The following is a 56457-nucleotide window of genomic DNA, read 5'->3' on the forward strand; positions in this document are numbered from 1 at the left end:
CTCTTCACCCATGCGGTGGCGCGGGCCGTGATCACCCCGATCTTCGAGAACCCGGCCTGAGCACCTACGACTGACAGCGCGGAAGCCCAGAAGTGGCCGCGCAGGCCAGGAGCAGCCCGAGAGCCCAGGAGGTCGTCCTCCCGGGCTCTCGGGTTCGGGTCGTCGGGGGAGGGGCGGCGCTCAGTCCTTGATCTCGCAGATGGTGGCGCCGGAGGTGATGGAGGCGCCGATCTCGGCGTTGAGGCCCTTGATGGTGCCGGTGCGGTGGGCGTTGAGGGGTTGTTCCATCTTCATGGCTTCGAGGACGACGACGAGGTCGCCTTCCTTGACTTCCTGGCCCTCTTCGACGGCGATCTTGACGATGGTGCCCTGCATGGGGGAGGCGAGGGTGTCGCCGGAGGCGGCGGGGCCGGACTTCTTCGCGGCGCGCCGCTTGGGCCGGGCGCCGGCGGCGAGGCCGGTGCGGGCCAGCGACATGCCGAGCGAGGAGGGCAGGGAGACCTCGAGGCGCTTGCCGCCGACCTCGACGACGACGGTCTCGCGGCCGGTCTCTTCGTCGCTGTCCGTGTCGGGGGTGGCGGCGAAGGGCTTGATGTCGTTGACGAACTCGGTCTCGATCCAGCGGGTGTGGATGGTGAAGGGGTCGCTGGTGAAGGCCGGGTCGGTGACGACGGCGCGGTGGAAGGGGATGGCGGTGGCCATGCCCTCGACCTCGAACTCGGCCAGGGCGCGGGCGGCGCGTTGCAGGGCCTGTTCGCGGGTGGCGCCGGTGACGATCAGTTTGGCGAGGAGGGAGTCCCAGGCGGGGCCGATGACGCTGCCGGTCTCGACGCCGGCGTCGAGGCGGACGCCGGGGCCGGTGGGGGGTGCGAAGCGGGTGACGGTGCCGGGGGCGGGGAGGAAGCCGCGGCCGGGGTCTTCGCCGTTGATGCGGAACTCGAAGGAGTGGCCGCGCAGGGCGGGGTCGGTGTAGCCGAGTTCCTCGCCGTCGGCGATGCGGAACATCTCGCGTACGAGGTCGATGCCGGCGACCTCTTCGGTGACGGGGTGTTCGACCTGGAGGCGGGTGTTGACCTCGAGGAAGGAGATGGTGCCGTCCATGCCGACGAGGAATTCGACGGTGCCGGCGCCGACGTAGCCGGCTTCCTTGAGGATGGCTTTGGAGGCGGTGTAGAGCTGTTCGTTCTGTGCCTGGGTGAGGAAGGGCGCGGGGGCCTCCTCGACGAGCTTTTGGTGGCGGCGCTGCAGGGAGCAGTCGCGGGTGGAGACGACGACCACGTTGCCGTGCTGGTCGGCCAGGCACTGGGTCTCGACGTGGCGGGGCTTGTCGAGGTAGCGCTCGACGAAGCATTCGCCGCGGCCGAAGGCTGCGACGGCTTCGCGTACGGCGGAGTCGTAGAGCTCGGGGACCTCTTCGAGGGTGCGGGCGACCTTGAGGCCGCGGCCGCCGCCGCCGAAGGCGGCCTTGATGGCGATGGGCAGGCCGTGTTCGCGGGCGAACGCGACGACCTCGTCGGAGCCGGATACGGGGTCCGGGGTGCCGGCGACCAGGGGGGCGCCGGCGCGCTGGGCGATGTGCCGGGCGGCGACCTTGTCGCCGAGGTCGCGGATGGCCTGCGGGGGCGGGCCGATCCAGATCAGTCCGGCGTCCAGGACGGCCTGGGCGAACTCCGCGTTCTCCGACAGGAATCCGTAGCCGGGGTGGATGGCGTCCGCGCCGGAGTCCTTGGCGGCCTGCAGCACCTTCGCCATGTCGAGATAGCTGGTGGCCGGGGTGTCACCGCCCAACGCGAACGCCTCGTCCGCCGCCCGGACATGCGAAGCGTCCCGGTCCGGTTCCGCGTAAACGGCAACGCTCGCGATACCGGCATCCCGGCACGCCCGGGCCACGCGGACAGCGATTTCGCCACGGTTGGCGATGAGGACTCTCTTCAGCATGCCTGCTCCAGCGCGGGTTCCGGGGTGTCGGTGGTGGCGGTCGTGTCGGTGGTGGCGAGCAGGCAGTCGACGGTCTCGACGATGCCGCCGATGCCCGCGCCGGGGGTGAACACGGCGTGGACGCCCAGTGCTTCGAGGGCCGTGACATCGGCGTCGGGAATGATGCCGCCGACCAGGAGGCGGACGTCGCCGGCATCCTCTTCGGCCAGCAACTGGATCACCTTCTCGACGATCGTCAGATGGGCACCCGAGAGAACGGAGAGCCCGAGGAGCGGCGCGTCCTCGGCGATGACGGTCGCGACGATCTGCTCCGGAGTCTGGTGCAGGCCGGTGTAGATCACCTCGTAGCCCGCGTCGCGCAGCGCCCGGGCGATCACCTTGGCGCCACGGTCGTGGCCGTCGAGGCCGGGCTTGGCGATCACCACGCGAGCGCGCGGGGCCGGTGCGTGACCGGCGCGACGCGCGCCCTGTTGCACGGTGTTCATGAACTCTCCGATCGGGTGGTTGGTTCAGCGCGGCCAGTAGGTGCGCGCCCAGGCCGCGGGCCCGTGCTGAGGCAGGGAGTTGACGCGTGAGGGGTCGGCCCATGCGTCGCGGGTGGCTGCCGCGCCGGGCGGGGTGGTGGTGGCCGCCGCGGCGCGGGCCTGGACCACCGCCAGTGCGGCGGCCAGCTCCTCGGGGGTGGGGTTGCCCCTCACGACCTTGATCATCATTGGTCGGGTCCTTTCGGGCGGCTCTTGTCGGCGGCTCGGTTTTGGGGCTAGAGCGGGATGTTGCCGTGCTTCTTGGGCGGGAGGTTTTCGCGCTTGGTGCGGAGCTGGCGCAGGCCGCGGACGATGTGGGCGCGGGTGTCCGAGGGCATGATGACGGCGTCGATGTAGCCGCGTTCGGCCGCGGTGTAGGGGTTGAGGAGGGTGTCCTCGTACTCCTGGATGAGGCGGCTGCGGGTGGCTTCCTGCTCGGTCTCGGGGGCGGCGGCGATGGTGCGGCGGTGCAGGATGTTGACCGCTCCCTGGGCGCCCATGACGGCGATCTGGGAGGTGGGCCAGGCCAGGTTGAGGTCGGCGCCCAGGTGCTTGGAGCCCATGACGTCGTAGGCGCCGCCGAACGCCTTGCGGGTGATGACCGTGATCAGCGGGACGGTCGCTTCGGCGTAGGCGTAGATGAGTTTGGCGCCGCGGCGGATGATGCCGGTGTGTTCCTGGTCCACGCCCGGCAGGAAGCCGGGGACGTCGACGAAGGTGAGGACGGGGACGTTGAACGCGTCGCAGGTCCGTACGAAGCGGGCTGCTTTTTCGGAGGCGTCGATGTCGAGGCAGCCGGCGAACTGCATGGGCTGGTTGGCGACGATGCCGACGGGGCGGCCCTCGACGCGGCCGAAGCCGGTGAGGATGTTCGGTGCGAACAGCGCCTGCGTCTCGAAGAACTCCGCGTCGTCCAGGACGTGCTCGATCACGGTGTGCATGTCGTAGGGCTGGTTCGCGCTGTTGGGGACGAGGGTGTCGAGCTCGTCGTCCTCGGGGGTGCGGGCCAGGTCCGCTTCCTCGGGGAACGCCGGCGGCTCGGACAGGTTGTTCGAGGGGAGGTAGGACAGGAGGGTTTTGACGTATTCGATGGCGTCTTTTTCGTCGCCGGCCATGTGGTGCGCGACGCCGGAGTTGGTGTTGTGGGTGCGGGCTCCGCCGAGTTCTTCGAAGCCGACGTCCTCGCCGGTGACGGTCTTGATGACGTCGGGGCCGGTGATGAACATGTGGGAGGTCTGGTCGACCATGACCGTGAAGTCGGTGATGGCGGGGGAGTAGACGGCGCCGCCCGCGCAGGGGCCGACGACGAGGCTGATCTGGGGGATGACGCCGGAGGCGTGGGTGTTGCGGCGGAAGATCTCGCCGTACATGCCGAGCGCCATGACGCCTTCTTGGATGCGGGCGCCGCCGGAGTCGTTGATGCCGATGACGGGGCAGCCCGTTTTGAGGGCGAAGTCCATCACCTTGATGATTTTCTGGCCGTAGACCTCGCCGAGGGCTCCGCCGAAGACGGTGAAGTCCTGGGAGAAGACGGCTACCGGTCGGTTTTCGACGGTGCCGTAGCCGGTGACGACGCCGTCGCCGTAGGGCTTGTTGTCGTCCAGGCCGAAGGCGGTGGAGCGGTGGCGGGCGAATTCGTCGAGTTCTACGAACGAGCCTTCGTCCAGGAGTAGTTCGATGCGTTCACGGGCCGTCAGTTTGCCCTTCGCGTGCTGCTTCTCCACCGCGCGCGCGGAGCCGGCGTGCGTGGCCTCTTCGATCCGGCGCTGCAGGTCCGCGAGCTTTCCCGCGGTCGTGTGGATGTCGATTTCGTTCACTGATTGCTCCACCGGGGCTGACTGGTCATCGGAATGATCGGACGGATCGAAGGGGACAGGAGGAAGGATCAGAACGTGTCGTGCGGGACGTGAACGCCCCACACGTCGCGCAGGGCGTGGGAGACCTCGCCGACCGTGGCGCGCAGGCGCAGGGCCTCGCGCATCGGGGGCAGGACATTGTCGGTGCCGCGCGCCGCGTCGCGCAGCGCTTCGAGGGCTCGCTCGACGGCGTCGTTGTCACGATCCTTGCGCAGGGCCGCGAGGCGTTCGCACTGGTCGATCTCGATCTGGGGGTCGACCCGCAGCGGCTCGTACGGCTCTTCCTCGTCGAGGGCGTACTTGTTGACGCCGACCACGGTGCGTTCCTGGTGGTCGATCTCCAGCGCGATCCGGTACGCGGACTTCTCGATCTCGGACTTCTGGAAGCCCTGCTCGATCGCCGCCACCGCGCCGCCGCGGTCCTCGACGGCCTGGATCAGCTCGAGCGCCGCCGCCTCGACGTCGTCCGTCATCGACTCCATGACGTAGGACCCGGCGAACGGGTCGACGGTCTTGGTCACGTCGGTCTCGTAGGCGATGACCTGCTGTGTGCGCAGGGCGAGCCGCGCCGCCTTCTGCGTGGGAAGGGCGATGGCCTCGTCGTAGGAGTTGGTGTGCAGGGACTGCGTTCCGCCGAGGACCGCGCCGAGGCCCTGAAGGGCGACCCGTACGAGGTTGACCTCGGGCTGCTGTGCGGTCAGCTGGACCCCGGCGGTCTGGGTGTGGAAGCGCAGCATCTGCGACTTGGGGTTCTTGGCCTTGAACTCGTCGCGCATGATGCGGGCCCAGATGCGGCGGGCGGCGCGGAACTTGGCGATCTCTTCGAGCAGCGTCGTCCGGGCGACGAAGAAGAACGACAGGCGCGGTGCGAAATCGTCGACGTCGAGGCCGGCGGCGAGCGCGGCGCGCACGTACTCCTTCGCGTTGGCGAGGGTGAAGGCGATCTCCTGCGCGGGCGTGGCCCCGGCCTCGGCCATGTGGTAGCCCGAGATGGAGATCGTGTTCCAGCGGGGCAACTCCTTGTGGCAGTACGCGAAGATGTCGCTGATCAGCCGCAGGGACTGCTTCGGCGGGAAGATGTACGTGCCCCGGGCGATGTACTCCTTGAGCACGTCGTTCTGGATGGTGCCGGTCAGCTGGTCACCGGAGATGCCCTGCTCGGCCGCGACGAGCTGGTAGAGCAGGAGCAGTGTCGAGCCGGGGGCGTTGATCGTCATCGACGTGGACACTTTGTCCAGGGGCAGGCCCTGGAACAGTGTGCGCATGTCCTCGATCGAGTCGATGGCCACGCCGACCTTGCCCACCTCACCGCGGGCGATCGACTCGTCGGAGTCGTAGCCCATCTGTGTCGGCAGGTCGAAGGCGACGCTCAGGCCGCCCGTGCCGGCGCCGACCAGCTCGTGGTAGCGCTCATTGGACTCCTTGGCCGTGCCGAATCCGGCGTACTGCCGCATCGTCCACGGCCGGCCGGTGTACATCGACGGATACACGCCGCGCGTGTACGGGAACTTTCCCGGGGCGCCGAGCTTGGCGTCCGCGTCGAAATCCGTCAGCGACCAACCGTCGTAGAGCGGCTGGATGGGCAGACCGGACTCGCTCTGTGCCTCGGAACCCACGCCGGACCTCCTCTGGTACTCGATTTCATATCAACGGTACTCAGTACCGTTGGCTGCGGCAAGTGGCTTCCGAGCACCGATACAGGGAAGGATGGGCGGTCATGAGTGAGGATGGGTGGTCATGAGTAAGCCAGCCGCGCGGATCCGACTCGCGGACGCCGCCTTCGCGCTCTTCGACGAGCGCGGATACGAGCAGACCACCGTCGACGAGATCGCCGAGCGGGCCGGAGTGGGCCGCACGACGTTCTTCCGGCACTACCGGTCGAAGGAAGACGTGATCTTCCCCGACCATGACCGGCTGCTCGCGCTGATCAAGGACAGGCTGGCCACCTCCAGCCACAGCACCGGCCTGATCGCCGTCTCCGACGCGGTCCGCCTGGTGCTGCTGCACTACATCGACGAGGGCGACCTCGCGCGGCGGCGGTACACGCTGACCAGCAAGGTGGCGGTCCTGCGGGACCGGGAGATCGCCAGTGTGGCCAGGTACCAGCGGCTGTTCCGCGAGTTCATCGCGGACTGGATGGGTGACCCCACCGAGTCGGCGTCACTGCGCGCCGAACTCATGGCGGCCTCCGTTGTCGCAGCCCACAACCACGTACTGCGCCGCTGGCTCCGGGGCGAGACCTCCGACCCGGTGGCGGAGATGGACGAGGCCATGCGCGAAGTGGTCGCCCTCTTCCCCGCGCCCTCCGGCACCGGCGAATCCGGCAACGGCGGCACCACCCTCGTGGCCTTCCGGACCGGACAGGACCTCGACGCGCTGCTCCCCTCGCTGAGGCGACTCGTCGAGGGCGGCGCGGCGCACTGAACGCGTGCGTTGCGTGGGGGATTTCCCCCAACTGGAACGTCTGGCCTGCCGGATGGTGACGTGGGTGGGTATCCGGTGAAGCTTGCGCCATGGACTCCGACGCCAACACCAAGGCCGACATCAGCGCCGACAGCAACACCGATATCGACGCCAACGTGACGAGCAGGCGCCGCGTACTGGCCGCCGCGTCCGCGCTCGCCCTCGGCTGGGCGGCAACGGGCGGACCCAGCGCGACGGCGACCGCGACGGCAGCGGCCGGCACGCCTCGAATGGCACGAATGAAGCTGCCCGCGCCGACCGGGCCGTACGGCGTGGGGGCCGTGGCGCTGCGGCTGGTGGACCGGGAACGCGCCGATCCATGGGTTCCCGGTCGCAGGCGTGAGCTGATGGTCGATGTGCGGTACCCGGCCCGCTCCGTCGCCGGGCACCCGCGCGTGCCGCAGATGACGAAGGGCGAGGCGGCCGGCTTCGACCGTGTGAACAACTTCGGTGACCTGCCGAAGGGCCGTATCGACTGGAGCGCGACACAGACCTTCGCCCACCTCGGCGCGCCGCCGGACCGGCGAGGCCCGCGGCCGGTGGTGCTGTACTCGCCGGGCGTGGGTGACCCGCGCACCCTGGGCACGACGCTGACGGACGAGCTGGCGTCGCACGGGTACGTAGTAGTGGCGATCGACCACACCTACGACGCGTCGGCGGTGGAGTTCCCCGGTGGGCGGGTCGAAACGACCCTGCTTCCGCAGGAGTTCGAGCGGGCGCTCAAGGAGGGGCCCGAGGCGGTGGTCGCCCTGATGAAGAAGACGAGCGCGGTCCGGGTGGCCGACACGCGGTTCGTACTGGACGAGGTGGAGCGGGCGTTCGCCACCGGCCGCCTGGAGCGCGCGCCCGTCGGCATGTTCGGACAGTCGGCGGGCGGCTTCGCGGCGCTGCAGACGATGCACGACGACGGGCGGATCTCGGCGGCGGCGAATCTGGACGGGGTGATCGCCTACGTATCGGACGATCATGACGAGGGAGAGCTGTCCTCGGTGGCCCGCGACGGGTTGGACGGGCCGTTCCTCCTGATGGGCATGGACGGCAACGACCGTACGAACGTGCCGTCCTGGCGCGCGCTGTGGGAGCACAGCGACGGCTGGCATCGGGACCTGGTGCTGCGCGGCGCGCAGCATGCGACGTACACCGATGCCACGTCGCTGATTCCGCAGATCGCCCGGCAGTTGGGGCTGCCGAAGGAGACGGTGACCGGGTTGGTGGGGACGGTGCCGGCTGCGCGGGCGATCGCCGCGCAGCGGGCGTATGCGACCGCGTTCTTCGACCGTTGGCTCCTCGGGCGCGCCGACGGCCACTTCCTGGACGGCCCCTCGTCCAGGTATCCAGAGGTGCGGTTCGTCTAGCCGCCCGGGGCCTCAGCTCCCGTCGACCACGTCGGCCGTGTAGCTCCCGGAGGAAGCGCGTGGCTTCCTCGACGGCGCGGTCGACGTACTTCGGGATGTCGTAGAAGTCCATGTGCGTGCCGCTCTGGACGACCACGAGCTTCTTCGGGCTGCGGACCCGGCCGGACAGGCGCCGTAGACATCCAACGCCATAAGCGCCACGTCCCCGTCAGAACGAAACGCGACTGAGACGAGTCGACGTACTGGGAGGATCAGTAGTCGGACCAGGCAGCGCGTCGTCGTGATGATGCGTACGACACGGAAACGGGGAGATCGTGATGTTCCGAAGCAGGTTGCTGTGTCTGACCGTGCTCGCGGGAGTGGGCCTGCTTGCCGGGTGTGGCGAGGAGAAGCCCCCGCCCAAGGTGAAGTTCGGGGCCGCCGAGCCCGCCGGAGACAAGCTCGGCCTGCAGCCGGAGCGGGGCGCCGCGGTCGCGCTCTCGCAGTGGCCCGACGCCTGCAAGCTGGTGACCGACGCGGAGCTCCGCGCGTTTCTGCCCCAGGCGAAGGGCGTCGAGCACAAACCCGTGAAGGTGACCATCCTCAACTTCGATCCCCTGGCTGATGCCGACCCCGGCACCACGGGCGATGTGCCGCGCGGAGGCTGCGAGTTCGAGTTCAACCTCCCTGGGAACGGCGGTGACGACGTCACGAACAGCAACTTCACCGTCACCGTGACCGCCCTCGCGGATGCCGCCCTCGTGAAGGACAAGTACCGCGAGGACAAAGGGGAGGACGGTTCGGAGAAGGGATTCAAGGACCTGGCCGGCTCATGGGGCGCCCAGGACTGCTACTCGGTCGACGGTGTGCTCGGGGCCGAAGTGACCTGCATGCAGGGGGCGTACGAATTCGAACTGCGGGGCTCCAGTTCCGCCGAGGGCCTCGTGCCGCAGCCCGGCTCGGATGCGAAGCCGTCCGAGAACCTCGCGGCCGCAGCAAAGCGGGAGCAGCTCTGGACGGACAAGGTCCTGTCCCAGGTCGCTCGCACCGTCGGCGCCCGCATGGCGTGATCCAATTCGTCATACGGCCTCACCACAAGAGAATTTGACGTACCGTCACATGACATAGGGTGAGCTGCCGTGACCAACGGCATCGACGACATACTGGCCCCCTCGACCCCGTCGATCCGCGCGAGACAGCCGGCTACCGGCTCCTCGCGCGGCTCGGTGAGGGCGGCATGGGCACCGTGTACGTCTCGCACACGCGGGGCGGTCAACCCGTCGCGTTCAAGGTGATCCGCCGCGAGTACGGTCAGGACCCGGACTTCCGGCGCCGCTTCGAGCAGGAAGTGCGGGCCGCCCGCCGGGTGCAGGGCTACCACCTCGTACCGGTCGTCGACCACGACACCGCGGGCACACGTCCCTGGATCGCCTCGGCATTCGTGCCCGGCCTCTCGCTCGCCGACGCGCTGGCCGCGTACGGGCCGCTGCCCCTGCCCGCCGTCTTCCAGTTGGTGGGTTGCACGGCCCGGGCCCTCGGCTCCATCCACGCGGCGGACGTCGTGCACCGCGACCTGAAGCCCGCCAACATCCTGCTCGGTTCGACCGGTCCTTACGTCATCGACTTCGGCATCGCACAGGCGGCCGACGCCACCCAACTCACCCGCAGCGGCGGCGTCATCGGCACGCCGCAGTACATGTCGCCCGAACACGCGCTGGGTGAACCGGTCACCGAGGCCACCGATCTGTTCTCGCTCGGCCTCATCGCGGCAGTCGCGGCGACCGGACGGCACCCGTACGGAGAGGGCGGCGCTACCGCGCTCGGTGTGCGCATCGCCAACACCGAGCGCATACCGCCGGACCTGAGCGGCTATCCGGCGCCGCTGCGGACGTTGTTGGAACGCTGCCTCACCGCCGAACCCGCGGCCCGCATCACGACGGACGAACTCGCCGAGCTGTGCGAGCGGGAGGCCGGTCGGTCACTGTGCACGTTCGACGGCTGGCTGCCGGCGCCGCTCATGGAGCGCATCGCACGCCGGGAGGCGGCTGCCGCGCGGCCCCCGGCGCCCACGCCGACACCTACGGCCACGCCCACCCAGCCGGACGGCGCCGCGCACCTGGCCGGCCAGCCCACCGTGTCCGCCCCGTCGCCCCCGTCGACGCCCCCGCCCGGCCCGGCTCATGCGCCGTGGTCGACGAACACGCCCTCGGCCTCACCCACGCCCGCCGAGCGCACCCGCACCCCGCTGCTTGCCGCCGCCGGTGTCGTCGTCGTGGCCCTTGCCGTGATCGTCGCGTGGGCGATCGCGAGGCCCGACGGCGGTACGGAGGGCGCAAGCGGCACCGGCGCGGACGGAAAGCACACCGGTACCCCAACCGCCACCTCGTCACCGTCGACCTCGTCCTCTCCCTCGCCGCAGGACGCGTACACGCTCGTCTTCAAGGACAAGCCCCTCACCCTCCGGGCACCGGCTTTCAACTCGGGCACACACGTGGACCTGGACGCGCCGAAGCTCTTCCCCGACGGCGAGATCGGCCAGGACGACGGCATGGAACTCACCTACCAGGACTGGGGCGACTCCGACCTGCGCTTCCTCACCCCCATGGGCAGGAGTACCGGTACCACGCCCGAGGCATGCAGCACGGGAGTGGACACCGATGCGCTCCCGGCCGCGATCCCCGGCGACGACCTGGACGCGTGGAAAACTCTGACCAAGGGCATGGTGTTGTGCACCGTCACCAGCGACGACAACCTGGCGATGCTACGCATCACCGACGTCGTGCCCGACACCAAGCAGGGCCTGTCCAGCGGCATGCCTGACTACGTCACCACGCTGACCCTCTGGAAGAGCAACAAGTAGCCTTCACCGCTGCGGCTCAACGAGAGTCCGAGGCCAGGCGTTCGAGGAGGTCGGGGAGCGCGGCGAAGGAGTCGATCACGTGGTCGGGTGTGCCGTCGGCCGAACGGTGGGTCTCCGGAAGGTACTTGCCTGTCTTGACGAGGACGCCGGTGATACCGCTGCGCTGGGCGGCGAGCACGTCGGACTCGATGTCGTCGCCCACCATGAGCGTCGCGGACGGATCGGCGCCCAGGTGGGCGAGCGCGGCGGCGAAGAACGCCTCGGACGGTTTGCCGGTGATCTTCGCCTCGACCCGGGAAGCCCGCTCGAGGCCGAGGAGGAAGGCGCCCGTGTCGAGGTCGAGCCCGTCGGCCGTGCGCCAGTAGAGGTTCCGGTGCATGGCTACGAGGTGTGCTCCGCGCTGCAGGTGGTGGAAGATGCGGTTGAGGGCCGTGTAGTCGAACTCGTCGCCCGCGCCCCCGACCACGACCACGTCCACGTCCGACTCTGGGACTGCGCGTTCTTCCGGCTCACCGACAAGCGTCACGCTCGTCAGATCGTCCTGGATGTCACCGGAGTTGAGGAGTAGACACCGCGCGCCCGGGTGGTGCTCCCGAAGGTAGGCCGCCGTGACGGCAGGAGCTGTGAGGATGTCGTTGGACGTGACGGGGAACCCCGCCTCCATGAGGCGTGCGCAGATCGAGGCACGTGTACGCGAGGTCGTGTTGGTGACCAGCGCGAGGGGGAGCCCCGCGGCGCGCAGCCGCTCCATGGCCTCGACGGCACCGGGGAGAGGCTCCCAGGACACCGTGAGCACGCCGTCGATGTCGATGAGGACTGCGCGGATCGCGCTGGTTCGCTCTCGCTCCATAGGGCGACGGTAGTCGCCGCCGAGCCGAATCCGCGGTGCAAGCCGTCCGAGTCGCGCGGTCCCTCCCGGTCAAAAGGGGGAAGGGAGGAACCCGCGCAGCCCGCGACCGGCGGAGGTCACTGTTCAGGGAACCGTATTCCGGTACTGGCGCGAGAGTCTGGCAGCCGGCGAACGCCTGGCTCCCTGGGTGGGACCACCGGTGTGACCGGGCCTCGACCCGTGCAGAATAATGTCCGCGTGAACCCTCTTCAGCGTCCCAATGCCCCTGCTCCACAACGTGTTTCGGTAGTCGTGGTGGGCGCCGGCCCCGCCGGGCTGACCGTCGGGAACATCCTGAGACGCGCCGGGGTCGACTGCGTGGTTCTCGAGACCGAGACGCGGGAGTTCATCGAGCAGCGGCCGCGCGCCGGGGTCATCGAGGAGTGGGCGGTTCGCGCCCTGGAGCAGCGGGGCCTCGGCGAGAACCTGCTGCAGAAGGCGCAGCGCCACACCGCGTGCGAGTTCCGGTTCGATGGCCGTCAACACCGCTTCTCCTACAGTGAATTGACTGGACGGCACCACTACGTCTACCCGCAGCCCTTGCTCGTCACGGATCTGGTGCGTGAGTACGCCGACGTACGGGGCGGCGACATCAGGTTCGGCGTCCGGGACGTGCAGGTGCACGACGTCGACACCGACCGGCCATCGGTGTCGTACACCTGCCTCCGGTCCGGTCAACGGCAAGTGCTTCATTGCGACTTCGTCGCAGGGTGTGACGGTGCGCGTGGCGTGACGCGGCGCTCACTGCCCGACGATGAGTTCCGGGTCGCGCGGTACGACTACGGAATAGGCTGGCTGTCCCTGCTGGCCGAGGCGCCGCCTTCCTCCGACTGCGTGCTCTTCGGGATCCATGAGGACGGATTCGCCGGGCAGATGCCTCGCAGTCCCGAGGTGACCCGTTACTACCTCCAGTGCCCGCCCGGCGACGACCCGGCGAACTGGTCCCACGAGCGCGTGTGGGCCGAGCTGCGCCGACGGCTCGCCGCTGAGGGAGCCCCGGAGCTGGTCGAGGGGCGGCTGATCGAGAAGCGGATGCTCGACATGCACGACTATGTCGTCGAGCCGATGGCGTCCGGGCGGCTGTTCCTGGCCGGCGACGCGGCCCACCTCGTGGCGCCGATCGCGGCGAAGGGCATGAACCTCGCCCTGCACGACGCCTTCCTTCTCGGCGACGCGCTGGTCGCGCACCTCACGCAGGACGCCAGTAGCGACAGCGCCGGGCGCGACAGCGGTCTGCAGGGCTACTCGGAGGCTTGCCTGCGTCGCGTATGGGACTACCAGGAGTTCTCGCAGTGGCTGTCCGACGTCTATCACGGGTCGGCTGCGGGGGAGCCGTTCCGGACGGGCACCACGCTCGCCCGGTTGCGACGCCTGTTCACCTCGCGGGCCGCGGCAGTCGCCTTCGCCGAGCAGTACCTCGGCACGGCCGAGCGCTACTGACCAGCACGCGGGCGGACGGCTGCGCCTGAGTACGCGTACTCAGCTGATCACGTCACTTGGCTCTGATGCGGCTGGGGCCTTGTTCCTCACCATAAGTCCCTCCATCCGAGTTGAGAGAGGTGCTTATGGGCGGCCACATCCTGCAGCTGCGTGTTGCCACTCCGGAGGATCTTCAGTGGATCTACGGACTGCGCCATCGGGTGTACGCACAGGAGCTGGGCCAGCATGCGCCGGATCCGGGCGGGCAGCTTCGCGACGGCCTGGACGGTGAGAACGTCTACCTGGTCGCGGCGAGAGGAGCGGCCCGAATCGGCTTTGTCAGTGTGACCCCGCCCTGGTTGGGGCGGTACGCGCTGGACAAGTACCTGACGCGCGACGAACTGCCGCTCCTGGGCCGGAGCGATGTGTTCGAGGTGCGCATCCTCACGGTTGAGCCACGCTGGCGGACCACCGCGGCGGCACTCCTGCTGATGTACGCGGCGCTGCGCTGGATCGCCGCCCGGGGTGGCCGACAGGTGGTGGCGATGGGGCGCACCGACCTGCTCGACATGTACGTGTCCGCCGGACTGAGTCCGGTCGGACACACCGTCCGCAGCGGTGCGCTGACGTTCGAGGTGCTGACCGCGAGCGTCAGCGATCTGACGAACTGCGCGATGGACCGCTATCGCACCACGCTGAAGCGTCTCGGCTCCGTAGTGGACTGGCAGCTCGACATGCCGTTCGCAACGCGGCCGGACGGCTGCGAACACGGCGGAGCCTCGTTCACCGCCATCGGGGCGGACTTCCGCACTCTGCACCGACGCCAACAGATCGTGGCAGCCGACGTGTTGGACGCCTGGTTCCCGCCCGCACCCGGCGTGCGGGCGGCGCTCGCGGAAGATCCGGCCTGGGCCGCCCGGACCTCGCCGCCGACCGGCGCCGAGGGCCTGCTGGCGGAGATCGCCACGGCGCGAGGGCTGCCGACGGAGTCGCTCGCGGTCGGCGCCGGTTCGTCCGACCTCATCTTCAGGGCGTTCGGCCAGTGGCTGACCCCTGAGAGCAGGGTGCTGCTGATGGACCCGGGCTACGGCGAGTACGCCCATGTCACCGAAAGGGTCATCGGATGCCGTGTGGACCGCTTCCCGTTGCGCCGCGAGGACAGCTGGCGGATCGACCCGGACCGGCTGTCCGCAGTCGTGAGGGCTGGTCACTACGACCTCGTGGTGGTGGTCAACCCGAACAACCCGACCGGACGCCACGCACCGGCCGCGGAGTTGCGCTCGCTGATCGCCGCCTCGCCGGCCCGAACACGCTGGTGGATCGACGAGGCATACCTGGGCTACGTCGACCTGACCGAGTCACTCGCCGGCCTCGCCGCGACGGACCCCCGGGTAGTGGTCTGCAGCTCACTGTCCAAGATGTATGCGCTGTCCGGCATGCGGGCCGCGTACCTGGTGGCCGAGCCGCTCACCGCGGCGCAGCTACGACGATGGACACCGCCATGGCCGCTCAGCCTCCCGGCACAGCTGGCCGCAGTGGCAGCCCTGCGCGCCCCGGAGTACTACAGCGACTGCTGGCTTCGCACCCGGTCGTTGCGCAGCCGACTCGCCCGTGATCTGGCCGGACTTGACGAGGCCCTGGTCGTGGAGGAATCGGTGGCGAACTTCCTCACCGTGACTCTGCCGTCCGGCGGACCGAGTGCCGCACAGCTGGTGAACGAGTGCCACCGCCACGACGTGTATCTGCGCGATCTGTCGCCGTTGTCGCCGCAGTACGAGGGGCGCACCGTGCGCATCGCGGTCAAGGGCGCCGACGAGAATGCGCGCATTGTGACGGCATGTAAGGCTGCCCTGAACGTCCTCGGCGGCCGACGGGAGTTGACCCGTGCGGCGGGCGGCCGAGCGCCGCGAATCTGAGGCAGGGCCGTAGGTCCGCGCCGCTCTTCGGCGGCCCGTGCGCAATCCCTTGACCCCCTACCGACTGGACGGTATGTGTAGGGCGCTGTTACGGCACTCAGGAGCTGATCGGGCTCTGCAAGGAACGTACGGCCGCCTACACATACCCCCGTGAGATCCGGGTGCTCCAGGAGCTGCCCAAGGGACCCACCGGGACGATCCTCAAGAAGGAGCTGCGCTGATGGCCATGGTGGAGACCGTCCGGGGGCCGGTGGATACGGGCGCGCTGGAGCGCACCTACATGCACGAGCACATCTTCGTACTGACCCCGGACGTGCAGCAGAACTACCCGGGGGAGTGGGGCGACGAGGACGCCCGGATCGCGGACGCGGTGGACAAGCTCGGCGCGCTCAGCGCTCAGGGCGTCCGCACCATCGTCGACCCGACGGTGATCGGCCTGGGTCGCTACATTCCACGGATCCAGCGCGTCGCCGAGCAGCTTCCCGACCTCAACATCGTTGTGGCGACGGGCTGTTATACGTACGAAGAGGTGCCGTTCTTCTTCCATCACCGCGGTCCCGCGTTGAACGAGGCCGCGGGAACGGACGTGCCGGACCCGATGGTGGACATGTTCGTCGGCGACATCGAGGACGGCATCGCCGGCACCGGCGTCAAGGCCGGCCTGCTCAAGTGCGCCATCGACCAGCAGGGCCTCACGCCGGGTGTGGAGCGGGTGATGCGTGCGGTGGCCAAGGCACATCTGCGCACCGGCACCCCTGTCACCGTGCACACCCACCCAGGGGCGCGCACAGGTTCGGAGGTCAAGCGCGTGCTGTGCGACGAGGAGGGCGTGGACCCGAGCCGGGTCGTGCTCGGGCACAGCGGCGACACCACCGACGTGGACCACCTCAGCGAACTGGCCGAAGCCGGGTTCGTGCTCGGGATGGACCGGTTCGGGATCAACCTCGAGACCACCTTCGAGTCCCGGGCCGAGACGGTGGTGGAGATGTGCCGACGGGGGTACGCCGACCGGATGGTGCTCTCGCAGGACGCTTCCTGCTACATCGACTGGATCGACCCCGCCGTAATGCCGCTGCTCCCGCAGTGGCATTACCTCCACATCGCGGACGAGGTGCTGCCCTACCTCGAACGGCGCGGGGTCGCCGAGGAGCAGATCGACACCATGCTCGTCGACGTCCCCCGCCGCTACTTCGAGGCCGGTGCGAAGGGCTAGGGCCTGTCAGCCCATCGTCTTCGCCCCGTCGAGGGACTCGCGGATGATGTCGGCGTGGCCGCAGTGCTGAGCGGTCTCGGCGACGATGTGCATCAGCACCCGGCGGGCCGACCACTGCGCATTCGCCTCGAACCACGGGGCCTTCGGCAGCGGCCACGTGACATCCAGGTCGGGGAGATCGGCGATCACCTCGTCGGTCCGGCGGCCCTCCTCGGCGTAGGCGGCCAGCACACCCTCCAACGTCTCGCCGGGCAGCAGCCGGAACCCGTCGGCGCGGCGGGCCCAGTCGGCCTCGGTCATGGCCGTGAAGTCAGGCATCGTGGACGGGCCGTTCAGGATGAAGCCCACCCAGCTCCGCTCGACCTCGGTGACGTGCTTGATGAGACCGCCCACGCACAGCGCGCTCGCGGTGGTCTGCTTCCCGGCCTGCTCGTCGGTGAGGTCACGGGCGGTGAAGCGCAGGAAGTTCCGCTGCTTGTCCAGCGCCTCCAGCCACTCGGCATGCTCGCCGGTGACGGCCGGGGCCTCTGCCTGGTCCTGGGTGTCCAGCTCGTTGACAGCCATGGTTACGCCTCCACGTGTTTCTGCTCCGTCGGACAACAACCACGCTATGACCCATGTAGGTCAGACACTGTCCTAGACGGCCCGCGCGCGGTGATGGATCGACCGCCCCGAGGACGCGTGAGCCCCGGGCAGCCGCAGTGCGACCGGCCCGGGGCCTGCGCCTTGAGAGATACAGGCCGTGGAACTGCCCCTGCATTCCTCAGCGACGCACAAGTCGGGGATCAGGCGTCGGGCGTCACGCGTCAGGCGAGTTCGACCAGGAGGTCGCCGCCCTCCACCTGCTGGATCGCGTTGATGGCGAGCCGGGACACCGTGCCACCCTTCGGGGCGGTGATGGAGGCCTCCATCTTCATCGCCTCGATCGTGGCCACCGTTGCACCGGCCTCCACCGTGTCGCCCTCGGCCACCGCCAGCGTGACCACACCCGCGAACGGCGCCGCGACATGGTTCGAGTTGGACTTGTCCGCCTTCTCGGTCACCGGGACATCGGACGCCACGGAGTGGTCCCGTACCTGGATCGGCCGCAGTTGACCGTTCAGGGTGGCCATCACGGTGCGTACACCGCGCTCGTCCGCCTCGCCGATGGCCTCCAGCTCGATGAGCAGCCGGACACCGGGTTCCAGGTCCACGGAGTACTCGCGCCCGGGGCTGATGCCGTAGAAGAAGTCCTTGCTGGCCAGCACGCTGGTGTCGCCGAACGCCTGCCGGTGGCTCTCGAAGTCCTTGGTCGGCCCGGGGAACAGCAGCTGGTTCAGCGTCGACCGCCGGTCCTTCGCGAGACCGGCGCGCTCCTCGGCGGACAGTTCACGCATCGGCTCGGGTCCGGCGCGGCCCTGCAGCGCCTTGGTGCGGAACGGCTCCGGCCACCCGCCGGGCGGCATGCCCAGCTCGCCGTGCAGGAATCCGATGACCGAGGCCGGGAGGTCGAACGAGTCCGGCTCGGCCTCGAAGTCCTCCGGCGACACCCCGGCCCCCACCAGGTGCAGGGCGAGGTCGCCGACGACCTTGGACGAGGGCGTGACCTTCACCAGGTGGCCGAGGATCCGGTCGGCGGCGGCGTACATCGCCTCGATGTCCTCGAAGCGGTCGCCGAGCCCGAGCGCGATGGCCTGCGTCCGGAGATTGGAGAGCTGGCCGCCCGGGATCTCGTGGCGGTAGACGCGACCGGTCGGCGAGGACAGGCCCGCCTCGAACGGCGCGTAGATCTTGCGCACGCTCTCCCAGTACGGCTCCAGATCGCACACGGCCTGCAGATCGAGGCCGGTCGGCCGTTCCGAGTGGTTGGTGGCGGCGACGATCGCCGAAAGGGACGGCTGCGAGGTGGTGCCCGCCATCGAGGCCACCGCCCCGTCCACCGCGTCGGCGCCGGCCTGGATCGCCGCGAGATAGGTGGCCAGCTGACCGCCCGCGGTGTCGTGCGTGTGGATGTGTACGGGCAGATCGAACTCCCTGCGCAGCGCGGAGACCAGCTTCGCCGCCGCGGGCGCGCGCAGCAGCCCAGCCATGTCCTTGACCGCGAGCACATGGGCGCCCGCGTCCACGATCTGCTCCGCGAGACGCAGGTAGTAGTCGAGCGTGTAGAGCTTCTCCGACGGGTCGGACAGATCGGAGGTGTAGCACAGGGCGACCTCCGCGACCGCCGAGCCGGTCTCACGCACCGCGTCGATCGCGGGCCGCATCTGACCCACGTCGTTCAGGGCGTCGAAGATACGGAAGATGTCGATACCGGTCGCGGCGGCCTCTTCCACGAAGGCGTGGGTCACCTCCGTGGGGTACGGCGTGTAGCCGACCGTGTTACGGCCGCGCAGCAGCATCTGCAGGCAGATGTTGGGCACGGCCGCGCGCAGTTCGGCGAGCCGGTCCCACGGGTCCTCGGCGAGGAAGCGCAGCGCGACGTCGTAGGTCGCGCCGCCCCAGCACTCCAGCGAAAGGAGTTGGGGCACCGTCCGCGCCACGGCCGGCGCCGCGGCGAGGAGGTCCTTGGTACGGACACGGGTGGCGAGCAGCGACTGATGCGCGTCGCGGAACGTGGTGTCGGTGACGCCGATGGTGGGGGAGGCGCGCAGCCACCGGGCGAAGCCCTCGGGGCCGAGCTCGGTCAGCTTCTGCTTGGAGCCCGCGGGTGGTTCGCCTTCGGGCAGCCGCGGCAGCTTGGTGGTGGCGTCGATCAGCGGGGGCCGCTCGCCGTGCGGCTTGTTGACCGTGACGTCGGCGAGGTAGGTGAGCAGCTTCGAGCCGCGGTCGGCCGAGTGACGTGCCGTCAGCAGATGCGGCCGCTTCTCGATGAACGAAGTGGTGACGCGTCCGGCGGCGAAGTCGGGATCGTCGAGAACGGCCTGGAGGAAGGGAATGTTCGTCGACACGCCGCGGATACGGAACTCGGCCACGGCACGCCGGGCCCGGCCGACCGCGGTCTCGAAGTCCCGTCCCCGGCAGGTCAGTTTGACCAGCATCGAGTCGAAGTGGGCGCTGATCTCCGTACCGGCATGGGTGGTGCCGCCGTCCAGCCGGATGCCGGAGCCGCCCGGGGAACGGTAGGCGCTGATCTTGCCGGTGTCGGGGCGGAAGCCGTTGGCCGGGTCCTCGGTGGTGATCCGGCACTGCAGCGCGGCGCCGTGGAGGCGGACGGTGTCCTGGGACAGGCCGAGGTCGTCCAGCGTCTCGCCGGCGGCGATCCGCAGCTGCGCCTGGACGAGGTCCACATCGGTGACTTCCTCGGTCACCGTGTGCTCGACCTGGATCCGCGGATTCATCTCGATGAAGACGTGCTGTCCGGCGGGGTCGAGGAGGAATTCCACGGTGCCCGCGTTGCGGTAGCCGATCTGCCGGGCGAACTTCACGGCGTCGGCGCAGATCCGCTCACGCACCTCGGGATCGAGATTCGGCGCGGGCGCCAGCTCGATCACCTTCTGATGGCGGCGCTGCAAGGAGCAGTCGCGCTCGAAGAGATGGATGACGCGGCCCTCGCCGTCAGCGAGGATCTGCACCTCGATGTGCCGGGGCTCGACCACGGCCTTCTCCAGGAAGACGGTCGGGTCGCCGAACGCCGACTCGGCCTCACGGGCCGCAGCCTCGATCGACTCGCGCAGCGTCGCCGCGTCCTCCACGCGCCGCATGCCGCGCCCGCCGCCACCGGCCACGGCCTTCACGAAGAGCGGGAAACCGAGATCGTCGGCCGCCCGGACCAGCTCGTCGACGTCGGTCGAGGGCTGCGAGGAACCAAGGACCGGGACGCCGGCCGCGCGGGCCGCGGCCACGGCGCGCGCCTTGTTCCCCGTCAGTTCGAGCGTCTCGGCGCTCGGCCCGACGAACGTGATGCCGGAACGCTCGCACGCCAGCGCCAGCTCGGGGTTCTCGGACAGGAAGCCGTACCCGGGATAGATGGCGTCGGCGCCCGCCTTGCGCGCCGCGCGGATGATCTCCTCGACGGAGAGATAGGCCCGTACGGGGTGCCCGGCCTCGCCGATCTCGTAGGCTTCGTCCGCCTTCATCCGGTGCAGTGAGTTGCGATCCTCGTGAGGGAAGACCGCGACGGTTCGAGCCCCTAGCTCAAAGCCGGCGCGGAACGCCCGGATCGCGATCTCTCCGCGGTTGGCGACGAGCACCTTACGGAACATGCGCATGTCCTTCCGTCGCCCGGAATGGGCGAACTGTCGGGTTGCGGGGCGTCACGCTCCCGGATCATGCCACCTCTGCAGTCAAGACATCCAGGTGCACTACGTCACATGCCGCAGCGCCGGGTGACGATGCCCCGACCGGTTTGCCCACCCGGTTGCTGACGTAGTGCCCGGACATGTCGCCGCCCCGAGTCACGCACCGGACCGGGCAGCTCCGGACGCCGGCATGAGAGCCCCAACTCGCCATATTCGGCACGATGCTGATGGACCTGTGGAATCTCCGTCACGCCGCACCTCCGGGGTGCGGGCACTCGCCGTCCGCCGCAACATGAACGGTCAGCGAGCGATTCACATAAAGGCATCACGAAGAGCGCACGCAATGAGCACACTGATGTGAGGTGTTCGACGGTGAAATGGATCCCGCGCTCGCACATTTAGGCAAGTTGCCGATTACCTGGCCATATTTGGGATATTCCGATGGCGGTGTAACGCGACGGCGGTTGAGTGACGCAGAGTTGTACGGGCCCGCGCGACGCTTTGTATGTGTGGTGCGGCAGGCGATTGCCTGAGGGAACCAGAGGTGATGTCCGCTCCTGCCTTGGCCTGCAAAGTGACGCGTCAGATTGGATTCCCGTGAGCAATACCGACCCGATGGCCGGACACCACCCCTACGACCAGTACCAGCAGCCCCCGCAGCCCCCGCAGCGACCTGAGCGGCGCGAGGGCGGTGCTCGACGGGCGGGGCTGGTCATCCACACCATCGCTGACATTGCCGCGGTGTTCCTGGGCCTGTGGATTCTGCTCTACCTGCTCGAAGCGAACCAGGACAACGTCTTCGTCGAGTTCGTGCACGGAACGGCCGACTGGCTGGCCTGGTGGTCACAGGATGTTTTCACCATGGACACAGAAGGCCTTCGCGTTCTCCTCAATTACGGTCTGCCGGCGGTGATTTACCTGCTGGTCGGGCACGGGATCGCCGCGCGGCTCAACCGCGTGTGACCGCGATCAATCTCGCATTACCGGCCGGCTCCGAGTGAACTGTCGGCCCCGCCCGTTCGGCACCGAGCCTTTCGGGAGCCGAACGGACCATGAGTACGACAGATACCGAGAAGGACCAGCCCTGTGAATCTCAGCTCAACCGGAAACGACCATCTGCCGGTCTACGAGAGCCTGGTACGCGAACGCGGTGACGTCGTGGCGGAGGCCCGCCTGGTGGCCCAGGAGGCGCAGTACCAGGCGGCCTACGCGCTCAACGGTCATGGTGGGGTCCGGCCGACGCCCGATCCGGCCGGACACCCCGCCGGGCCGAATGAAAGGCCCTAGGCCGTGAGGGTGTCGGCGCGCTCCTGAGTCAGCTCACGAATTCCCGGTCACCGTAGTGCACTTGGGCCGTCTGCCAGTCGACACCCAGCTTGGCCGTGAACTCCCGGGCCAGCGGCAGGTCGGCGAGCGGGGCGATGAGGATGAGCCTGCCGTCGACGGTGACCGAGCCGCCGCCGAGTTTGTCGCGGGCCACCGGGTCCGCGACCAGCTCGTCATGCAGCCGGCTCGCGCTGACGCCGGCCGCCTCGATCTCGAGTGCGTCGGTCTCCGGCGAGGTGGGCGGCAGACAGCGGAAGGTGAGCACGGACTCCTGGTGGTACGTCTTGGCGATGACGCCGGCGATGTGGTGGAGCCCGTCGCGGCCGACCCTGTTGATGTCGAACTCGCGTGAGCGCTCATAGGTGGCCCGCTTGAGGTCGCCGGACCAGAAGACTCCCTCCAGGAGCTTCGAGGCGACGGGCGTGGCCCCGTTGGCGCGGATGATCCCGCGTACTTCGTGGTCGAAGCGTGTGAGACGGGTGTGGAGCCTGGGGTCGTCCGGGTCCGTGACGACCGCGGTGTTGTTGGTGGCGAAGAGTTCCGCCGTTGGGCAGTCAGCGGCGGCGGAGCTCGCGGCCGGCGAGCTTCCGGCGCCCGTAAGCCCCAGTACCAGGGCGGCGACGGTTGCGGCCATGAGACGCAGCTGCCGCCGCGCGATGGTGATCTTCATGGGTTGGTCAACGACGTGGCCAGGGCTTTGTTGCGGCAGTTACGCGATCACGCGGTGTCGCAGACTCTACGGGCCAGGGTGTGCGTGCTCAGGTGTCGTACGACGTAGCCGCCGGACGAGATAGACACCCGCGGTCGACACCAGCACCGCCATGACCGCGATGAACACCAGCCCAGCACCTTCCAGGCCGATCGGGCCCGTCAGGATTCCGACACCGATGACCGGTACGGAGATGCCCGCGTACGCCACCACGAACAGCGTGGAGATCACTGACGCGCGATGGTCCGGGGGAGACGCCTCGGCCACGGCGCCCAGCGCCGCTCGAAACGCCAGTCCCTGCCCCGTGCCGCCGACGAGCGCGCTCAGCATGACCAGGACCAGCAGGTCCCACCGCAGCGCGCCGGCGAGCAGGGCGAGTCCGGCGAGGAGCCCGGCGCAGCCCAGCGGCAGGGATTGCTCCATCCCGACCCGGGTGACCGCGAGTTGGCCCGCGGTCGAGGCGAAGAAGGCGAGTGCGACGACCAGGCCGCTCACGGCGTGGTTGTCCACGTGGAGGGACTCGGCGAGGAACGCCGGACTGACCGAGGTGAACACGCCGAACAACGCGAACCCCACGAACGCCGCGATCGCGGCGGGTCCGAACACCGGCCGCACCTGAGGGGGCAGGCTCGGCCGCTGAGGCCGTACGGTGCTCAGCGGCCGCCGCTCGGCCACGGTCTCCGGCAGCCACAGCAGGACGGCGGCCGAGGCGGCCACCAGCGCGAGGTGTACGGCGAAGGGCAGGTACAGCGGCCAGTCGGCGTACTGGGCGAGCAGACCGGCGAGCAGCGGACCGCACCCAAGCCCGCCCATGTTGGCGGCGGTCGCCACGAACGTGGCGCGGGAGCCACCGCCGTGCGGCGCCAACTCGATGACGTACACGGTGGCGGCCCCGGTGAACAGCCCGGCGGCAAACCCGGAGAGCAGCCGCCCCGCATACAGCCAGCCCAGCCCGGTGGCACTCAGGAAGCAGACGGCGCTGGCCGCCGCGAACCCCAGCCCCCACAACAGCACCGGCCGCCTGCCCAAAGCGTCCGATGCGTTGCCCGCCAGCAACAGCACACCGATGACCCCGAAGGCATACACGGCATAAACGACGGTCACCGTCAGCTCGGAGAACCCGAACTTGTCCTGGTAGAGCCCATAGAGCGGGGTCGGCAGGGTGGTGCCGGCCATACACACGGCGAATACCGCGCCGGCGAGGGAACACTTACGCCATGCTCGGCGATCACCGTCCATGGCATCGACAGTAGTTCCGCCTGTCCGCCCGGCACGGGTACGGCGTGGCCGACGCGCCGCTGGGCGGAACCCTGCAGCAGTGGTTCGACGACCGTGGGGGTGCGGGCGTCGGTGGCGCTGCCGAGGTAGACCCGGGCAGCGGACCAGGGTTCGATGCGTTCCCAGTGAACTTCCTGCGGGCACCGGCGATGTCGATCACCAGCCTGTCCACGAGGCGCAAAGAAATGTGCACGGTGATGTCGAGAACCCGCGGTCGGCTCCGTCCCTGAGGTGAAAGCGACCACAATGGGTCGCACCAGCACCGAGGAGAACACGATGGCCAAGTACCTGCTGCTGAAGCACTACCGGGGCGCTCCGGCTTCGGTCAACGACGTCCCCATGGCGCAGTGGACCCCCGAGGAGATCTCGGCGCACGTGCAGTACATGCAGGACTTCAAGGACCGGCTCGAGAAGACCGGCGAGTTCGTCGACAGCCAGGCGCTCGCTCCCGAAGGGACGTGGGTCCGGTACGACGGTGAGGGCCGCCCGCCGGTCACCGACGGCCCGTTCGCCGAGACCAAGGACCTCATCGCGGGCTGGATGGTGATCGACGTCGACAGCTACGAGCGCGCCGTCGAGCTGGCCGGGGAGCTGTCGGCAGAACCCGGGGCGGGCGGCAAGCCGATCCACGAGTGGCTCGAGCTGCGCCCGTTCCTGGGCTCGCAGCCCACCATCACGGAGTGACCTCGTCCATGAACGAGGCCCTGATCCGGAGCCTCACGCCGAGCGTGCTCGCCGTCCTCGTCCGCCGCGGAGCCGACTTCGCGGCGGCCGAGGATGCCGTGCAGGATGCGCTGGTCGAGGCGGTCCGCGTCTGGCCGGCCGACCCTCCGCGGGATGCGAAGGGCTGGCTGGTCACCGTGGCCTGGCGCAAGTTCCTCGACGCCACCCGGTCGAACGCCGCCCGGCGGCGGCGTGAGGACCTCGTCGACGACGAACCGGCACCCGGACCCGCATCCGCGGCGGACGACACGCTCCAGCTCTACTTCCTGTGCGCCCACCCGTCGCTGACGCCGTCCTCCGCGGTCGCGCTCACCCTGCGCGCCGTCGGCGGGCTCACCACCCGCCAGATCGCCCAGGCCTACCTGGTGCCCGAGGCGACCATGGCGCAGCGCATCAGCCGGGCCAAGCGCACCGTCGCCGGCGTGCGGTTCGACCAGCACGGCGACGTCGCCACCGTGCTGCGCGTCCTCTACCTGGTCTTCAATGAGGGCTACTCCGGCGACATGGACCTCGCCGCCGAGGCCATCCGCCTCACCCGGCAGCTCGCGGCCGCGATCGACCACCCCGAGGTGAGAGGGCTGCTGGCCCTCATGCTCCTCCACCACGCCCGCCGCGCCGCCCGCACCGCGCCCGACGGCAGTCTGGTGCCGCTCGCCGAGCAGGACCGCGGCCGGTGGGACACCGAGTCGATCGCCGAGGGTGTCGAGATCCTCCAGGCGGCCCTTGCCCGCGACCGCCTGGGCGAGTTCCAGGCCCAGGCAGCAATCGCGGCACTCCATGCCGACGCGCCCGCCGCCGCGGAGACCGACTGGGTGCAGATCGTGGAGTGGTACGACGAGCTCACGCGCCTGACCGACAGCCCAGTCGTCCGGCTCAACCGCGCAGTGGCCGTCGGCGAGGCCGACGGACCACGCGCCGGCCTGGCGGCGCTCGCGGAGCTGACCGACTCGCTGCCCCGCCACACCGCGGTGGCGGCGTATCTCCACGAGCGTGCCGGCGACCTGGCGACGGCGGCACAGCTGTACGCGGAGGCGGCCGACAAGGCACCCAACCTCGCCGAGCGCGACCATCTGACGCGCCAGGCGGCCAGGCTCAACACGTCTCGGCTGAACCGGCTGGAGGAGAACACGTAGCGGTTGGGAGCGAGTTGGGCACCTCGGGGCTGCCGTGCACCTCGCGGCCGTCCGGCGATCCCGGCTCACGGGAGGCCGGTGCGGAACGGCCTGGTCCCTACGGGCTGTCGCGGGCTCGTACCGCCACCTCAGCTCCCTGGCCGCCGCCCTCACCCGCACGGTCCGCTCTCGCATGCGCCCGGCGCCCGTAGCGCCGATGGTCGGATGAGCATGATCCGGTGCGGAACAGGGGGACGGTGTGGGACAGGCGGGAACGCTCATCCTCATCATGGCAGCCGCCGTTCTGGCGCCGCTGCTGGCGCACTTCGTCGGCCGATGGGTCCGGATCCCCGTGGTCATCTTCGAAATCGTGCTGGGGATCCTCATCGGTCCCGACGTGCTCGGCTGGGCGCACGGAGGAGAGATCATCGACGTGCTCTCGGACCTCGGCCTGTCGATGCTCATCTTTCTGGCCGGGTACGAGATCCAGTTCGCCGCCATCCGGGGAGACACGCTGCGCCGTTCCGTCTGGGCCTGGGTGATCTCCCTGGCTCTGGGGCTGGGCGTGGCGCTGGCCCTGACGGGCCTGGACCTGTCACGCGCCGTGATCATCGGAACCGCGCTGACCAGTACGGCGCTGGGCACGGTGCTGCCCATCCTGCGGGACAGCGGTGATCTGGAGGGCCGGTTCGGCACAGTGATGATGGCGTTCGGCGCGGTCGGCGAGTTCGGGCCCATCATCGCCATGGCGGTGCTGCTCAGCGGCCGCAAACCAGGGGCGGCCACGGTGCTCCTCGCCATCTTCGCCGCCGTCACCGCCGCCGCCGTGTTTGTGGCCCTGCGGCCGCGCCGGCCGTGGTTCAGCCAGGTCATCCGCAGCACTCTGCACACCAGCGCGCAGTTCGCGGTGCGTTTCGTGATGCTCCTGCTGGTCGCGATGCTGGCGCTGTCGCAGGAGCTCGGCCTCGACGTGCTCCTCGGCGCCTTCGCCGCCGGACTGCTCACCCGGCTCGTGCTCCAGGGCTCGGCGCCGGAGAGCAGCGAGGAGATTCTGACCAGGGTGGAGGCGGTGGGTTTTGGCTTCCTCGTCCCGCTTTTCTTCATCGTCACCGGAATCGAGTTCGATCTGGCCTCGCTGCTCGACGGCGGGCGCGCACTGGTGCTGCTGCCCGTCTTCCTCGTCCTCTTCGTGGTCGTACGGGGACTGCCGACGTACGTGCTGGCACCACGGGATCTGTCGCCTCTCAGCCGCCGGGCGCTCACGATCTACTCCGCCACCTGCCTCCCGCTCGTCGTGGCGATCACGGCGATCGGCCTGGACGAGGGTGTCGTGAAGAAGAGCGAGGCGGCGGCCCTGGTCGGGGCGGCGATGATCTCGGTCCTGGTCTTCCCGCTGCTCGCTCTGCGACTGCGCGCAAGGGAACGCCACATCAAGCCCAGGATGCCCCAGGCGCCCGAGACGGAGGCCTGGTGACCAGGCGTCGCTCAGGGGAGCTGCGCGTCAGGCCCCAGACGACTCGTTCTTCCATGAGGTTCCTCTTCGCGCGGCTCGCGCATCACATGTTCGTCGCCTTATGCTCCGTAATGTCCGTAATGCACTTCAGGGAAGGCGGCCCGCTCGTGCCCAGTGGCCTGAATGCCGACACCGTTGGACCCGTCGACGTCGCTGTGGTCGGGTTCGAGGGCAACCGGTTCAACGGTGACGTCGCGCCCGCCCTGCGGGAATTGCAGCAGAACGGCACCGTACGCATCCTCGACCTGAGCTTTGTCATGAAGGCGGCAGACGGCTCCGTCAATGTCGTCGAACTGGCAGATGAGGAAGTGGCTGAGGCGTTCCAGCAGGTCACCGATTCCCAGTTCGACCTTCTCAGCGACGAAGACCTGCGGACCGTCGCGGACAACCTCCCTCCGGAGTCGTCGGCCCTGGTCGTGGCCTGGGAGAACACCTGGGCCGCCCGGCTTGCGACGGCCCTGCGGGACTCGCAGGGCGAACTGCTGCTCCTGGAACGCATCCCGCGGGCCGCCGTCGTCGAAGCCGTCGCCGCGCTCGGCTCCGAGTGGCACCGAACGATTCGGAACTAAGGGGAAGATCGGCATGCCTCAGCGATTCGGACGACCGGGCCTTCTGGGCACGATCGCGCGCACCGCGGTGATCTCCGGTACCGCCACCGCCGTCTCCAGCCGTGTGGATCGCCGCATCGGCGAGCGCGACGCGCGTCGGCAGGCGGAGTCGCAGGCCCAGCAGCAGGCTTCGGCGGAGCAGCCCCCGCCGCCGCCGCCGCAGCAGCAGCCGGCCGCGCCCCCGGCCACGGACCGCGTCTCCCAGCTCACCGCACTCGCCGAGCTCAAGGCCCAAGGGCTGCTGACGGATGAGGAGTTCGCCGCTGAGAAGGCCCGGGTCCTGAACTCCTGACCCGGCCGATCGGAGCAGCCGGCTGATCGGAGCACTCGTCCGATCGAAGCGATCGGAACAGTCAGCCGCGCAGGGCCGACGCGAAGATGCCCGGCAGCCTGCTCGCCCTCGGATCGGTGGCGTAGGCCGTGAGACGTTCCATCGTCGTACCTCCCGTGCGGTTGGTGACGTAGTACGGCGGGCGCGGCGACAGCGAGGGTGAGCCGGTGAACAGACCTCGCGGCGCGGGCGCGAAGGGGGCCCGCAGGACGGTCTTCTCGACGTCCTCCAGCATGAACGCGTTGTGCACGAACCCGATACCGCTGCCGATGTCCTGGCGGGTGTGGCCGGGGTGGGCGCCCCAGGGTGTGTAGCCGAGCAGGAAGCCGAACGCCGACCAGCAGTTGACGCCGAGCGTGCCGTAGCGCAGTGCGGTGACGGCCTCGTCCACGGCGGCGCGGTGGGAACGTTCGGTGCGGGGGTGGACCAGCAATGTGGCGCCGAGTGTTCCGGGAAGCCTGTCGTTGGCGAACTCCGTTGCCGCGCACAGGAATTGAGGAGCGTCCTCGCCGGGCAGGCGCACCACGCCGAGGGCGCTGGCGAACACCTCGTCCGTGAGCATGGGGTCGTCGGCGTCGGTGATGTCCGGGACGAGGAGGCGGCACGTGTCGTCGCCGTAGATCTCGGCCTCCGGGTGGGCCCGCGTCACCGCGTCGAGACGGTCGGCCGCGCCGGGGTAGTAGTCGCCGCGCTGTGGCAGTTCGCGCAGGACGCGACGGATCTCCGCGAGCAGGCGCTCCGTGCCGTCCCAGTGGCGGGGCACGAGCAGGACCTGGCTGGCTACGCAGTTGTGGCCGGAGTTGTTCAGTTTGCCGGTGACGATGTGTTCGGCCTGGAAGCGGAAGTCCGCCGCGCTCCATGGGCCCGGCGTCACGATGCAGGGGCTGACGCCGCCCAGCTCGCTGGTGAACGGCTTGTCGTTGACCGGAGTGTCGGCGCGCCGTCGCTCCTCGGCCTGCGCGCCGGTGCCCCACACGATGGCGTCGTGGGTGCGTTCGCTGCCGGTGACATGGATGGTGTCGACGGTCTCGTGGGTGGTGAGGTACGCGCCTTCGGCCGCGCCCCCGTCGACGAAGCGGACCCAGCCGCGCTCCACGAACTCGGTGAACACCTTCTCGAAGTGCGGGCGGAGGTAGGCGTTGACGGGGTTCATCTTGGCGAGGACGACCTGGCCCTCCGCGTACAGCTTGTGCAGGATGTCGAGCGGCGTGATCGCCGGGACGTTCCCGGCGCCGAGGACGAGCGCGACGGCCGGTTCGCCCGGCCGCCCGCGGTACTCGCCCGCCGCGCGGGCCAGGACCCGCTCGCGGGTCGTGCCCGGCAGGGTCCGCACCTCGGCGGTGAAACCGTTGAGCAGGAGGCGGTCCGTGGCCGTGGCGGGGAAGACGTCGACGACGACGCGGCCCTCGTGCGTGCGGACGGACTTGGCGGGCACCGGGGCGTGCCCGGCGGCCAGGCGACGCAGCACGTGCAGGTACGCGCTCACGGTCTGCGCCAGCGCCCAGGGCGCGGTGGCCCAGTCCTCTGCGGCCCAGTTGGAGTCCGCTTCGTAACCCTTGGCGCAGGCCGCGTCGGCGACCATGCCCGAACCGCCCTCGGCGATGCGCGGGAGCATCCGCTCCAGCAGGGCGATCCGCTCGGTGAGCGGGGTGGCGGTCCAGGACTCGGCGTGGTCGCGCAGGTCGGACACGGCGAGGTCGAGGGGAGCCGTGTCGAGTGTGGGTAGGGGTGCGGCAGACAAGGGTCAACTCCTGTGGAGGTGCGAGGGATTGGGGTGGCGAGGTCGCGTCAGGTGCTCAGTCGTGCGATGTCCCGCGCCGGGTCGACGAGCAGGAAGGACGCGGCGGCTCCGACGGCCAGGAGTAGTCCGGACAGCAGTACCGAGTTCTGGTAGCCGTCGGTGCCCTGGGCGTCGACGAGGGCGCCGACGACGGCCGGTGCGCCCAGACCCGCCGCCGTCACCACCGCGTTCATGGTGCCCAGCGCGCCGCCGCGGCGGGACGGCGGGGCGAGCTCGGCGACGGTGGTCGCGGCGATTGTGGCGTACGAGCCCCCGAGGCCGAAGCCGAGGGCGATCAGGACGGTCTTCGCGCCCGAGCCGTCGACCAGTGGCAGGGCCAGACAGCACGCGGCGCCGAGGGCGAGCAGCCAGCCGCCCACCCAGCCCCGGGCGCGGCGGCTGCCGACACCGCGCCGCATCAGCCGGCCGGTGAGGCCGGCCTGCGCGAGCAGCACGACGGCGCCGATCGTCCAGGGCGCGACGACGAGGGTGCCCGCCGCGTGGGCCGAGTACCCGAGGGCGTTGCGCAGGTAGGACGGCAGCCAGACCAGCATCAGGGCCACGGCCCAGTAGCTGGTGAAGTAGGCGAGGGTGGCGCCGATCCAGGTGCGGCTGGCGAAGATCCTCCGGTACGGGACGGCCGCCTGCGCCTCGTGCGGTATCGCGCCACTGACGGGGGTGACACCCGCGCCACTGGCGGGTGCGACACCGTGGCGGCCGTCCGCACCGAGTGCGGCCCAGGCCACCGCCCACACGAGCCCCGCGCCTGCGAGCACCCACAGCGCCGAGCGCCACCCGTGGTGCTGGATCACCCAGGACAGGCCGGGCGCCGAGACGATCACGCCGAGGGTGACGCCCAGGGTGATCAGCGCGCCGGGCAGATTGCGCCGGTGGTCGGGGAACCAGGCCAGCGTGGCCTGTTGGGCGACGGGGAACGCGGGGCCCTCCGCCGCTCCCAGGAAGACGCGCGAGACGACCAGGACGGCGAGGCCGCCGCCGATCGCCGCGGGCACCTGGGCGACCGACCACAGGACGGCCATCAGCAGGAGCAGCAGTTTCGGCGACATCCGGTCGGCGGCGAGCCCGACGACGACCGCGGCCACGGAGAAGAGCAGGAAGAACGCGCCGTTGGCGAGCCCGAACTGAGTGGCGCTCAGATGGAGGTCCGCGCGGATCTCGTCGGCGGCCAGGCCGAGGACGGACTTGTCCGCGAAATTGACCATCATGAAGACCACGAGCAGCAAGGTCACCGTCCAGGCGCGCCGACTGCTGCTGCCGGTGGTCCCGGTGGACCCGGTGGTCCCCGTCGGGTGCGGGGGCAGGGTCGGTACCGCGGTCATGCGTACTCCTGAGGGAGAAGTGGGAGAACGGTTCAGGACAGCGGGACACCGGCGATGGCGATGCGCTCCATCACCCGGCGCTGCGGGAAGTAGTCGTTGACCGCGTAGTGCTGGACGGCGATGTTGTCCCAGACGGCGATCGAGTCGGCCTCCCAGCGGAAGCGGATCTGGAACTCGGGGATGCGCGCCTGGAGGACCAGGATGTCGAGCAGCTCACGGTTCTCCGCCTCGGACAGGCCCTTGATGTACCGGGTGAACGGCTCGTTCACGTACAGGGTCCTGCGGCCGCTGCGCGGGTGGCGCACCACGACGGGGTGCTCGACCTGCGGCCAGCTCTCGCGGAAGGCGGCCTTCTGCTTGTCGTCCATGAGGGCGCCCCAGCTGGCCTCCCAGTCGTGGACGGCGGTGAGGTTCGCGATCCGCTCCTTGAGGTCCTCGGGCAGGTTGTCGTACGCGGCGCCCATGTCCGCCCACATCGTGTCTCCGCCCGCGGCGGGTACCTCCACGGCACGCAGCACGGCGCCGAGCGAAGGGTTGGCCATGAACGAGTGGTCGCTGTGCCAGATGTTCTTGTTGCCCGCGGCCTTGGCGTCCTTGGCGAGCCGGGAGATGCCGGCGGTACCGGTCTTCGCGAAGAACGGGTTCGCCTCCGGCGGGCCCCAGATGCCCGACAGCGCGAGCTGGTGCTCGGCGGTGAATCCGGTCTGTCCGCGGAAGAAGATCACCTTCCACTCCAGCAGCGCCTGCCGAAGCTCCGCGGCGAGTTCGTCGGAGATGGGCCGGGTCAGGTCGACGCCGCCGAGTACGGCGCCGAAGTGCGGGGTGAGCGGGTCGATGTCGATCAGCCGGTACGCGGACTGCTCGGCGCCGGGGGCGAGCCGCTCCAGGACCCGGCGGCCGTAGTGCATGAGGGGCTTGTCCAGTACCGGCTTGGGGTTGGTCACGTGGGTCGATGCGACGGCCTGCATGGCGGTCCTCCTGACGGTGAACGCTAATTACGTAACCCGCAGTATCGATATTGGAATGCGCAGGTGCAAGGGGTCGGGAGGAGTTGTTTTCCTGCGCCGTCCGAGGGTCGCGGAACTGGCGTCCGGGCATGGCGAAGGGCGCGCGGGCACGACGAAGTGCCCTGCGCGCAGGGAAGTGACGGGGCGTCAGTCCAACGTCAGGGCCGGGCGCCGACCGCCCGGCCGATCAGGTCCACCACCGACTCGACGAGCGCCTCGTCGGGCATCTGCTGCTCGCCGACCATCCGGAAGACCAGCGACGCCGCCACGAGCGTCGAGGCGGCGGATACATCGACGTCAGGCCTGACGTCGCCGCGTGCGATCCCGCGCTCCAGCAGGTGCCGCGTCTCGCTCATCACGCGGGCCGTGTAGGCGCGATAGGCGCCCGGCTCCGCTCCCACCTCGGCGGCGGTACCGATCACCCCGGCCAGCAGGCGGTCGACCCCCGGCTGTCGGTAGGCCTTCATGCGCGCCGTCAGGACGGCCCGCAGCTCGGCCCGGAAGTCCCCCATGTCGGGCACGGTCAGCGGCCCGATCCGCGACTCCGCGGCAGCGATGACCAGGTCCTGCTTGGTGGACCAGCGCCGGTACATGGTCGGCTTGCTCACCCCGGCGCGGGCCGCGACGGCGTGCATCGTGAGCGCGGCCATGCCGCTCTCCGCCACCAGGTCGACGACGGCGTCGAGCACGGCCCGCGTGACATGTTCCTGGCGCGGCCGGCCCGGACCCCGGCGTGCGCTCTCCACCTGTTCCTCCGACATGCGGCGACCCTACGCGGACCGCGTCCGTCGCAGCTCGCGGGGACGCGTCCGCAGGCCTGCGGCGCTCAGGCGCCCACGGCCTGCGTGACGTCGGCCAGCTCGGCCCGCAGCACATGCTTGGTGATCTTCCCCGACGGCGTACGCGGCAGCTCACGGCGGAGGACCAGCTCGCGGGGGATCTTGTAGCGGGCGATCCGCGTCTCCAGCCACGCGCGCACACCCGCCAGGTCCGGTTCCGTACCGTCGCGCGGCACGACGACGGCCACCACGGTCTCGCCCCACTGCGGGTGCGGGCGGCCGACGACGGCGACGTCGAGCACGTCCGGATGGCCGCGCAGCGCGCCCTCCACCTCCTGCGAGGCGACGTTCTCGCCGCCGGTGATGATCACGTCCTTCATCCGGTCCACGACCGTGACGAAGCCGTCCTCGTCGACCCGTCCCAGGTCGCCGCTGCGGTACCAGTCGCCCGCGAACACCTCGGCGGTGGCGGCCTCGTCGTCGAGGTAGCCGACCATGCGCGTGTCCGAGCGCAGCCAGATCTCCCCGGTATCGCCCGGACCGGCATCCGTGCCGTCGGGGCGGACGACCCGCAGATCCACACCGGGCATGCCGTGGCACCCGATCGAACCGGCCTTGGTCACCTGCTCGGCGGGGGAGAGCGAGGTCCCCGCGGGGCCCATTTCGCTCATCCCGTACACCTGGTGGAAGTCCTGCGAGCCGTACGCCTTCATCAGCCGGCGCGCGGTGTCGGCGTCCAGAGGCCCGGCGCCGTAGATCCACGCGCGCACGGAGGTGAGGTCGAAGTCGGCGAAGTCGGCGACGGCTTGCACGGGGGCGATGAGCGCGATCGGCGCCGCGAACATCGCGGTGACCCGCTCGCGCTGGATCGTCTCCAGCATGCCGCGAGGATCGTACTCGCGCTGCAGCACGACCGTGGCCCCGCGCACCAGCGTGCCGAGCGTCCAGTTGTTGAGGGGGGAGGCGTGCCAGATCGGCATGCAGATCAGGAACCGCTCGTCAGGGACGAGGGGGATCGCGTCCGCCGTGTGCCCGGCCGTCAGGGCGATGCCGCGGTGCGTGTGCACACAGCCCTTGGGGGTCCCGGAGGTGCCTGACGTGTAGAGGATCTGCGCGATGTCGCTGTCCGGGCCCGGTTCCCCGCGATACGGCTCGGCTCGCGCGAGGAGGGACTCGAAGCTGTCCGCGGGGCGGCTCGTGTCCCCGTCGGCGTCGGGGTGGCTGACCAGCCAGGGCACGGCGACCGCCTCGGCGGCAGCGGTCGCGCGCCCGCCGATCTCCGCGTCGACGAGCATCAGCCGGGCTCCGCAGTGCTGGAGCTGGCGCGTCACCTCGGCAGTCTGCAGTTTGTGGTTGACGGGCACCAGGGTGGCGCCCGCGTACCAGGCGCCGAACGCCGCGAACAGGAACGCGGGGGTGTTGTACGTCATCACCGCGAGACGATCGCCCGGCCGCAGCCCGGCCTCGTTCAGTACCGTCGCGGCGCGCCGGGCGGCATCTTCGAACTCCCGGTAGCTCCAACGCTGTTCGCGGTAGACGACCGCTTCCTTGTCGCCGGCCGAGCGAACCACGCTGTCCAGCAGGGCACTGAGGTGCATCACGTTCTCCTGACGAGCCGGGCCGGCGAGACCGACCGTGGCGGGAACCTCTGAATCATGGTTCACTTCTTTCATGGCCTACCGCAAGACCCCAGCCGAAATCAGCCGGCTCGAAGCCGCGAGAGAGCGCCTCGTCTCCTGCGCGACCTCGGTCGTGGCGGAAGTGGGCTGGTCGCAGGCGTCCGTGACCGCCGTCGCCGACTCGGCGGGCATCGCGGCAGGCTCCGTGTACCAGCACTTCCCGTCCAAGGCGGCTCTCGCCGTGGAGGTGTTCCGGCGCGCCGCGGGACGCGAGGCCGACGTCCTGGGCGAGGTGCTGCACGGTCCGGGAGACCCCGTCGAACGGCTCCGCCGCGGCGTCGAGGTCTTCGCCCGCCGTGCCCTGGAGAACCGTGGCCTCGCCTACGCCCTGCTCGCGGCCCCCGCCGAACCCGCGGTCGGTGCCGAGCGACTCGACTTCCGCCGCCGCTACCGCGCGCTGTGGGCCGAGGTGGTGCGCGAGGGTACATCTACGGGCCAACTCCCCCCGCAGAATGCCGAGATCACCGCTGCGGCCCTGACCGGAGCCATCGGCGAAGTGCTCGTCGACCCGCTCGGCACCCCCGACGAGAACGCCACCGAGCAGCTCCTCACCGATCTCACCGCCGCGGCGCTGCGCTGCGCGGGCGCCCCGACCGCCTGATTTCCCCCCGCTCCCCGGAGGAGACCCCATGCCCAGCAACCCCACCGCCGTGACGCACGAAGTGACCAACCAGGCACCGCCGTTGACCGGCCACGACATCGCCGACGACCCGGTCCTCCTCGAGGGCGTGCGCCGCGAGGGCGCCGCATGGTCTCTCGACGACCTCCACCGGATCGGTCGCCGCGCGGGCAGCGAGGAAGTGCAGCGCTGGGCCGACGAGGCCAACCGCTACGAGCCGGTGCTGCGCACCCACGACCGCTACGGCAACCGCATCGACGAAGTCGACTTCCACCCCTCGTACCACGCCCTGATGGACGTCGCGGTCGGCGAGGGCTTGGCCGGCAGCGCGTGGGCGGACGAACGGCCCGGCGCGCATGTGGCGCGGGCCGCCGCCTTCATGGTGTGGAGCAGCACCGAGGCCGGGCACGGCTGCCCCGTCTCCATGACGTACGCCGTTGTCCCCGCACTGCGCCACGCCCCCGACCTGGCCAAGATCTACGAGCCCCTGCTCACCAGCCGTGTCTACGAACCCGGTCTGCACACCCCAGGGGAGAAGGGGGGCCTGCTCGCCGGCATGGGGATGACGGAGAAGCAGGGCGGCACCGATGTGCGCGCGAACACCACCTCCGCCACCGAACAGGCCGACGGGACCTGGCGGTTGCGCGGTCACAAGTGGTTCACGAGCGCCCCGATGAACGACCTGTTCCTGGTGCTCGCGCAGGCGCCCGGCGGCCTGTCCTGCTTCCTGGTCCCGCGCGTCCTGCCCGACGGCAGCCGCAATACCTTCCGCATCCAGCGGCTCAAGGACAAGCTCGGCAACCGGTCCAACGCGTCCAGCGAGCCCGAGTTCGACGACACCGTGGCCTGGCTCGTCGGCGCCGAGGGCAAGGGCGTCCGCACCATCATCGACATGGTGACCATGACGCGCCTCGACTGTGTCCTAGGCTCCGCCGCCGGCACCCGCGCCGCACTGGCCCAGGCCGCCCACCACGCCCGCCACCGCTCGGTGTTCGGCGCCAAGCTCATCGACCAGCCGCTGATGCGCAACGTACTGGCCGACCTCGCCGTGGAGTCCGAGGCCGCCACCACGCTCGCGCTGCGCCTGGCCGGCGCCGCCGACCGCGCTCAGCGCGGCGACGAGGGGGAGCGAGCCTTCCTGCGCCTGGCGACGGCGGTCGGCAAGTACTGGGTGTGCAAGCGGCAGCCCGTAGCGGTGGCCGAGGCCCTGGAATGCCTCGGCGGCAACGGGTATGACGAGGCGTCAGGCATGCCGCGGCTGTACCGCGATGCCCCGCTCAACGGCATCTGGGAGGGCTCCGGCAACGTCAACGCCCTGGACATGCTGCGGGCGTTGGCCCGTGAGCCCGAGTCCCTGGCGGCGTTCCGTACGGAGATCGAGGCGGCTGCGGGCGGCGACCAGCGGCTCGACGCGGCCTGGCGGGAGTTGCGGGGCGAACTCGTCCTGACCGAGGACGCGCCGCTGAGGGCTCGCCGGGTCATCGAACGCGCGGCCCTGGTGCTGCAGGGTTCACTCCTGGTCCGGCACGCGCCGACCGCCGTGGCGGACGCGTTCTGCGCGTCGCGGCTCGCCGGGGACCGCGGACTCGCCTTCGGGACGCTGCCGCCGGGGACCGATTTCGCGGGGTTGCTGGAGCGACTGCCTGCGTGACGTTCGCGTTGCGATGCGCCTCAGGTGGACCTTTGGTGGGCTCCGTTGGGGCAGTCCGAGGGCGGCCCAGTGCGCTGGTCCACGATCTCGGGGCCGCCGCCTGGGGCGCACCGGCCCGGGCGGCCGTCGTCGTCGTGGCGCCGGCACCGCCGTGGTCCGCGGTGGCAGTGAATGACGCCGCGCCCTTGCGTCCAGCGATGCGGTTCGGCGTGGTGGCCGACGAAACCTCGGGCTCGGGAGACCGAAACGCGCCGAGTGCCCCTTGTATCCTGCCGCCATGTCGCGCAGATCGCGCCGGGCGCGGGTCGAGGACGTCCATGAACTGGCATTGGCGATGCCTCATGTCACCGTCGTCCAGGGGTCCGCCGATAACCCGGTCTACCAGGTTGGACACAAGTCGTTCGTCTTCTTCCGCACTCCTCGGCCCGACGCCCTCGATCCGGAGACCGGCGAACGCTACCCGGACGTGATCGTCTTCTGGGTGCCGTCCGAATCGGACAAGCAGGCCCTGGTGCAGGATCCAGCCTCACCGTTCTTCACCACGCCGCACTTCGACGGTCACCTGTCGGTACTCGTCCGGGCCGGCCGGATCGGCGAACTCACGTTGAGCGAACTGACCGAAGTCGTCCAGGACGCCTGGCTGTCCCAGGCCTCGGCGACCAGGGCCGCCAACTGGCTCAAGGCCCGCGGAGAGCAGTGACCGGAGGACGCGCGACTGGCGCGGAGCGCCCGATGGAAGCCCCCCTTCCCCTTGTGGCTAAGGTAAGCCTTGCCTAATTATTCACGGGGAGGGCTGGAGGTGTGCCGTCGTGCGCGCTGGTGGTGTGAAGGTCGTGCTGGCCGCGGCGGTTGTCGGAGGGCTCCTGGCGGGTTGCTCGTCGTCGGCAGGCGGAGGCAATGCGGGGGAGAAGGGTGACGCGGGCCGCAATGTCGTCGCCGGTGCCGCGGACGGGAAGGGTCCCACTGCCGCACCGAGCGCCGTGCCCGCCGCAATGGCGAGCGACGCGAAGGACGGCGCCTTTCCGCGCACAGTCGGCCACTACAAGGGCAAGGTCGAGCTGAAGCACGCCCCGAAGCGGATCGCCGTACTGTCGACCGGGCAGCTGGACGACCTGCTCACACTCGGGACCGTGCCGGTCGCCTCCACGCGCGCCGACAACGCGGGACTCGTACCCGACTACCTCGCCGACGCCTTCCCGCAGGACAAGAAGCAGCTCGGTGCCATGACCGACGCGGGAACGCGGGCCGCGCCCAACCTGGAGTCCCTGGCCCGCGCGAAGCCGGATCTGATCCTGGCCAACTCCTCGCTAGGCGACCTGTATCCGAAGCTCTCCGCCATCGCGCCCACCGTCGTCACCAAGGGGCAGGGGATCAACTGGAAGAGCGACCTGCTGCTCGTGGGCGCGGCCATCGGCAAGCAGGAGAAGGCGCAGCGGCTGCTCGACGGCTTCGCCGCCGACACCAAGCGTCAGGGGGTCAGGGCCAGGGGCGCCGAGGTGTCCATGGTGCGGTTCTCGCCCGGACGTACGCGGATGTTCGGGGTGTCGTCCTTCACCGGTTCCATCGCCGTCGACATGGGGCTCACCCGCCCCAAGGCCCAGCAGTTCAGGGCCATTTCGCAGGACATCGGCGCCGAGCGCATCGACACCGCGGACGGGGACTGGATCTTCTACGCGGTGCAGGGCAAGGCCGCCAAGACCGACGCGGCGAACGTGCTCGCCGGGCCGCTGTGGAAGTCGACGCGGGGCGTCAAGGCGAGGCACGCCGTACAGGTCGACGACGACCCCTGGTACCTGAACGCCGGGCCCACGGCGGCACGGCTGGTCCTCGACGAGCTCACCGAGCACCTCGGCTGAGACGTGCCCATGCCCGATTCCGGCCCCGGCATACGACGCCTGGCCTGGCCCGTCGTCGCCCTCGCCGCCACCTTCGCCGTCGTCGCGCTCAGTCTCGCCGTCGGGTCGCGTCCCGTGCCGTTGAGCACCGTCGTCGACGCGCTGGTGCAGGGGGCGAACGGTCCCGACGCCCTTGTCGTACGTTCTCTGCGGGTGCCGCGCACGGCCATCGGGCTCGCCGCGGGCGCCGGGCTCGGCCTCGCGGGGGCGGCGCTGCAGGCGGTGACGCGCAACCCGCTCGCCGATCCCGGCATCCTCGGGCTCAGCCAAGGGGCCGCGGCCGGCGTCGTGATGGCGCTCGCGACCGGCCGGGCGGACGGCTTCTCCGGGTACGTGTGGTGGGCGTTCGGCGGCGCGGTCGCCGCCGCGTTCCTCGTGTACGTGATCGCGGGGCGCGGCCAGGGCGGGGCGAGCCCCGTCAAACTGGCGCTGGCCGGAACGGCGTTCTCCGCGATGATCGCGGGCGGTACGACGGTGGCGCTGACCTCGAGTTCGGCGACGCTCGACCAGTTCCGGTTCTGGCAGGTCGGCGCGATCGACGGGCGGGATGCGGGCACGATCGTGCAGATGCTGCCGTTCCTGGGCGCGGGGGCACTGCTCGTCCTGTGCTGTGCGCGTGGCCTCGACGGCCTCGCCCTCGGGGACGAAACGGCGCGCGCGCTCGGGCACCGCGTCCACCGCGTCCGGATCGCGGCGGCGCTGGGCGCGACGCTCCTGACGGCCACAGCGGTCGCGGCGTCCGGCCCCATCGCCTTCGTCGGCCTCGCCGTCCCGCACCTGGCCCGGCGCCTGGTGAGAGGCGGCCATCGCTGGACCCTTCCGCTGTCGGCCCTGCTCGGCGCCTGTCTGCTGGTCGGCGCCGATGTGGCCGGTCGCGTGGTGCGGCCTCCCGGGGAGGTGCCGGCCGGGGTGATGACGGCGCTCGTCGGAGTGCCGGTCCTGATCTGGCTCGTCCGGGGCCGCCGGACTGTGGGGGAGGAGTGAGCATGGGAACGTCGACCTGGGCCGAAGACGCGCGGACAGCGCATTCGCGGACCGCCGGACCGCAGTCCTCCTATCCCCGGTCCGCGGGCCTGCACGTCCTGCGGGCGCGCGGCAACTCCCTTCTCTGGCACCGCCGTTCCGCTGTCGTCGCCGCAGGTCTGTGTCTCTTGCTCGCGGTGGTCATGGTCCTCGCCGCCTGCGCCGGGCAGGGCTGGGTGTCACCCGCGGACGTGCTGCACATCGTGCGCGGTGGTCAGGGGCCCGACGCCCTCGTCGTACGGGAACTGCGCGTGCCGCGGATCGTCCTCGGGGCCCTCGTGGGGCTCGCGCTCGGGGCCGCCGGGGCGCTGGTGCAGTCCGTGACCCGGAATCCGCTGGCCTCGCCCGATGTCATCGGGGTCGGTCACGGGGCTGCCGCAGCCACCGTCCTTGCGCTTGCCACCGGGGTCATCTCGTCCCCGGGCGCGCTGCCTGCCGTCTCCGTCGCGGGCGGAATCGCGGCCGCCGCCCTCGTGTGGGCGGTCGCGTGGCGCGGAGGGATGAAGTCGAGCCGCTTCGTGCTGACGGGAGTCGGCGTGGGGGTCGCGCTCTCCGCCGTCGTCCAGCTCTACCTCACCGACAGCGAGTTGGAGCAGGCCGAGATCGTCAAACTGTGGCTGACCGGCAGTCTCAACGGGCGCGGCTGGGACCAGGCCGGACCGCTCGGACTCGTCCTCCTGCTCAGCCTGCCCGCCCTCGTGTGGGCAAGTCGCGCCCTGCGCCCCCTCGGCCTCGGCCCCGACATGGCGGCCGCGCTCGGCTTCCGGGTGCGCCGGGCCCAGCTCGGCCTGACCGTCATCGGCGTGGTCCTCGCGGCGAGCGCGACCGGCGCCGCGGGGCCCATCGGTTTCGTCGCCCTGACGGCGCCGCAGCTCGCCCGCCTCCTGACCCGCACGCCCCAACTCCCGCTTGTGTGCTCGGCGTTGACGGGCGCCGTCACCCTGACGGCAGCCGACCTCGCCGCCCGGCTGATCCTCGTACCGCTCGAAGTTCCGGTGGGTGCGTTGACCGCGCTGGTCGGGGCGCCCTATCTGCTGTGGCTGCTCGGCAGGTCGCACCGCTGATCCCTTCACATCCTCGGGCTTCCTGCGTCCTCTCGATAGAGGTCGGCCAGCAGGGCGACCGCGGCGTGGGTGGCGGGATGCGGGCTCTGCCGGGGCCAGATCAGGTGTACGGGGACGGGTTCGGTGTCGCGCAGAAGGCGATATGCGATGCCGTCGCGACGGTACTGCGTGGCCGTGGACTGCGGAGTGACGCCGACGCAGCGGCCCGTGGCGATGGCGGCGAGCCAGTCGTCGACGTCCTGGATGTACTCCGCGCGGGGACGGGCCCCTTCGGGCCACAGGTCCAGGGTGGTGGTGCCGGTGCGACGGTCCACCACGACGGTGCGCTCGCGGATCTCCGACAGGCGGATGCTGCGACGCCGGGCCCACGGGTCGTCGGAGGCTAGGGCGAGGTAGCGGCGCTCGTGCCCGACCAGGGCGTGAGCGTAGCGCCGGGTGTCGATGGCGGTCCGGATGACGGCCACGTCGCACAGGCCCTCGGCCAGACCGCCGGTGGGGGTGTTGTGGCGGATCAGGTGGAGTTCTACGTCGGGGTAGCGGTCGCGCCAGCGGCGCTGGAACTCGGCGGTGAGCCGACCCATGGCGGACCAGGCGTGGCCGATGCGCAGGCGCGTGTGACCGGTGGTGGCCTGACGGACCAGTTCGTCGGCCTCGTCGAGCATGTGTCGGGCGCGGGCCAGGACCTCCACGCCGGCAGTGGTGGGGGTGACCGTACGGCTGGTGCGGTGCAGGAGCCGTACGCCGAGGATCCGCTCCAAGGCCAGCAGGGTGCGGGAGACGGATGCCTGGGAGACGCCCAGGTCGATCGCGGCGTCGGTGAAGCTGCCGGTGTCGACGATCGCGACCAGGCAACGCAGGTGCCGCAGCTCCAGATCCGGAGAACCATCCATACGTCGAGCGTATAGGTACGGCGTCAGATGCATTTTGCGTATGGGCCCGTGAGGCGGATGGTCGCGTCATGGAAACCGATGTTCGCGCGGAGCCGACCGTGTCCACCGCTCCACAGGTCGCCTCACCCCGCTGGTCCGGGGTGGCCCTGATGCTGGGCAGCGGCCTGTCCAACCAGCTCGGAGCTTCCGTCGCCGCACTCGCCTTCCCGGTTCTGGGGCCGGTGGGTGTGGTCGCGGTGCGCCAATGGGTGGCCGCGGGCGTGCTGTTGAGCGTCGGGCGGCCGAACCTGCGCAAGTTCACCGCAGCGCAGTGGAAGCCGGTGGTGGGACTGGCCGTGGTGTTCGCGACCATGAACCTGACGCTGTACATGGCGATCGACCGGATCGGGCTCGGTCTGGCGGTCACCCTCGAATTCCTCGGGCCGCTCACCGTCGCCCTCGCGGGCTCCCGCCGTCGCGTCGACCTGGTCTGTGCGCTCGTGGCCGGCGCGGCCGTACTCGTCCTCACCCGGCCTCAGCCCAGCACCGACTACCTCGGCATCGCCCTGGCCCTGCTGGCCGCCGTGTGCTGGGGCTGCTACATCCTGCTCAACCGCACCGTGGGGCAGCGCCTGCCCGGGATCGAGGGTTCCGCGGCCGCCGCACTCGTCTCCGGCGCGCTCTACGTGCCGGTCGGCATCACCGTACTGTGCCTGCACCGGCCGACCGCAGCCTCACTCCTGTGCGCGCCGGCAGCCGGTGTGCTGTCCTCCGCGGTGCCCTTCCTCGCCGATCTGCTCGCGCTGCGACGCGTCCCCGCCCACTTCTTCGGGATCTTCATGAGCGTCAACCCGGTGTGCGCGGCACTGGTGGGCCTGGTGATACTCGGCCAGCACCTCGACCCGGCATCGTGGACGGCCATCGCCGTGATCGTTGCCGCGAACGCCGTGGCCGTGGGCACGGCAGCGCACCGCCCCCGGCCCGTCACGACCACCCGGGCGCGGTGTGAATAGAGTGGGCAAGTGGATCTCAACGCTGTGCGCACCTTTGTCGCGGCCGCGGACGCCGGCCAGTTCCAGGAAGCCGCCGCAGCCCTGTCGATCACCCAGCAAGCCGTCTCCAAGCGCATCGCCGTGCTGGAAAAGGACCTGGGAGTACGGCTGTTCACCCGCACACCACGTGGCGCCGAGCTCACCATCGACGGCCAGGCGTTCCTGCCCCACGCCCGCGAACTCCTCCGGGCGGAGGACCGGGCCGATGCCTCAGTGCGCCCCGGCCGGCGCGCCCTGCGCGTCGACGTGATCAACCGGCGGATCGCTCCGGCGGTGCTTCTCCAGGACTTCTACCGCACGCGTCCTGACATCGAGCTCGACGTCGTGACCCTGAACGCCGACGTCGACACCGCGATCGCCGCCGTCGAAGCCGGGACGATCGACGCCACGTTCCACGCGATCACCGTCGCCGAGCATCACCTGCCGGCCTCGATCAAGACCACCCGAGTGATCGACGACCCGCACGAGCTTCTCGTCGGCCCCTCCCATCCGCTGGCCGACGCCGACAGCGTCACCCCCGCACAACTCGCCGGCCACCGCATCTGGATGCCCGGTATGGCACCCGGCACAGAGTGGGCCGACTACTACGACGAGTTCGCCGCCGCATTCGGACTCACGATCGACGTCGTCGGGCCCGTGTTCGGGAACGAGGCGCTGCTGGACGAGATCGCCGACTCCGCCGACCTCGCGACCCTCGTCGGCGAAGGATCGCGCTATCTCTGGCCCGACAGCTACGACCTGCGCCGCATTCCGGTGCGGAACCCGACGCCGGTCTACCCGATGTCCCTGATCTGGCGCGGCGACAACCGGCATCCGGCGCTCGACGCGTTCCGCGCCCACCTGGAGGCGACCCGAGCGCAGACCCCGGACCCCGACGTCTGGGAACCGACGTGGAGACAGCGGACCGCCAGAAGGTCGTGAGACCCAAGGCGGCGTCCGCCCTTCAGCGAAGCACCACCGTGCGCCTTCCCTGGACGAAGACGCGGCCTTCGCAGTGCCAGCGGACGGCCCGGGCCAGGGCTGCCGATTCCGCGTCGCGGCCGATGGCGGCCAGGTCCTCGGGGGTGTGGCTGTGGTCGGCGCTGATGACCTCCTGGGCGATGATCGGGCCTTCGTCGAGGTCGGCGGTGACGTAGTGGGCCGTCGCGCCGACGAGTTTGACCCCGCGGTCGTGCGCCTGGTGGTAGGGCTTGGCGCCCTTGAAGCTCGGCAGGAACGAGTGGTGGATGTTGATCAGGCGGCCGGGCAGCTGAGCGCACAGGCCGTCGGAGAGCACCTGCATGTAGCGCGCGAGCACGACGAGGTCGACGTCGAACGAGTCGATGAGCTCGAGGAGTTGGGCCTCGGCCTCGGGCTTCGTCGAGGCGGTCACCGGCACGTGGAAGAACGGGATGCCGTGCCAGACGACGAGTCCCTCGTGGTCGCGGTGGTTGGAGACGACCGCGACCACGTCGATGGGCAGGTCACCGCTGCGGGTGCGGAAGAGCAGGTCGTTGAGGCAGTGGTCGTAGCGGGACACCATGATCAGCACGCGCCGGCGGGTGCTGACCGGTTCGAGGTGCCACCGCATGGCGAAGGGGGCAGCCACGGCGGCGAAGTCGTCGCGCATGGCCTGCGTGGTGTTCTCGCCGCCGGCGGCGGCGAAGCGCACCCGCATGAAGAAGTGGCCGTCCCGGCGGTCGCCGAACTGCTGGTTGTCGATGATGTCGCTGCCGTGCTCGACGAGGAACCGCGAGACGGCGTGGACGATGCCGGGCGCCTCGGGGCAGTCAAGGGTGAGCACGTGCTCGACCGTTGCCGTGGCGGGGCCGGTCGGCAAGGGGCCGGTCGGAGAGGGGGCGGGGGGCGCGGCGGAAGCCGGGGAATCAGTCATGGTGTCAGCATTCGGTGACGTCGGCGGAGAGGCCGCCGTCGGGCGGCCTCCTTGTATGTGGCCTTCATGTCCCGGCCGGTGTCGCGCTTGGTCGCGATAACCATGTCGAGAGGGTCCGCTTGCGTGCGGTGACCGGCCCGGCGTGCGTCGATGTGAGGTCGGCGACTGACGAAGCGCCGGGCCGCCCACGTCGGCCCTACCGTGTGAGCGGAGGGGTCGACGCGGACCGCGTAGACGTCGAACGCGCCTGACGCGATCAAGGCAGCTCGGGGCCGCGGTATTCGTTCATGGCGTCGATGAGCCAGCGCGCCAGGTAGTCGGCGAAGGACGAACGCGGGAGCAGCCGGTACGTCGGCCCGTCGTCGACCTGCCAGAGCAGGACCGCGATCGGTCCCACCGTGGTCGACACGGCCCGGCCCGGACCGAAGACCCGAGGATGCAGGTCCAGCGGGCAGCCTTTCTCCAGCACCTGCCGGGCGGCCGGGCCGCTCAGTTCGAGGGTGGTGCGGTTCGCCGAGACGTCGACGACGGAGCCCGGATCCGCAGCGAGTGCCTCCCTCGACTCGGCGGCCGCAACGCCTTCTTCGGTCTGGGACAGCACGAGCCATTCGTCAGGACCGAGCCAGAACGCCGTGTGGCCGCCGGAGGTGGTGGTCTGGCCGTACTCGCGGGGGAGCGGTGCCCCCAAGGTCTTCTCGATGCGGGTCGCCGCTGCGGAGGCGGGGTCGACGCGTACGTTCACCATGCTGACGAAGGGCCACTCCGTCAGCGTGACGCCGCGGGCACCTGTGACGGCGGCGTCCCGCATCCGCTCCGCGAGATGTGCCAGGGGGCTCACGCGCAGTGCCAACAGACCTGTGCGCGCCTCGTTCGTGGGCTCAGCCATCGCGCTTGGTCCCTTCGGGGTCGTAGAGGACGGAGTCGGTGACCTCGACGGGCACCAGGTCGTCGCCCACCGGGGCGAGCAGGGTCGAGCCGATCCTGGCCCGCCCGCCGGCGACTAGGGCGAGGGCGAAGGGGCGGCCGAGGGCGGCGCTGTGGTAGCTGGAGGTGACGTGGCCGAGCATGGGAACCGGCCCGGCCTCGGGGGTCAACGGAGTCTCCTGCGCGATGAGTTGGGACCCTTCGGGCAGCCGTGTCGTACGGTCGGTGGGCAGTAGGCCGACCAGCTGCTTGCGGTCGGCACGTGTGGTGTCGGCGCGGGAGTAGGACCGGTTCCCGATGAAGTCCTTGCGCTTGGAGACCACCCAGTCCATGTTCGCGTCCTGCGGGGTGACGGTGCCGTCGGTGTCCTGGCCGACGATGATGAACCCCTTCTCGGCGCGCAGGACGTGCATCGTCTCGGTGCCGTACGGGGTGATGTCGTAGGGCTGTCCGGCCTCGTACACCTGCTCCCAGACGGCCCGGCCGTACCACGCGGAGACGTTGATCTCGAAGGCGAGCTCACCGGAGAAGGAGATCCGGCAGACACGGGCCGGGATGCCGGAGGCCAGGGTCGCCTCGCGGAAGGCCATGAAGGGGAACGCCTCGGCGGAGACGTCGAGTTCGGGAGCCAGCTTCGCGATGACGTCACGTGACTTCGGGCCGACGACGGCGACCGTCGCCCACTGTTCGGTCACCGAGGTGCAGTGGACGTCGAGTTCGGGCCACTCGGTCTGCAGCCACTCCTCCAGCCAGTCCAGGACCCCGGCGGCGCCACCGGTCGTGGTGGTCATGAAGTAGCGGTTCTCGTCGAGGCGCAGCGTCACGCCGTCGTCGAAGATCATGCCGTCCGGCTTGCACATCACGCCGTAGCGGGCCATGCCGGGCTTCAGCTTCTTGAAGGCGTTGGTGTAGACGCGGTTGAGGAACTCGCCCGCGTCCGCGCCCCAGATCTCGATCTTTCCGAGGGTGGTGGCGTCCATGAACGCCACGCCCTGACGGGCCGCGCGGCACTCGCGGACGACGGCCGCGTCCATGTCCTCGCCGGGCCGGGGGTAGTACCAGGGCCGCTTCCACTGCCCGACGTCCTCGAACTCGGCGCCGTGGGCGACGTGCCAGCCGTGGATCGACGTGGTGCGCTCCGGGTCGAAGAGGTCCCCGCGCTCACGCCCGGCCAGGGCCGCGAAGGCCACCGGGGTGTACGGCGCCCGATAGGCGGTGGTGCCGATCTCGCCGGGTGACGCGCCCGCGCCGAGGGCTTCTGCGATCACGCCGATCGCGTTGACGCCGGACGTCTTGCCCTGGTCGTTCGCGGTGCCGAGGGAGGTGTAGCGCTTGACGTGCTCGACACCGCGCATGCCGGCGCCGGTGGACCGCCAGACATCGGCGGCAGTGACGTCGCGCTGGAGGTCGACGAAGTGGGTGTCCCAGGTGCCGGGTTCGCCGGCGGGGGACGGCACCAGCCACAGGGCGCGGACGTCGGGGCGTGCGTCCTCGGACGGCGCCGCGGGTACCGGGACGGGGAACCCTGCCTCGGTCGCGGCCAGCGCACCGGCCCGTGCTCCTTCGGCCAGCGCCTCGTCGAGGCCGTGCGTCCCCTGCGCCGCGCCGACGATCTGCTGGTGCCGAACCGTGCCGTCGGGTACGAACGCGACCAGGTCGTCGTCCCAGCGCAGCTTTCCCTGGCGCTGGCTGTGCAGGTGGACGACAGGGCTCCAGCCACCCGAGACGGCGAGCAGGTCGCAGTCGAACTCCTCGGCCTGGCCGACGAGTTGGCCATCGGCATCGAGGGCCTGGACGGTGACGCCGGTGAGCCGGGACTCGCCCGCGGTGTCGACCACCGCGCTGCCCGTGAGTACCCGAACCCCGGTCGCCTCCGCGATCTCGGCGGCCCGCCGTGACAGTTCGGGGCGCGCGTCCACGACGGCGGCGATGTCGATCCCGGCCGCGTGCAGATCGGCGACCGTGTCGTACGCGCTGTCGTTGGTGGTGCCGACCACGGCTCGCCTGCCCGGAGTCACGCCGTACCGGTTGATGTACGTGCGTACGGACGCGGCCAGCATCACGCCGGGACGGTCGTTGCCGGCGAAGATCAGCGGGCGCTCGTGCGCGCCGGTCGCCAGGACGACCTGGCGGGCGCGGATGTGCCACAGCCGCTGGCGCGAGACGCCCGAGGACGGGTCGGGGGCGTCGGCTCCGAGGTGGTCGGTGCGCCGCTCCAGGGCGAGGACGTAGTTGTCGTCGTACGACCCGAACGCGGTGGTGCGCGTCAGGACGGTGACCTCGGGTGCGGTATCGAGCGCCGCGCGGACCTCGGCAATCCACTCCGGTCGAGTGCGTCCGGACAGCAGCGCGCCGCCGAGCTCGGGCTGGTCGTCCACCAGGATCACCCTCGCGCCGGATTCGGCGGCGGCAGCGGCGGCCGAGAGCCCGGCCGGGCCCGCGCCGACCACCAGGGCGTCGGTGTGGACGTACTTCTTGTCGTAGACGGCGGGGTCGGGGGTCGGGTCGAGCCGTCCCATCCCGGACAGTGTCGTCGCGGACAGGCCGTCGTACAACTCCACCGTCGTCGCGGGGAGCATGCCCTCCGAACATGAACCGCCCAGCTGCACCAGGGCGTTGGGCTCCTCGACACCCGCCGAGACAATTCCGCGGGGACGGCCGCGGTAGAGCGACGGGGCGGCTTCCACGATGCCGTTCGCCAGCATGGCGGAGGCGAGGGTGTCGCCCGGGTGGCCGGTCAACTCCCGTCCGTCGAGAGTGAAGTGGAGGAAGGTGGTGCGGTCGACGCGGCCCGCGTCGCCGAGCCGGAACTGCTGGTCGGTCATCGCTGCTCTCCGGCCGGGTCGGTGACGTGGGGTTCGGGGCGCGGCTCGTCGAGCCGGTAGGTGGCGAGAACCTCGTAACTCACGGTGTCGCGCAGGGCGTTGAACCAGCGGCGGCAGCCGTGGCTGTGCATCCACCGCTCGGCGAAGGGGCCCTTCGGGTTGTCGCGGTAGAAGACGTACTCGGCCCACTGCCCGTCGTCGAGGTCGGCGGGGTTCTCGGGGTACGGGACGTGGGCCTGGCCCCCGTAGTGGTATTCGCTCTCGTTATGGGGACCGCACCATGGGCAGTTGATCAGCAGCATCGCAGCAGCGTCCTCTCAGTGGGCCACGGCCGCGGCGCCGTGTTCGTCGATCAGTGCGCCCGTCGTGAAGCGGTCCAGGGCGAAGGGGGCGTTCAACGGGTGCGCCTCACCCGTTGCGATGGTGTGTGCGAAGGTCCAGCCGGCGGCCGGCGTGGCCTTGAAACCACCCGTGCCCCAGCCGCAGTTGACGAAGAGGTTCTCCACGGGAGTGGCGCTGATGATCGGCGAGGCGTCCGGAGTGACGTCGACGATGCCGCCCCAGGTCCGCAGCACATGCGCCCGCGCGAAGATCGGGAACAGTTCGACGGCTGCGGCCATCTGCTCCTCGATCACGTGGAAGGAACCGCGCTGCCCGTAGCCGTTGTACGAGTCGACGCCCGCGCCCATCACCAGTTCGCCCTTGTGCGCCTGGGAGACGTAGACGTGGACGTGGTTGGACATGACGACGGTGGGGTGGACCGGCTCGTGCAGCTCGGAGACGAGCGCCTGGAGGGGGTGGGACTGGACGGGGAGGCGGATTCCGGCCCGCTCGGCGAGCACGCTGCTGTGCCCGGCGGCCGCGAGGCCGACCCGGCCGGCGTTGATGCGGCCGAGGTTGGTCTCGACACCCACGACCTTCTCGCCGTCCTTGACGAAGCCGGTGACCTCGCAGCCCTGGATCAGGTCGACGCCCATCTCGTCGGCGCGGCGGGCGAGCGCCCAGGCGACGTGGTCGTGCTTGGCGATTCCCGCGCGGGGCTGGAAGGTGCCGCCGAGCACCGGGTACCGGGTGTCCGGCGAGACGTTGAGGATGGGGCAGACCTCGGTGACCTGGTCCGGGTCGAGCCATTCGGCGTCGACTCCGTTGAGTCGGTTGGCGTTGGCGCGGCGCATGCCCTCGCGGACGTCCTGGAGGGTGTGCGCGAGGTTGAGGACGCCGCGCTGGCTGAACAGAAAGTCGTAGTCCAGCTCCTCCGGGAGCCCTTCCCACAGCTTGAGCGCGTGCTCGTAGATCGCCGCGCTCTCGTCCCACAGGTAGTTGGAGCGGATGATGGTGGTGTTACGGGCCATGTTGCCGCCGGCCAGCCAGCCCTTCTCCAGGACCGCGACATTGGTGATGCCGTGTTCCTTCGCGAGGTAGTAGGCGGTGGCGAGGCCGTGGCCGCCCGCGCCGACGATGACGACGTCGTAAGAGGAGCGCGGCTCGGGATTGCGCCAGAGGAAGTCCGGGTGCTCCGGCAGCTTCGGCTGCGGCTGGGCGGTCATGGCGCGTCTCCGTTCAGGCGGGGCAGGTGCGGATACAGGGGAAAGGCGTGGGCGAGCTTCTCGACCCGGTCGCGCAGCAGGCCCGCCTGCTCCTCGCCGAGGTGCTCGGGCTTGAGCGCCCCCGCGATGATGTCGGCGACCTCACGGAACTCCTCGGCGCCGAAGCCGCGCGTGGCCAGCGCCGGCGTGCCGATGCGCAGGCCGGACGAGACCATCGGCGGGCGCGGGTCGAACGGCACCGCGTTGCGGTTGACGGTGATGCCGACGCGGTGCAGGCGGTCCTCGGCCTGCTGTCCGTCGAGCGCGGAGTTACGCAGGTCGACGAGGACCAGGTGGACCTCGGTGCCGCCGGTGAGCACGGTGATCCCGGCCTCGGCCACATCGTCGCTGAGCAGGCGCCCGGCCAGGATGCGGGCGCCGTCCAGGGTGCGCTGCTGGCGCTCCTTGAACTCCTCGCTCGCCGCCACCTTGAAGGCCACCGCCTTCGCCGCGATGACGTGCTCAAGGGGTCCGCCCTGCTGCCCGGGGAAGACCGCCGAGTTGATCTTCTTGGCGAGACCGGCCCGGCTGAGGATCACCCCGCCGCGCGGGCCGCCGAGAGTCTTATGAGTCGTGGTCGTGACAACGTCCGCGTACGGAACGGGACTTGGGTGCAGTCCGGCCGCGACGAGCCCGGCGAAGTGCGCCATGTCCACCATGAGGTAGGCGCCCACCTCGTCGGCAATGCGCCGGAATGCTGCGAAGTCGAGGCGGCGGGGGTAGGCCGACCAACCGGCGACGATCAGCTTGGGCCGGTGCTCGCGCGCGAGGCGCTCGACCTCGGCCATATCGATGCGCAGGTCGGACTCGCCTACGTGGTACGGCACGACGTTGTAGAGCTTGCCGGAGAAGTTGATGCGCATGCCGTGGGTCAGATGACCGCCGTGCGCCAGGTCGAGGCCGAGGATCGTGTCGCCCGGGCTGAGGAGCGCGAACATCGCGGCGGCGTTGGCCTGGGCACCCGAGTGCGGCTGCACGTTCGCGGCCTCGGCGCCGAACAGGTCCTTGACCCGGTCGATGGCCAACTGCTCGATGACGTCGACGTGTTCACAGCCGCCGTAGTAGCGGCGCCCCGGGTAGCCCTCGGCGTACTTGTTGGTGAGGACCGAGCCCTGGGCCTCCATGACGGCCGCCGGGGCGAAGTTCTCCGACGCGATCATTTCCAGTGTCGACTGCTGGCGGTGCAGCTCGGCGTCGACCGCGGCGGCGACGTCCGGGTCGAGCTCGCTGAGCGGGAGGGCCTGGAGTGAGGCGGGAGTCGTGGTCGTGGTGATCGACTGGGCGTCGGTTGCCATCTGCGCACCATTCTGAGAGCCGACTAATGAGCAACTGATATATCAGTCTGTGCGGTAAGGTATGGGACCTCGATGGGACAGGTCAAGGGGGCCTCATGCAGCACGTGGCGACCGAGCCGGCGGTCGGTGGCGAGGAGCTGTCCCTCGCCGAGCGCGCCTACCGCGCCATCCGAGACCAGCTCGTGATGCTCGACATCCGTCCCGGCGCACCCATCAACGAGGACCAGCTCGCGCAGTCCCTCGGCGTCGGCCGTACCCCGGTGCGCGAGGCGCTCAAGCGGCTCCAGTACGAGCGCCTCGTCGCGACGTACCCCAGGCGCGGCACCTTCGCCACCGACGTCAACATCACCGACCTGGCCCATATCTCCGAAGTTCGCCTGGAGTTGGAGCCCTTGGCCGCAGCCCGCGCGGCGCGGCGGGCCACGGCCGAGGACCGTGCGGCCCTGACGGCCGTGCGGCGCGAGCTGGCAGGCGTGGACCCCCGACAGGGCAACGCGGCCGAGCTGATGCACCTGGACCTCAAGGTCCACCGTGCCGTCTACGCCGCCACGCACAACCCGTACCTGGAAGACACCCTCGTCCGCCACGACAACCTGGCCACGCGCATCTGGTGCCTGTTCATCGACCGGCTCGCCGACATGGCCGGCCACGTCGAGGAGCACGGACCGCTGATCGACGCGATCGTCGCCGGCGAGGCGGACGCGGCGGCCCAGATCGCGCGTGCGCATGTCGAGGGTTTCGAGCGGGCTGTGCGCGACGCCATCTGACCGTGGCCCGTGGCCTCGGCAGGGGACCAACTCGCTTGTCCGGGCGGCGAGTCGACGATGGCCTGATCCGGCGGAGGCTCTCCGTCCGGCGGGTCAGCGCGCGGCGCCCCGCGCCCCCTAGGGGCGCAGCCGGCGCCTTCCCGCCAGGGTGGTCCACAGGTGCGGGGCGACATCGTCGTCAGTCAGCTGCGCGACCATGCGTGCCACGACCGGAGGCGGTGCCATCGACCGGCCCGGCTACTTCGTAGCCCCGACCCGCCCTGCTGGTCGACGTACCCGAAAGGGCCGAAGCCGCCCGAGAGGAGATCTTCGGCCCGGTCGTCACGGTCGAGACCTTCACCGACGAGGAGGAAGCCGTACGGCGGGCCAACGACGGCCCCTTCGGCCTTGCGGCATCGGTGCGGACCGAGAACGCCCGCCGCAGCCCACGACATCGCCGCGCGCCTGGGCTTCGGAACCGTCTGGGCCAACTCACACCTCGTACTGGCCGCCGAAGTCCCCTGGTGCGGCTTCAAGGGATCCGGCTACGGCCGGGACCTGTCCCTGTACGCGCCGGACGGCTACTCGCGCACCGGGCACGTCATGCACCATCACGCCCGATGACCCCCGTGGCCGGTCGCGGAGGGGGCGCCGAAGTCTCACCCTAAAGGTGAGGTTGAAGGAACACTCGATGAGAGGCGTGGACGAGTCCGGCCGACGGCGCCCGGCGGGCCTGCCGGCGGTTCGGTCCCTGCCTGATCACCGCTCGGCGGTCCTGTTCACCCGGATCAGTGTCTGCTGTCCGTTGGCCACAAGCTTGCGTGTGCCGTCGTCCTCAGCGGCAAAGACCTCCAGCCGGCACACGGTCAGGGTCCGACCGGCCTTGAGGACCGTTCCGACAGCCTCAAGTCGGTCCCCGAGGGCGGGCGCGAGCAGGTTGATCTTGTATTCGACCGTGAGCACCTCGGTGTTCTCGGGGAACAGGGTGAACGCCGCGTAGCCGCCCGCGCTGTCGGCGATGGAACTGGTGGCGCCGGCGTGGAAGTAGCCGTGCTGCTGGGTGACTTCGGGCCGTGCCGGGAGCGCGATGTGCACGACGCCCGGTGCGATGCGGGTGAGCCGTGCGCCGAGGTGGGCCATGAGGCCCTGCTGAGCGAAACTGGCCCGGATGCTCTCCTGCACCTCGGTGCTTGCCTGCTCCTGCTGCGCGTGGCCTTCCACGTGTTCTCCTTCGTCGCACATCGGGTTCTGTGGGTGAGTGCTGCGCGCCGCCTTCGTCAGACGGCCAGGCGTTCGGCGAGGAGGAAGCCGCCGATGACGATCATCATGGCGCCGGAGGCGCGGGTGACGGTCCGGGCTGCCGAGGGCCGGGTCCTCAGGACGGTGCGGGCGAGAACGCCGACCGTGAGGTAGACGACGGCGCACGCCGTCATGTGGAGCACGCTGAGCAGTCCCGTCTGCGCGGCGACCGGCCACCCGTCCGCGGGGTGGATGAACTGCGGGAACAGCGAGAAGTACAGCAGCAGCGCCTTGGGGTTGAGTCCGCTGATCCCGGCGCCCTTGAGCATGATCTGCCCGCGCGAGGTGGCCATCGGCTCGGTGGACGCGCCCAGGACCGCCGGCCGCCGCAGAACGCCCCAGCCCAGCCACATCAGGTAGACGGCGCCGGCGACGGTGAGCGCGGTGAGGGCGGTCGCCGAACTCGCCACGATCGCCACCAGGCCCACGACGGCGAGCAGGGTGTAGCCCATGTATCCGGCTATCAGCCCGGTGACCGCCGGGACGACCGACCGATCCCGCAGCCCTGCCGAGATCGCGTAAGCCCAGTCCGCGCCCGGAGTGAACACCAGCAGAAGATCCACCGCCAGAAATGCCGCAACTGTTGTCGTGCCCATCAATCGATCCCTCTCGCGCTCCGTGCTTGAGAGGGAAGATTAGGTGCGATCTGCCCGAAAGTGTTTCTGTCTTTACTCCATGATCGCGCCATCTGAGGGAGAATCTTCCTCATGGACGCCATGGACCGGAAGATTCTTACCGAGCTGCAGTTGGACGGCCGCCTGACCATCACCGAGCTGGCCGCCCGTGTACAGCTGAGCGTCTCGCCCTGCCACCGCCGGTTGCGGGATCTCGAACGCGAGGGCGCCATCCGCGGCTATCGCGCCGTCGTCGACCCGGCGGCCGTCGGCCTGGACTTCGAAGCCCTGGTCTTCGCGACCCTGCGCTGGGAGCACAGCGCCACTGTCACCGCCTTCGAGGAGGCCGTGACCGCCATCCCCCACGTCATCCAGGCGCAGCGCCTCTTCGGTGATCCCGACTACCTGCTGCGCGTCGCCACCGCAGACCTCGCTGCCTACCAACAGCTCTACGACCAGCAATTGTCCCAACTCCCCGGCGTGCAGCGCCTGACCTCCACCCTCGTCATGAAGAACGTGGTGCAGGACCGGCCTCTGCCCGAGTAGCCGTGGCGAAGTGCGGGTGCCTTGGCGTGCACAGACCGGCCGGTCCGGCGGGACCTACGGAGCAGCGCCCTACAGGTGAGGCGGGACCACGGCGTCGATCAGGTGGGGGCCCGGTTCTGCGAGTGCGTGGCGGAGCTGCTCGGTGAGTTCCTCGCAGGTCGTCGCCCTGGACGACGGGACGCCCATGCCTTCCGCGATCTTGGCGAAGTTCAGGTCGGGCGAGGAGAGATCGAGCAGCGTCTTCGCGGCTGGGCCTGAGAGGTCGGCGCCGACCCGCAGCATTTCGAGGCGCAGTACGGCGTAGGCACTGTTGTTGAGGATGACGGTGGTGACGTCGAGGTTCTCGCGGGCCTGGGTCCACAGGGCCGAGATCGTGTACATCGCACTGCCGTCGGCCTCCAGATTGATGACCGGCCGGTCCGGTGCCGCGATCGCCGCCCCGGTGGCGACCGGGATGCCCTGCCCGATCGCGCCGCCGGTCAGCGTGAGGACGTCGTGCCGGGGAGCGCCGGCCGTCGCCGCGGGCAGGGCGGCGCCGGACGTGTTCGCCTCGTCCGAGATGATCGCGTCAGCGGGGAGCAGGGCGCCGACGACTTCGGCCCAGTTGTTCGCGGTGAGGGGGCCGCTCGGCAGCGTCGGGCCGGACCGCTCGGCCAGGGTCGGCAGGGTGCCCGCTGCCACCTGCTGGGCCAGTGCTTCCAGAGCGGCGACCACGTCCTGGGTCGGATCGGCGAGGGTGTGCACCTGGGCGCCCTCCGGTACCAGGTCGCTCGGCTTGCCGGGGTAGGCGAAGAACGACACCGGCGAACGGGTTCCCGCCACGATCAGATGCATGACGCCGTCGAGTTGGCGGACGGCCTGCTCGGCGAGGTAGCGGAGGCGCTCGATGGCGGGCAGGCCCGCGCCGCGCTCCAGCCGTGCGGGGAAGGTTTCCACCAGTGCACGCACGCCGGTGGCGTTCGCGATCCGACTGGTCGCGACGAGGCCGGGCTCACGGCAGGCCGCGCCGCCGATCAGCAGCGCGGCGGGTTCGCCGCTGCGCAGGATGTCGGCGATGGATGACACCGTCTGCGGATCAGGAGCCGCAGGAGTGCGCGAGGGCTGCGGTTCGGCGACCTGACCGCCCTCGTCCCAGGACGCGTCGGCGGGCAGGATCACCGTCGCGACCTGTCCTGGCGCCTCCATCGACGCCGCCACCGCAGCAGCGGCGTCGACCCCGACCTCCGTGACTTGGTCGCTGCGCCGCACCCAGCCGCTCACCGAACCGGCCACCGGCTCGATGTCGGACTCCAGAGGGGCGTCGTACTTCTTGTGGTGGGTGGCGTGGTCGCCCACCACATTCACGACGGGGGTGTGGGCCCGGCGCGCGTTGTGGAGATTGGCCAGCCCGTTGCCGAGGCCGGGGCCCAGGTGGAGCAGGGTGGCGGCCGGCTTGTCGGCGATACGCGCGTATCCGTCGGCGGCCCCGGTGACGGCACCCTCGAACAGGCCGAGCACGCCGCGCATTTCGGGTACGGAGTCGAGCGCGGCGACGAAGTGCATCTCCGATGTGCCGGGGTTGGCGAAGCACACTTCGACACCGGCACCGACGAGAGTACGGATCAGCGACTGCGCGCCGTTCATGGGCGGCCTCTCCGTCGCGGCTGTCCGCGCTGATTGCCAGGGCTGACGGCCGGCGACTGTCTGTCGTGGGATACGCGAGGGTTGCCTACGCTGCCTGCGGATACTAAGCGGTCGGTAATCTCGTGTCGAGGGATTGACC

Annotated in this window: 51 protein-coding genes and 1 pseudogene (1 of these 52 cut by a window edge); 27 read left to right on the plus strand and 25 right to left on the minus strand. The window is 70.3% G+C overall.

From position 1 onward, the window contains the following. Positions 1 to 60 carry the end of a YbhB/YbcL family Raf kinase inhibitor-like protein gene (locus OG698_RS43680; protein ID WP_406109697.1) on the plus strand. 480 nt of this gene lie to the left of the window's left edge, so the window shows 60 of its 540 coding nt (coding positions 481-540); its start codon lies beyond the left edge, outside the window; its stop codon occupies positions 58 to 60. A gap of 120 nt (positions 61 to 180) precedes the next feature. On the opposite strand, the gene OG698_RS43685 is transcribed toward OG698_RS43680, so the two are convergent. The 5 genes from OG698_RS43685 to OG698_RS43705 all read right to left on the minus strand — a co-directional run bounded on the left by OG698_RS43685 (position 181) and on the right by OG698_RS43705 (position 5934). After that, positions 181 to 1935: an acetyl/propionyl/methylcrotonyl-CoA carboxylase subunit alpha gene (locus OG698_RS43685; protein WP_406111617.1), complete on the minus strand. Its 1755-nt coding sequence runs from the start codon at positions 1933 to 1935 to the stop codon at positions 181 to 183. Further along, positions 1932 to 2423: a cobalamin B12-binding domain-containing protein gene (locus OG698_RS43690; protein ID WP_406109698.1), complete on the minus strand. Its 492-nt coding sequence runs from the start codon at positions 2421 to 2423 to the stop codon at positions 1932 to 1934. The genes OG698_RS43685 and OG698_RS43690 overlap by 4 nt, the downstream gene beginning before the upstream one ends. 24 nt (positions 2424 to 2447) lie before the next feature. Continuing rightward, positions 2448 to 2651: an acyl-CoA carboxylase epsilon subunit gene (locus OG698_RS43695; protein ID WP_406109699.1), complete on the minus strand. Its 204-nt coding sequence runs from the start codon at positions 2649 to 2651 to the stop codon at positions 2448 to 2450. 47 nt (positions 2652 to 2698) lie between these two features. Then, positions 2699 to 4279: an acyl-CoA carboxylase subunit beta gene (locus OG698_RS43700; protein WP_406109700.1), complete on the minus strand. Its 1581-nt coding sequence runs from the start codon at positions 4277 to 4279 to the stop codon at positions 2699 to 2701. A gap of 68 nt (positions 4280 to 4347) precedes the next feature. Further along, a complete protein-coding gene (locus OG698_RS43705; protein WP_399979093.1) occupies positions 4348 to 5934 on the minus strand; it encodes a methylmalonyl-CoA mutase in 1587 nt (528 codons plus the stop codon). Positions 5935 to 6055: 121 nt separating this feature from the next. Here OG698_RS43705 and OG698_RS43710 point away from each other — a divergent pair, with 121 nt between their 5' ends. From OG698_RS43710 to OG698_RS43725, 4 genes are all read left to right on the plus strand, one after another. Beyond that, positions 6056 to 6742, plus strand: a complete 687-nt coding sequence (locus OG698_RS43710) for a TetR/AcrR family transcriptional regulator (protein WP_399979091.1) — start codon at positions 6056 to 6058, stop codon at positions 6740 to 6742. 89 nt (positions 6743 to 6831) lie between these two features. Then, a complete protein-coding gene (locus tag OG698_RS43715) occupies positions 6832 to 8136 on the plus strand; it encodes an alpha/beta hydrolase family protein (protein ID WP_406109701.1) in 1305 nt (434 codons plus the stop codon). Positions 8137 to 8453: 317 nt separating this feature from the next. Continuing rightward, on the plus strand, positions 8454 to 9185 hold the full coding sequence (locus tag OG698_RS43720) for a hypothetical protein (RefSeq protein ID WP_406109702.1): 732 nt from the start codon (positions 8454 to 8456) through the stop codon (positions 9183 to 9185). A gap of 59 nt (positions 9186 to 9244) precedes the next feature. After that, complete coding sequence (locus OG698_RS43725; RefSeq protein ID WP_406109703.1) at positions 9245 to 10975, plus strand: serine/threonine-protein kinase; 1731 nt, start codon at positions 9245 to 9247, stop codon at positions 10973 to 10975. Positions 10976 to 10991: 16 nt separating this feature from the next. Here OG698_RS43725 and OG698_RS43730 read toward each other — a convergent pair whose 3' ends face one another. Next, the gene (locus OG698_RS43730; protein ID WP_406109704.1) at positions 10992 to 11825 is read right to left on the minus strand and encodes an HAD-IIA family hydrolase; all 834 of its coding nucleotides are present in this window, start codon (positions 11823 to 11825) and stop codon (positions 10992 to 10994) included. Between the two features lie 237 nt (positions 11826 to 12062). Here OG698_RS43730 and OG698_RS43735 point away from each other — a divergent pair, with 237 nt between their 5' ends. The 3 genes from OG698_RS43735 (at position 12063) to OG698_RS43745 (ending at position 16412) form a co-directional block, all read left to right on the plus strand. Continuing rightward, the gene (locus tag OG698_RS43735; RefSeq protein ID WP_406109705.1) at positions 12063 to 13304 is read left to right on the plus strand and encodes a 4-hydroxybenzoate 3-monooxygenase; all 1242 of its coding nucleotides are present in this window, start codon (positions 12063 to 12065) and stop codon (positions 13302 to 13304) included. 125 nt (positions 13305 to 13429) lie between these two features. Beyond that, entirely contained in the window at positions 13430 to 15199 is a 1770-nt protein-coding gene (locus tag OG698_RS43740; protein WP_406109706.1) for an aminotransferase class I/II-fold pyridoxal phosphate-dependent enzyme, read from the plus strand. Positions 15200 to 15419: 220 nt separating this feature from the next. Continuing rightward, entirely contained in the window at positions 15420 to 16412 is a 993-nt protein-coding gene (locus OG698_RS43745) for a phosphotriesterase (RefSeq protein WP_406109707.1), read from the plus strand. Between the two features lie 6 nt (positions 16413 to 16418). Here the strand turns inward: OG698_RS43745 and OG698_RS43750 are convergent, their stop codons facing one another. Both OG698_RS43750 and OG698_RS43755 read right to left on the minus strand, forming a co-directional pair. Further along, complete coding sequence (locus tag OG698_RS43750; protein WP_406109708.1) at positions 16419 to 16976, minus strand: DinB family protein; 558 nt, start codon at positions 16974 to 16976, stop codon at positions 16419 to 16421. Between the two features lie 242 nt (positions 16977 to 17218). Continuing rightward, positions 17219 to 20593 carry a pyruvate carboxylase gene (locus tag OG698_RS43755; RefSeq protein ID WP_406109709.1) on the minus strand — a complete coding sequence of 1125 codons (3375 nt, stop codon included), beginning with the start codon at positions 20591 to 20593 and terminating at the stop codon, positions 17219 to 17221. 633 nt (positions 20594 to 21226) lie between these two features. On the opposite strand from OG698_RS43755, the gene OG698_RS43760 reads away from it, so the two are divergent. Together OG698_RS43760 and OG698_RS43765 are read left to right on the plus strand one after the other, a co-directional pair. Then, the gene (locus OG698_RS43760; protein WP_329579070.1) at positions 21227 to 21592 is read left to right on the plus strand and encodes a hypothetical protein; all 366 of its coding nucleotides are present in this window, start codon (positions 21227 to 21229) and stop codon (positions 21590 to 21592) included. Positions 21593 to 21715: 123 nt separating this feature from the next. Further along, the gene (locus tag OG698_RS43765; RefSeq protein WP_406109710.1) at positions 21716 to 21916 is read left to right on the plus strand and encodes a hypothetical protein; all 201 of its coding nucleotides are present in this window, start codon (positions 21716 to 21718) and stop codon (positions 21914 to 21916) included. Positions 21917 to 21944: 28 nt separating this feature from the next. Here OG698_RS43765 and OG698_RS43770 read toward each other — a convergent pair whose 3' ends face one another. Together OG698_RS43770 and OG698_RS43775 are read right to left on the minus strand one after the other, a co-directional pair. Next, a complete protein-coding gene (locus OG698_RS43770; RefSeq protein WP_406109711.1) occupies positions 21945 to 22625 on the minus strand; it encodes a hypothetical protein in 681 nt (226 codons plus the stop codon). A 66-nt stretch (positions 22626 to 22691) separates the two neighbouring features. Continuing rightward, complete coding sequence (locus tag OG698_RS43775; RefSeq protein WP_406109712.1) at positions 22692 to 23903, minus strand: MFS transporter; 1212 nt, start codon at positions 23901 to 23903, stop codon at positions 22692 to 22694. Between the two features lie 315 nt (positions 23904 to 24218). Here OG698_RS43775 and OG698_RS43780 point away from each other — a divergent pair, with 315 nt between their 5' ends. The 5 genes from OG698_RS43780 to OG698_RS43800 all read left to right on the plus strand — a co-directional run bounded on the left by OG698_RS43780 (position 24219) and on the right by OG698_RS43800 (position 28190). Next, positions 24219 to 24626: a YciI family protein gene (locus OG698_RS43780; protein ID WP_383094088.1), complete on the plus strand. Its 408-nt coding sequence runs from the start codon at positions 24219 to 24221 to the stop codon at positions 24624 to 24626. A gap of 8 nt (positions 24627 to 24634) precedes the next feature. Continuing rightward, complete coding sequence (locus OG698_RS43785; RefSeq protein ID WP_406109713.1) at positions 24635 to 25798, plus strand: RNA polymerase sigma factor; 1164 nt, start codon at positions 24635 to 24637, stop codon at positions 25796 to 25798. Positions 25799 to 26036: 238 nt separating this feature from the next. After that, the gene (locus OG698_RS43790; protein WP_406109714.1) at positions 26037 to 27251 is read left to right on the plus strand and encodes a cation:proton antiporter; all 1215 of its coding nucleotides are present in this window, start codon (positions 26037 to 26039) and stop codon (positions 27249 to 27251) included. A 53-nt stretch (positions 27252 to 27304) separates the two neighbouring features. After that, the gene (locus tag OG698_RS43795) at positions 27305 to 27859 is read left to right on the plus strand and encodes a DUF6325 family protein (RefSeq protein ID WP_406109715.1); all 555 of its coding nucleotides are present in this window, start codon (positions 27305 to 27307) and stop codon (positions 27857 to 27859) included. A gap of 13 nt (positions 27860 to 27872) precedes the next feature. Further along, complete coding sequence (locus tag OG698_RS43800) at positions 27873 to 28190, plus strand: SHOCT domain-containing protein (RefSeq protein ID WP_406109716.1); 318 nt, start codon at positions 27873 to 27875, stop codon at positions 28188 to 28190. Positions 28191 to 28251: 61 nt separating this feature from the next. On the opposite strand, the gene OG698_RS43805 is transcribed toward OG698_RS43800, so the two are convergent. From OG698_RS43805 to OG698_RS43825, 5 genes are all read right to left on the minus strand, one after another. After that, the gene (locus OG698_RS43805) at positions 28252 to 29970 is read right to left on the minus strand and encodes an aldehyde dehydrogenase family protein (protein ID WP_406109717.1); all 1719 of its coding nucleotides are present in this window, start codon (positions 29968 to 29970) and stop codon (positions 28252 to 28254) included. 47 nt (positions 29971 to 30017) lie between these two features. Then, positions 30018 to 31349, minus strand: coding sequence for an MFS transporter (locus OG698_RS43810; RefSeq protein ID WP_406109718.1), 1332 nt, complete (start codon positions 31347 to 31349; stop codon positions 30018 to 30020). A 32-nt stretch (positions 31350 to 31381) separates the two neighbouring features. After that, entirely contained in the window at positions 31382 to 32317 is a 936-nt protein-coding gene (locus OG698_RS43815) for a TauD/TfdA dioxygenase family protein (RefSeq protein ID WP_406109719.1), read from the minus strand. A 197-nt stretch (positions 32318 to 32514) separates the two neighbouring features. Next, positions 32515 to 33117 carry a TetR/AcrR family transcriptional regulator gene (locus tag OG698_RS43820; RefSeq protein ID WP_406109720.1) on the minus strand — a complete coding sequence of 201 codons (603 nt, stop codon included), beginning with the start codon at positions 33115 to 33117 and terminating at the stop codon, positions 32515 to 32517. Between the two features lie 65 nt (positions 33118 to 33182). Then, positions 33183 to 34733: a class I adenylate-forming enzyme family protein gene (locus OG698_RS43825; RefSeq protein ID WP_406109721.1), complete on the minus strand. Its 1551-nt coding sequence runs from the start codon at positions 34731 to 34733 to the stop codon at positions 33183 to 33185. A gap of 73 nt (positions 34734 to 34806) precedes the next feature. On the opposite strand from OG698_RS43825, the gene OG698_RS43830 reads away from it, so the two are divergent. The 6 genes from OG698_RS43830 (at position 34807) to OG698_RS43855 (ending at position 41066) form a co-directional block, all read left to right on the plus strand. Further along, on the plus strand, positions 34807 to 35415 hold the full coding sequence (locus OG698_RS43830; protein WP_399979035.1) for a TetR/AcrR family transcriptional regulator: 609 nt from the start codon (positions 34807 to 34809) through the stop codon (positions 35413 to 35415). Between the two features lie 28 nt (positions 35416 to 35443). After that, positions 35444 to 37084, plus strand: a complete 1641-nt coding sequence (locus OG698_RS43835; protein ID WP_406109722.1) for an acyl-CoA dehydrogenase family protein — start codon at positions 35444 to 35446, stop codon at positions 37082 to 37084. A 277-nt stretch (positions 37085 to 37361) separates the two neighbouring features. Then, a complete protein-coding gene (locus OG698_RS43840) occupies positions 37362 to 37784 on the plus strand; it encodes an MmcQ/YjbR family DNA-binding protein (protein WP_406109723.1) in 423 nt (140 codons plus the stop codon). A gap of 109 nt (positions 37785 to 37893) precedes the next feature. Next, entirely contained in the window at positions 37894 to 38940 is a 1047-nt protein-coding gene (locus OG698_RS43845) for an ABC transporter substrate-binding protein (RefSeq protein ID WP_406109724.1), read from the plus strand. Positions 38941 to 38949: 9 nt separating this feature from the next. Next, the gene (locus OG698_RS43850; protein WP_406109725.1) at positions 38950 to 39963 is read left to right on the plus strand and encodes a FecCD family ABC transporter permease; all 1014 of its coding nucleotides are present in this window, start codon (positions 38950 to 38952) and stop codon (positions 39961 to 39963) included. A 2-nt stretch (positions 39964 to 39965) separates the two neighbouring features. Further along, positions 39966 to 41066: a FecCD family ABC transporter permease gene (locus OG698_RS43855; RefSeq protein WP_406109726.1), complete on the plus strand. Its 1101-nt coding sequence runs from the start codon at positions 39966 to 39968 to the stop codon at positions 41064 to 41066. Between the two features lie 5 nt (positions 41067 to 41071). On the opposite strand, the gene OG698_RS43860 is transcribed toward OG698_RS43855, so the two are convergent. Then, on the minus strand, positions 41072 to 41956 hold the full coding sequence (locus OG698_RS43860) for a LysR family transcriptional regulator (RefSeq protein ID WP_406109727.1): 885 nt from the start codon (positions 41954 to 41956) through the stop codon (positions 41072 to 41074). Between the two features lie 149 nt (positions 41957 to 42105). Here OG698_RS43860 and OG698_RS43865 point away from each other — a divergent pair, with 149 nt between their 5' ends. Both OG698_RS43865 and OG698_RS43870 read left to right on the plus strand, forming a co-directional pair. Then, positions 42106 to 42948 carry an EamA family transporter gene (locus OG698_RS43865; protein ID WP_406111619.1) on the plus strand — a complete coding sequence of 281 codons (843 nt, stop codon included), beginning with the start codon at positions 42106 to 42108 and terminating at the stop codon, positions 42946 to 42948. Positions 42949 to 42957: 9 nt separating this feature from the next. After that, a complete protein-coding gene (locus OG698_RS43870) occupies positions 42958 to 43908 on the plus strand; it encodes a LysR family transcriptional regulator (protein ID WP_406109728.1) in 951 nt (316 codons plus the stop codon). Positions 43909 to 43930: 22 nt separating this feature from the next. On the opposite strand, the gene purU is transcribed toward OG698_RS43870, so the two are convergent. From purU to glyA, 6 genes are all read right to left on the minus strand, one after another. Continuing rightward, entirely contained in the window at positions 43931 to 44860 is a 930-nt protein-coding gene (purU, locus tag OG698_RS43875) for a formyltetrahydrofolate deformylase (RefSeq protein ID WP_406109729.1), read from the minus strand. A 256-nt stretch (positions 44861 to 45116) separates the two neighbouring features. After that, positions 45117 to 45746 carry a sarcosine oxidase subunit gamma gene (locus tag OG698_RS43880; protein WP_399979008.1) on the minus strand — a complete coding sequence of 210 codons (630 nt, stop codon included), beginning with the start codon at positions 45744 to 45746 and terminating at the stop codon, positions 45117 to 45119. Further along, complete coding sequence (locus OG698_RS43885) at positions 45739 to 48609, minus strand: sarcosine oxidase subunit alpha family protein (protein WP_406109730.1); 2871 nt, start codon at positions 48607 to 48609, stop codon at positions 45739 to 45741. Before OG698_RS43885 ends, OG698_RS43880 begins: the two co-directional genes overlap by 8 nt. Continuing rightward, positions 48606 to 48911, minus strand: a complete 306-nt coding sequence (locus OG698_RS43890; RefSeq protein WP_100596798.1) for a sarcosine oxidase subunit delta — start codon at positions 48909 to 48911, stop codon at positions 48606 to 48608. Before OG698_RS43890 ends, OG698_RS43885 begins: the two co-directional genes overlap by 4 nt. A 15-nt stretch (positions 48912 to 48926) precedes the next feature. Next, a complete protein-coding gene (locus OG698_RS43895; RefSeq protein ID WP_406109731.1) occupies positions 48927 to 50156 on the minus strand; it encodes a sarcosine oxidase subunit beta family protein in 1230 nt (409 codons plus the stop codon). Continuing rightward, entirely contained in the window at positions 50153 to 51490 is a 1338-nt protein-coding gene (gene glyA, locus OG698_RS43900) for a serine hydroxymethyltransferase (RefSeq protein WP_406109732.1), read from the minus strand. Before glyA ends, OG698_RS43895 begins: the two co-directional genes overlap by 4 nt. Positions 51491 to 51585: 95 nt before the next feature. Between glyA and OG698_RS43905 the strand changes: the two genes are divergently transcribed. The 3 genes and pseudogenes from OG698_RS43905 (at position 51586) to OG698_RS43915 (ending at position 52860) form a co-directional block, all read left to right on the plus strand. Further along, on the plus strand, positions 51586 to 52257 hold the full coding sequence (locus OG698_RS43905) for a GntR family transcriptional regulator (protein ID WP_326777813.1): 672 nt from the start codon (positions 51586 to 51588) through the stop codon (positions 52255 to 52257). A gap of 305 nt (positions 52258 to 52562) precedes the next feature. Continuing rightward, a pseudogene (locus OG698_RS43910) lies at positions 52563 to 52613 on the plus strand (hypothetical protein); the annotation flags it as partial. Between the two features lie 31 nt (positions 52614 to 52644). Beyond that, positions 52645 to 52860 (plus strand): aldehyde dehydrogenase family protein, encoded by a 216-nt coding sequence (locus OG698_RS43915; RefSeq protein ID WP_406109733.1) that lies wholly within the window; start codon positions 52645 to 52647, stop codon positions 52858 to 52860. A 135-nt stretch (positions 52861 to 52995) separates the two neighbouring features. On the opposite strand, the gene OG698_RS43920 is transcribed toward OG698_RS43915, so the two are convergent. Together OG698_RS43920 and OG698_RS43925 are read right to left on the minus strand one after the other, a co-directional pair. Continuing rightward, a complete protein-coding gene (locus OG698_RS43920; protein ID WP_406109734.1) occupies positions 52996 to 53457 on the minus strand; it encodes a PaaI family thioesterase in 462 nt (153 codons plus the stop codon). A gap of 56 nt (positions 53458 to 53513) precedes the next feature. Next, on the minus strand, positions 53514 to 54131 hold the full coding sequence (locus OG698_RS43925) for a LysE family translocator (RefSeq protein ID WP_406109735.1): 618 nt from the start codon (positions 54129 to 54131) through the stop codon (positions 53514 to 53516). Positions 54132 to 54242: 111 nt separating this feature from the next. On the opposite strand from OG698_RS43925, the gene OG698_RS43930 reads away from it, so the two are divergent. Then, positions 54243 to 54695 (plus strand): Lrp/AsnC family transcriptional regulator, encoded by a 453-nt coding sequence (locus OG698_RS43930; protein WP_406109736.1) that lies wholly within the window; start codon positions 54243 to 54245, stop codon positions 54693 to 54695. A gap of 69 nt (positions 54696 to 54764) precedes the next feature. Here the strand turns inward: OG698_RS43930 and OG698_RS43935 are convergent, their stop codons facing one another. Next, complete coding sequence (locus OG698_RS43935) at positions 54765 to 56318, minus strand: acetolactate synthase large subunit (protein ID WP_406109737.1); 1554 nt, start codon at positions 56316 to 56318, stop codon at positions 54765 to 54767. Positions 56319 to 56457: the final 139 nt, after the last annotated feature.

This window comes from Streptomyces sp. NBC_01003 (assembly GCF_045162695.1).
In the GTDB taxonomy this organism is placed as follows: domain Bacteria; phylum Actinomycetota; class Actinomycetes; order Streptomycetales; family Streptomycetaceae; genus Streptomyces.

Bases quoted from the DNA above. Each gene is read 5' to 3' on its own strand.
- OG698_RS43690 (WP_406109698.1), bottom strand. From the start codon at position 2,423: ATGAACACCGTGCAACAGGGCGCGCGTCGCGCCGGTCACGCACCGGCC.
- OG698_RS43695 (WP_406109699.1), bottom strand. From the start codon at position 2,651: ATGATGATCAAGGTCGTGAGGGGCAACCCCACCCCCGAGGAGCTGGCC.
- OG698_RS43710 (WP_399979091.1), top strand. From the start codon at position 6,056: ATGAGTAAGCCAGCCGCGCGGATCCGACTCGCGGACGCCGCCTTCGCG.
- OG698_RS43715 (WP_406109701.1), top strand. From the start codon at position 6,832: ATGGACTCCGACGCCAACACCAAGGCCGACATCAGCGCCGACAGCAAC.
- OG698_RS43720 (WP_406109702.1), top strand. From the start codon at position 8,454: ATGTTCCGAAGCAGGTTGCTGTGTCTGACCGTGCTCGCGGGAGTGGGC.
- OG698_RS43730 (WP_406109704.1), bottom strand. From the start codon at position 11,825: ATGGAGCGAGAGCGAACCAGCGCGATCCGCGCAGTCCTCATCGACATC.
- OG698_RS43740 (WP_406109706.1), top strand. From the start codon at position 13,430: ATGGGCGGCCACATCCTGCAGCTGCGTGTTGCCACTCCGGAGGATCTT.
- OG698_RS43745 (WP_406109707.1), top strand. From the start codon at position 15,420: ATGGCCATGGTGGAGACCGTCCGGGGGCCGGTGGATACGGGCGCGCTG.
- OG698_RS43750 (WP_406109708.1), bottom strand. From the start codon at position 16,976: ATGGCTGTCAACGAGCTGGACACCCAGGACCAGGCAGAGGCCCCGGCC.
- OG698_RS43755 (WP_406109709.1), bottom strand. From the start codon at position 20,593: ATGTTCCGTAAGGTGCTCGTCGCCAACCGCGGAGAGATCGCGATCCGG.
- OG698_RS43770 (WP_406109711.1), bottom strand. From the start codon at position 22,625: ATGAAGATCACCATCGCGCGGCGGCAGCTGCGTCTCATGGCCGCAACC.
- OG698_RS43775 (WP_406109712.1), bottom strand. From the start codon at position 23,903: ATGGACGGTGATCGCCGAGCATGGCGTAAGTGTTCCCTCGCCGGCGCG.
- OG698_RS43780 (WP_383094088.1), top strand. From the start codon at position 24,219: ATGGCCAAGTACCTGCTGCTGAAGCACTACCGGGGCGCTCCGGCTTCG.
- OG698_RS43785 (WP_406109713.1), top strand. From the start codon at position 24,635: ATGAACGAGGCCCTGATCCGGAGCCTCACGCCGAGCGTGCTCGCCGTC.
- OG698_RS43795 (WP_406109715.1), top strand. From the start codon at position 27,305: ATGAGGTTCCTCTTCGCGCGGCTCGCGCATCACATGTTCGTCGCCTTA.
- OG698_RS43800 (WP_406109716.1), top strand. From the start codon at position 27,873: ATGCCTCAGCGATTCGGACGACCGGGCCTTCTGGGCACGATCGCGCGC.
- OG698_RS43810 (WP_406109718.1), bottom strand. From the start codon at position 31,349: ATGACCGCGGTACCGACCCTGCCCCCGCACCCGACGGGGACCACCGGG.
- OG698_RS43815 (WP_406109719.1), bottom strand. From the start codon at position 32,317: ATGCAGGCCGTCGCATCGACCCACGTGACCAACCCCAAGCCGGTACTG.
- OG698_RS43820 (WP_406109720.1), bottom strand. From the start codon at position 33,117: ATGTCGGAGGAACAGGTGGAGAGCGCACGCCGGGGTCCGGGCCGGCCG.
- OG698_RS43825 (WP_406109721.1), bottom strand. From the start codon at position 34,733: ATGCACCTCAGTGCCCTGCTGGACAGCGTGGTTCGCTCGGCCGGCGAC.
- OG698_RS43830 (WP_399979035.1), top strand. From the start codon at position 34,807: ATGGCCTACCGCAAGACCCCAGCCGAAATCAGCCGGCTCGAAGCCGCG.
- OG698_RS43835 (WP_406109722.1), top strand. From the start codon at position 35,444: ATGCCCAGCAACCCCACCGCCGTGACGCACGAAGTGACCAACCAGGCA.
- OG698_RS43840 (WP_406109723.1), top strand. From the start codon at position 37,362: ATGTCGCGCAGATCGCGCCGGGCGCGGGTCGAGGACGTCCATGAACTG.
- OG698_RS43850 (WP_406109725.1), top strand. From the start codon at position 38,950: ATGCCCGATTCCGGCCCCGGCATACGACGCCTGGCCTGGCCCGTCGTC.
- OG698_RS43855 (WP_406109726.1), top strand. From the start codon at position 39,966: ATGGGAACGTCGACCTGGGCCGAAGACGCGCGGACAGCGCATTCGCGG.
- OG698_RS43860 (WP_406109727.1), bottom strand. From the start codon at position 41,956: ATGGATGGTTCTCCGGATCTGGAGCTGCGGCACCTGCGTTGCCTGGTC.
- OG698_RS43865 (WP_406111619.1), top strand. From the start codon at position 42,106: ATGCTGGGCAGCGGCCTGTCCAACCAGCTCGGAGCTTCCGTCGCCGCA.
- purU (WP_406109729.1), bottom strand. From the start codon at position 44,860: ATGACTGATTCCCCGGCTTCCGCCGCGCCCCCCGCCCCCTCTCCGACC.
- OG698_RS43880 (WP_399979008.1), bottom strand. From the start codon at position 45,746: ATGGCTGAGCCCACGAACGAGGCGCGCACAGGTCTGTTGGCACTGCGC.
- OG698_RS43885 (WP_406109730.1), bottom strand. From the start codon at position 48,609: ATGACCGACCAGCAGTTCCGGCTCGGCGACGCGGGCCGCGTCGACCGC.
- OG698_RS43890 (WP_100596798.1), bottom strand. From the start codon at position 48,911: ATGCTGCTGATCAACTGCCCATGGTGCGGTCCCCATAACGAGAGCGAA.
- OG698_RS43895 (WP_406109731.1), bottom strand. From the start codon at position 50,156: ATGACCGCCCAGCCGCAGCCGAAGCTGCCGGAGCACCCGGACTTCCTC.
- glyA (WP_406109732.1), bottom strand. From the start codon at position 51,490: ATGGCAACCGACGCCCAGTCGATCACCACGACCACGACTCCCGCCTCA.
- OG698_RS43905 (WP_326777813.1), top strand. From the start codon at position 51,586: ATGCAGCACGTGGCGACCGAGCCGGCGGTCGGTGGCGAGGAGCTGTCC.
- OG698_RS43925 (WP_406109735.1), bottom strand. From the start codon at position 54,131: ATGGGCACGACAACAGTTGCGGCATTTCTGGCGGTGGATCTTCTGCTG.
- OG698_RS43930 (WP_406109736.1), top strand. From the start codon at position 54,243: ATGGACGCCATGGACCGGAAGATTCTTACCGAGCTGCAGTTGGACGGC.
- OG698_RS43935 (WP_406109737.1), bottom strand. From the start codon at position 56,318: ATGAACGGCGCGCAGTCGCTGATCCGTACTCTCGTCGGTGCCGGTGTC.